Annotated in this window: 52 protein-coding genes (2 of these 52 running past the window's edge); 44 read left to right on the plus strand and 8 right to left on the minus strand. The window is 71.6% G+C overall.

Translation table 11 applies throughout. The annotated features are described in order from the left end of the window. From ACIQZN_RS03640 to ACIQZN_RS03685, 10 genes are all read left to right on the plus strand, one after another. On the plus strand, positions 1–326 hold the end of the coding sequence (locus ACIQZN_RS03640; RefSeq protein ID WP_403987921.1) for an AAA family ATPase. The gene continues 358 nt to the left of window position 1, outside the view; only the last 326 of its 684 coding nucleotides appear in the window; its start codon lies off the left edge, out of view; the stop codon is at positions 324–326. A 123-nt stretch (positions 327–449) separates the two neighbouring features. Continuing rightward, positions 450–1,220: an enhanced serine sensitivity protein SseB gene (locus ACIQZN_RS03645; RefSeq protein ID WP_403987924.1), complete on the plus strand. Its 771-nt coding sequence runs from the start codon at positions 450–452 to the stop codon at positions 1,218–1,220. A 114-nt stretch (positions 1,221–1,334) separates the two neighbouring features. Continuing rightward, positions 1,335–2,102, plus strand: coding sequence for an enhanced serine sensitivity protein SseB C-terminal domain-containing protein (locus tag ACIQZN_RS03650; protein ID WP_403987927.1), 768 nt, complete (start codon positions 1,335–1,337; stop codon positions 2,100–2,102). Positions 2,103–2,386: 284 nt separating this feature from the next. Further along, positions 2,387–3,379 carry an ABC transporter permease gene (locus ACIQZN_RS03655; RefSeq protein WP_403987930.1) on the plus strand — a complete coding sequence of 331 codons (993 nt, stop codon included), beginning with the start codon at positions 2,387–2,389 and terminating at the stop codon, positions 3,377–3,379. A 44-nt stretch (positions 3,380–3,423) separates the two neighbouring features. Then, a complete protein-coding gene (locus tag ACIQZN_RS03660; protein ID WP_403987933.1) occupies positions 3,424–5,187 on the plus strand; it encodes an ABC transporter substrate-binding protein in 1,764 nt (587 codons plus the stop codon). Between the two features lie 92 nt (positions 5,188–5,279). Beyond that, positions 5,280–6,269, plus strand: coding sequence for an ABC transporter permease (locus tag ACIQZN_RS03665; protein WP_403987936.1), 990 nt, complete (start codon positions 5,280–5,282; stop codon positions 6,267–6,269). Further along, on the plus strand, positions 6,266–7,369 hold the full coding sequence (locus ACIQZN_RS03670; protein ID WP_403987939.1) for an ABC transporter ATP-binding protein: 1,104 nt from the start codon (positions 6,266–6,268) through the stop codon (positions 7,367–7,369). Before ACIQZN_RS03665 ends, ACIQZN_RS03670 begins: the two co-directional genes overlap by 4 nt. Beyond that, positions 7,366–8,577, plus strand: a complete 1,212-nt coding sequence (locus ACIQZN_RS03675) for an ABC transporter ATP-binding protein (protein ID WP_403987942.1) — start codon at positions 7,366–7,368, stop codon at positions 8,575–8,577. The genes ACIQZN_RS03670 and ACIQZN_RS03675 overlap by 4 nt, the downstream gene beginning before the upstream one ends. A gap of 18 nt (positions 8,578–8,595) precedes the next feature. After that, positions 8,596–9,255, plus strand: coding sequence for a trimeric intracellular cation channel family protein (locus ACIQZN_RS03680; RefSeq protein ID WP_018102534.1), 660 nt, complete (start codon positions 8,596–8,598; stop codon positions 9,253–9,255). Positions 9,256–9,313: 58 nt separating this feature from the next. Further along, positions 9,314–10,150: a thioesterase family protein gene (locus ACIQZN_RS03685; RefSeq protein WP_403987947.1), complete on the plus strand. Its 837-nt coding sequence runs from the start codon at positions 9,314–9,316 to the stop codon at positions 10,148–10,150. Positions 10,151–10,168: 18 nt separating this feature from the next. Here ACIQZN_RS03685 and ACIQZN_RS03690 read toward each other — a convergent pair whose 3' ends face one another. Further along, complete coding sequence (locus ACIQZN_RS03690) at positions 10,169–10,804, minus strand: TetR family transcriptional regulator (RefSeq protein WP_403987950.1); 636 nt, start codon at positions 10,802–10,804, stop codon at positions 10,169–10,171. A 126-nt stretch (positions 10,805–10,930) separates the two neighbouring features. Here ACIQZN_RS03690 and ACIQZN_RS03695 point away from each other — a divergent pair, with 126 nt between their 5' ends. The 3 genes from ACIQZN_RS03695 to ACIQZN_RS03705 all read left to right on the plus strand — a co-directional run bounded on the left by ACIQZN_RS03695 (position 10,931) and on the right by ACIQZN_RS03705 (position 12,605). After that, a complete protein-coding gene (locus tag ACIQZN_RS03695) occupies positions 10,931–11,083 on the plus strand; it encodes a hypothetical protein (RefSeq protein WP_403987953.1) in 153 nt (50 codons plus the stop codon). Then, a complete protein-coding gene (locus tag ACIQZN_RS03700; RefSeq protein WP_403987956.1) occupies positions 11,080–11,349 on the plus strand; it encodes a DUF4190 domain-containing protein in 270 nt (89 codons plus the stop codon). Before ACIQZN_RS03695 ends, ACIQZN_RS03700 begins: the two co-directional genes overlap by 4 nt. An 86-nt stretch (positions 11,350–11,435) precedes the next feature. Next, positions 11,436–12,605: a cysteine desulfurase family protein gene (locus ACIQZN_RS03705; RefSeq protein ID WP_403987959.1), complete on the plus strand. Its 1,170-nt coding sequence runs from the start codon at positions 11,436–11,438 to the stop codon at positions 12,603–12,605. Here the strand turns inward: ACIQZN_RS03705 and ACIQZN_RS03710 are convergent. Beyond that, on the minus strand, positions 12,598–13,275 hold the full coding sequence (locus tag ACIQZN_RS03710) for an N-acetylmuramoyl-L-alanine amidase (RefSeq protein ID WP_403987962.1): 678 nt from the start codon (positions 13,273–13,275) through the stop codon (positions 12,598–12,600). The two genes, ACIQZN_RS03705 and ACIQZN_RS03710, sit on opposite strands and share 8 nt — an antisense overlap. A 61-nt stretch (positions 13,276–13,336) precedes the next feature. On the opposite strand from ACIQZN_RS03710, the gene mnmA reads away from it, so the two are divergent. Then, positions 13,337–14,467: a tRNA 2-thiouridine(34) synthase MnmA gene (gene mnmA / locus ACIQZN_RS03715; protein ID WP_403987965.1), complete on the plus strand. Its 1,131-nt coding sequence runs from the start codon at positions 13,337–13,339 to the stop codon at positions 14,465–14,467. A 24-nt stretch (positions 14,468–14,491) separates the two neighbouring features. On the opposite strand, the gene ACIQZN_RS03720 is transcribed toward mnmA, so the two are convergent. The 3 genes from ACIQZN_RS03720 to ACIQZN_RS03730 form a co-directional block, all read right to left on the minus strand. After that, positions 14,492–15,658, minus strand: a complete 1,167-nt coding sequence (locus ACIQZN_RS03720; RefSeq protein WP_403987968.1) for an MAB_1171c family putative transporter — start codon at positions 15,656–15,658, stop codon at positions 14,492–14,494. A gap of 2 nt (positions 15,659–15,660) precedes the next feature. Beyond that, on the minus strand, positions 15,661–16,044 hold the full coding sequence (locus tag ACIQZN_RS03725) for a hypothetical protein (protein ID WP_403988445.1): 384 nt from the start codon (positions 16,042–16,044) through the stop codon (positions 15,661–15,663). A gap of 207 nt (positions 16,045–16,251) precedes the next feature. Continuing rightward, complete coding sequence (locus ACIQZN_RS03730) at positions 16,252–16,701, minus strand: XRE family transcriptional regulator (RefSeq protein WP_403987971.1); 450 nt, start codon at positions 16,699–16,701, stop codon at positions 16,252–16,254. Between the two features lie 287 nt (positions 16,702–16,988). Between ACIQZN_RS03730 and ACIQZN_RS03735 the strand changes: the two genes are divergently transcribed. The 20 genes from ACIQZN_RS03735 (at position 16,989) to gatB (ending at position 37,562) form a co-directional block, all read left to right on the plus strand. Beyond that, positions 16,989–17,609, plus strand: a complete 621-nt coding sequence (locus ACIQZN_RS03735) for a hypothetical protein (RefSeq protein ID WP_403987974.1) — start codon at positions 16,989–16,991, stop codon at positions 17,607–17,609. A 20-nt stretch (positions 17,610–17,629) separates the two neighbouring features. Further along, the gene (locus ACIQZN_RS03740; RefSeq protein ID WP_403987977.1) at positions 17,630–17,986 is read left to right on the plus strand and encodes a nuclear transport factor 2 family protein; all 357 of its coding nucleotides are present in this window, start codon (positions 17,630–17,632) and stop codon (positions 17,984–17,986) included. Next, positions 17,986–18,981 (plus strand): LLM class flavin-dependent oxidoreductase, encoded by a 996-nt coding sequence (locus ACIQZN_RS03745; RefSeq protein ID WP_403987980.1) that lies wholly within the window; start codon positions 17,986–17,988, stop codon positions 18,979–18,981. Before ACIQZN_RS03740 ends, ACIQZN_RS03745 begins: the two co-directional genes overlap by 1 nt. After that, positions 18,974–19,579, plus strand: a complete 606-nt coding sequence (locus ACIQZN_RS03750; RefSeq protein WP_403987983.1) for a flavoprotein — start codon at positions 18,974–18,976, stop codon at positions 19,577–19,579. Before ACIQZN_RS03745 ends, ACIQZN_RS03750 begins: the two co-directional genes overlap by 8 nt. After that, positions 19,566–20,531 carry a hypothetical protein gene (locus ACIQZN_RS03755; RefSeq protein WP_403987986.1) on the plus strand — a complete coding sequence of 322 codons (966 nt, stop codon included), beginning with the start codon at positions 19,566–19,568 and terminating at the stop codon, positions 20,529–20,531. Before ACIQZN_RS03750 ends, ACIQZN_RS03755 begins: the two co-directional genes overlap by 14 nt. A gap of 210 nt (positions 20,532–20,741) precedes the next feature. Beyond that, a complete protein-coding gene (locus ACIQZN_RS03760) occupies positions 20,742–20,885 on the plus strand; it encodes an LxmA leader domain family RiPP (RefSeq protein WP_403987989.1) in 144 nt (47 codons plus the stop codon). 177 nt (positions 20,886–21,062) lie between these two features. Continuing rightward, positions 21,063–22,376: a M16 family metallopeptidase gene (locus ACIQZN_RS03765; RefSeq protein ID WP_403987992.1), complete on the plus strand. Its 1,314-nt coding sequence runs from the start codon at positions 21,063–21,065 to the stop codon at positions 22,374–22,376. Continuing rightward, complete coding sequence (locus ACIQZN_RS03770) at positions 22,373–23,710, plus strand: M16 family metallopeptidase (protein WP_403987995.1); 1,338 nt, start codon at positions 22,373–22,375, stop codon at positions 23,708–23,710. Before ACIQZN_RS03765 ends, ACIQZN_RS03770 begins: the two co-directional genes overlap by 4 nt. Next, positions 23,707–24,810, plus strand: coding sequence for a class V lanthionine synthetase subunit LxmK (gene lxmK / locus ACIQZN_RS03775; RefSeq protein ID WP_403987998.1), 1,104 nt, complete (start codon positions 23,707–23,709; stop codon positions 24,808–24,810). Before ACIQZN_RS03770 ends, lxmK begins: the two co-directional genes overlap by 4 nt. Before the next feature lie 4 nt (positions 24,811–24,814). Next, on the plus strand, positions 24,815–25,777 hold the full coding sequence (locus ACIQZN_RS03780) for a T3SS effector HopA1 family protein (protein WP_403988001.1): 963 nt from the start codon (positions 24,815–24,817) through the stop codon (positions 25,775–25,777). A gap of 43 nt (positions 25,778–25,820) precedes the next feature. Beyond that, positions 25,821–26,621 carry an SDR family NAD(P)-dependent oxidoreductase gene (locus ACIQZN_RS03785; RefSeq protein WP_403988004.1) on the plus strand — a complete coding sequence of 267 codons (801 nt, stop codon included), beginning with the start codon at positions 25,821–25,823 and terminating at the stop codon, positions 26,619–26,621. Between the two features lie 162 nt (positions 26,622–26,783). Continuing rightward, entirely contained in the window at positions 26,784–27,323 is a 540-nt protein-coding gene (locus ACIQZN_RS03790; protein WP_073963830.1) for a TIGR00730 family Rossman fold protein, read from the plus strand. A 43-nt stretch (positions 27,324–27,366) separates the two neighbouring features. Beyond that, positions 27,367–28,056, plus strand: a complete 690-nt coding sequence (locus ACIQZN_RS03795) for an SDR family oxidoreductase (RefSeq protein WP_073964848.1) — start codon at positions 27,367–27,369, stop codon at positions 28,054–28,056. Between the two features lie 23 nt (positions 28,057–28,079). Beyond that, positions 28,080–29,105 carry a methionine synthase gene (locus ACIQZN_RS03800; RefSeq protein WP_403988008.1) on the plus strand — a complete coding sequence of 342 codons (1,026 nt, stop codon included), beginning with the start codon at positions 28,080–28,082 and terminating at the stop codon, positions 29,103–29,105. Between the two features lie 30 nt (positions 29,106–29,135). After that, positions 29,136–31,340: an NAD-dependent DNA ligase LigA gene (ligA, locus tag ACIQZN_RS03805; RefSeq protein ID WP_403988011.1), complete on the plus strand. Its 2,205-nt coding sequence runs from the start codon at positions 29,136–29,138 to the stop codon at positions 31,338–31,340. 230 nt (positions 31,341–31,570) lie between these two features. Beyond that, the gene (locus tag ACIQZN_RS03810; protein ID WP_403988014.1) at positions 31,571–33,745 is read left to right on the plus strand and encodes a putative bifunctional diguanylate cyclase/phosphodiesterase; all 2,175 of its coding nucleotides are present in this window, start codon (positions 31,571–31,573) and stop codon (positions 33,743–33,745) included. A 249-nt stretch (positions 33,746–33,994) separates the two neighbouring features. Next, positions 33,995–34,291, plus strand: a complete 297-nt coding sequence (gene gatC / locus ACIQZN_RS03815) for an Asp-tRNA(Asn)/Glu-tRNA(Gln) amidotransferase subunit GatC (protein ID WP_018102521.1) — start codon at positions 33,995–33,997, stop codon at positions 34,289–34,291. Between the two features lie 5 nt (positions 34,292–34,296). After that, the gene (gene gatA / locus ACIQZN_RS03820) at positions 34,297–35,799 is read left to right on the plus strand and encodes an Asp-tRNA(Asn)/Glu-tRNA(Gln) amidotransferase subunit GatA (protein WP_403988017.1); all 1,503 of its coding nucleotides are present in this window, start codon (positions 34,297–34,299) and stop codon (positions 35,797–35,799) included. Beyond that, positions 35,796–36,038, plus strand: a complete 243-nt coding sequence (locus ACIQZN_RS03825; RefSeq protein ID WP_073963825.1) for a hypothetical protein — start codon at positions 35,796–35,798, stop codon at positions 36,036–36,038. The genes gatA and ACIQZN_RS03825 overlap by 4 nt, the downstream gene beginning before the upstream one ends. Before the next feature lie 15 nt (positions 36,039–36,053). After that, positions 36,054–37,562 carry an Asp-tRNA(Asn)/Glu-tRNA(Gln) amidotransferase subunit GatB gene (gene gatB / locus ACIQZN_RS03830; RefSeq protein WP_403988020.1) on the plus strand — a complete coding sequence of 503 codons (1,509 nt, stop codon included), beginning with the start codon at positions 36,054–36,056 and terminating at the stop codon, positions 37,560–37,562. A 58-nt stretch (positions 37,563–37,620) separates the two neighbouring features. Here gatB and ACIQZN_RS03835 read toward each other — a convergent pair whose 3' ends face one another. Beyond that, positions 37,621–39,399, minus strand: coding sequence for a protein kinase (locus tag ACIQZN_RS03835; protein WP_403988023.1), 1,779 nt, complete (start codon positions 39,397–39,399; stop codon positions 37,621–37,623). Between the two features lie 281 nt (positions 39,400–39,680). Between ACIQZN_RS03835 and ACIQZN_RS03840 the strand changes: the two genes are divergently transcribed. The 4 genes from ACIQZN_RS03840 to ACIQZN_RS03855 all read left to right on the plus strand — a co-directional run bounded on the left by ACIQZN_RS03840 (position 39,681) and on the right by ACIQZN_RS03855 (position 46,176). Beyond that, a complete protein-coding gene (locus ACIQZN_RS03840; protein WP_403988026.1) occupies positions 39,681–41,894 on the plus strand; it encodes an MMPL family transporter in 2,214 nt (737 codons plus the stop codon). Between the two features lie 64 nt (positions 41,895–41,958). Next, complete coding sequence (locus ACIQZN_RS03845) at positions 41,959–42,555, plus strand: hypothetical protein (protein ID WP_403988029.1); 597 nt, start codon at positions 41,959–41,961, stop codon at positions 42,553–42,555. Positions 42,556–42,779: 224 nt separating this feature from the next. Next, positions 42,780–42,971 carry a hypothetical protein gene (locus ACIQZN_RS03850; RefSeq protein WP_403988032.1) on the plus strand — a complete coding sequence of 64 codons (192 nt, stop codon included), beginning with the start codon at positions 42,780–42,782 and terminating at the stop codon, positions 42,969–42,971. A 76-nt stretch (positions 42,972–43,047) separates the two neighbouring features. Beyond that, the gene (locus tag ACIQZN_RS03855) at positions 43,048–46,176 is read left to right on the plus strand and encodes an AAA family ATPase (RefSeq protein WP_403988035.1); all 3,129 of its coding nucleotides are present in this window, start codon (positions 43,048–43,050) and stop codon (positions 46,174–46,176) included. Positions 46,177–46,188: 12 nt separating this feature from the next. Here the strand turns inward: ACIQZN_RS03855 and ACIQZN_RS03860 are convergent, their stop codons facing one another. Together ACIQZN_RS03860 and ACIQZN_RS03865 are read right to left on the minus strand one after the other, a co-directional pair. Then, positions 46,189–47,370: a PQQ-dependent sugar dehydrogenase gene (locus ACIQZN_RS03860; RefSeq protein ID WP_403988447.1), complete on the minus strand. Its 1,182-nt coding sequence runs from the start codon at positions 47,368–47,370 to the stop codon at positions 46,189–46,191. 156 nt (positions 47,371–47,526) lie between these two features. Beyond that, positions 47,527–48,519: an aldo/keto reductase gene (locus ACIQZN_RS03865; RefSeq protein WP_161211985.1), complete on the minus strand. Its 993-nt coding sequence runs from the start codon at positions 48,517–48,519 to the stop codon at positions 47,527–47,529. Between the two features lie 74 nt (positions 48,520–48,593). Between ACIQZN_RS03865 and ACIQZN_RS03870 the strand changes: the two genes are divergently transcribed. The 6 genes from ACIQZN_RS03870 to serA all read left to right on the plus strand — a co-directional run. Continuing rightward, positions 48,594–49,556, plus strand: coding sequence for a 2-hydroxyacid dehydrogenase (locus ACIQZN_RS03870; protein WP_403988039.1), 963 nt, complete (start codon positions 48,594–48,596; stop codon positions 49,554–49,556). A 293-nt stretch (positions 49,557–49,849) separates the two neighbouring features. After that, positions 49,850–52,693, plus strand: a complete 2,844-nt coding sequence (locus ACIQZN_RS03875; RefSeq protein WP_403988042.1) for a putative bifunctional diguanylate cyclase/phosphodiesterase — start codon at positions 49,850–49,852, stop codon at positions 52,691–52,693. A gap of 216 nt (positions 52,694–52,909) precedes the next feature. Next, on the plus strand, positions 52,910–54,766 hold the full coding sequence (locus ACIQZN_RS03880; RefSeq protein WP_403988045.1) for an acetolactate synthase large subunit: 1,857 nt from the start codon (positions 52,910–52,912) through the stop codon (positions 54,764–54,766). Between the two features lie 22 nt (positions 54,767–54,788). Beyond that, a complete protein-coding gene (ilvN, locus tag ACIQZN_RS03885; protein ID WP_403988048.1) occupies positions 54,789–55,316 on the plus strand; it encodes an acetolactate synthase small subunit in 528 nt (175 codons plus the stop codon). A 109-nt stretch (positions 55,317–55,425) separates the two neighbouring features. Next, positions 55,426–56,427, plus strand: a complete 1,002-nt coding sequence (ilvC, locus tag ACIQZN_RS03890) for a ketol-acid reductoisomerase (RefSeq protein WP_093705943.1) — start codon at positions 55,426–55,428, stop codon at positions 56,425–56,427. Between the two features lie 217 nt (positions 56,428–56,644). After that, positions 56,645–57,671, plus strand: partial view of a phosphoglycerate dehydrogenase gene (serA, locus tag ACIQZN_RS03895; RefSeq protein WP_403988051.1) — the 5' portion only. The gene runs 566 nt beyond the window's last position; only the first 1,027 of its 1,593 coding nucleotides appear in the window; its start codon is at positions 56,645–56,647; the stop codon falls past the right edge of the window.

Here is a 57,671-nt window from a genome sequence, read left to right on the forward strand (position 1 = left end):
CCGGCGCCTCCGTCGTCGTCCACGACTGCGGTACGCAGAGCTGGGTCCGCGCCCGGCTCGCCCGCCATGCCCGCCGCCGGGGCACCGGCCTGCATCTGGTCCTGCTCGACGTCTCCGCCCGGACCGCGCGCGAGGGCCAGCGCGAGCGCGGCCGGGGCGTCTCGGCGTACGCCTTCGCCCGGCACCGCAGAGCCGTGGGGCGGCTGCTGCGGGACACCGAGGCGGGGCTGCTGCCGCACGGCTGCGCCTCGGCGGTGCTGCTCGACCGCGAGGCGGCCGGGGCGCTCACTCGCATCGCGTTCGCAGACGCACAGACCGACGGCTGAAAACGGACCGTCCAACGGCTGGACGGTAGCCGGGACGGGGGATTTCCGGACAGCCCTGGGAGCGACGGAGACCGGGCGAGGCCGTACCCTCTTGCTGCACGGCAACGGGGCGAGAGGGAAGCAGTGGACATTCCGGCACAGGCCGGGAGCCTGCCGCAGGGCGGCTGGCCGGCCAATGAACTCGAAGAGGTGCTGGGCGCCTCGCTCGGCATCCCGGAGGCGGGCGGCCGCCTGCTGGAGGTGCTCGGCCGCAGCCATGTCTGGGTGCCGCTGCCGGGCGGCGGCGGACCCGACGCCGGGGAGCTCGACCTGCCCGCGATGGAGATCGACGGCGCCGCGTACGTCCCCGTCTACAGCTCCGAGCACCAGTTCCTCACCTGCGTCGGCGCGCAGATGTCCTTCACCGTCGCCCCCGCCGTCGAGTTCGCCCGCGGACTGCCCCCGCAGCTCGGCATCGCCGTCAACCCGGGCGGCGCCGTCGGCCTGCCGCTGCCCCCGCCCGCCGTCGCCGAGCTCTGCCGGTCCGGGCGCACCCCGCTCGACGGCCCGGCGACCGGGGGCCGGGTCCGGCTGTACGAGCCGGACTGGAAGGAGGAGCCCGTCGACTTCCTGGCCGCCGCCGCCGGCGAGTTCCAGGAGAGCGGCGTCGTCCGCACCGCCCGCCGGGTCCTGGCCAGCATCGAGGGCGACGACCCGGTGCTCTTCGTCGGCGTCGAGTTCTCCACCTGGGACGGCGCCGGACAGAGCGCCCCGATGGACGCCCTGGGCCGGGCGCTGGGCCGCGTCGCGGTGCCGTGGCCGGTCAACCTCGTCCTCCTCGACGTGGCGCAGGACCCGGTCGCCGACTGGATGCGCGAGCGGGTGCGGCCCTTCTACACGCGCGCCCCGGAGTGACGGGGGGCGGCCGCGGCGTCAAGCCGGTGACAGTGCGGCCGCATAAGCTGGTTTGATGGCTGAAGGCCGATGCCCGGTGGCCGAAGCAGAGGATCTACGAGGGGCGGGACCAGGGTGAGTGCGTCAGGCACCGCGGCGGCCGGTCAGGTCGAGCACATGCTGCGACAGGTCGCGCCCGGGCGCTACGACGCGTACGAGGCGCTCCTCCAGTCCCTGGCCGCCGGCCGGGTCTGGATGCTCCTCTGGCACGGCCGCCCCGGAGCCCCCGACGCCCAGTACGGGAACATGGAGGTCGAAGGGCTCGGCTACGCCCCGTGCGTCACCTCCCCCCAGGAGCTCACCGCCAGCGGCTGGAGCCGGGACCACGAGGTCGTCGCCGGACTGGACATCGCGCGCGCCCTCTACCCCGACCGCTGGGGCGTCTGGCTCAATCCGCACGCCCCCGGCGGCGGCGTCGGCATCCCCTGGCTGGACCTGCGCCGCATCGCGACCGGCCTCGACCGGATGCCCGCCGGGCCGCTGCGGATCAGCGAACCCGCCATCGACATCCCGCGGTTCTACGCCCAGCTCACGCAGAACGCCCACCACACCCCCGCGATCCGCTCGCTGCGCCGCGCCTGGGTGCAGCCCGCGCTCGGCGTCCCGTACCTCGCCGTCGGGCTCGACCTGTACGACACGAGCAGGCCGTCCGTCGACGCGGTGCGCGCGATGATGCGCCAGTCGATCGGCGCCGTCCCCGAGGGGCTGCCGGTCTCCACGGTCGCGATGTCCGACGAGTACGACCCGGTCGCGATGTGGCTGCGTGTCAACTCCCGGCCCTTCTACGACCGCGAGGCGCACGCCGCGCCCGGTTACGGCTACCCGCAGGCACCCGCGTACTGATCCCGCGTCAGACCCCCGGCATATCGGGGTCATTGCGGGCACTTCGGCGTTCGTGCACGAAGTGTTCGTTATCGCTGTTTTGTGACCGAGAGGCCCGATTGCCGAGTCCGGCTGTTCGGATATCGGTTGCATTCTGACGTCATCACGTTTGAGCAAACATTCCCCGTCAGGTCTGGCGGGTGTGCGCGAAGTGGCTGAAGACTCCCACGCAACTAGCTATGTACGAGCCGCTACCGCGGCGGTCACGGGCCGGCCACCGCCGGCCGAGAGGGGTCTCCAGCGCAATGACGGCACCTATCGAGACCACCAGGGCGGATACGCGGCCCGAAGCGGTGCTGGAAGGCGCGGGCCGCAAGGAGATCGAGGGCCGTTCGCTCGGCCGCATCGCCTGGACCCGGTTCAAGCGGGACAAGGCCGCGATGGCCGGTGGCATCGTTGTCGTCCTGCTGATCCTGACCGCGGTGCTGTCCAAGCCGCTCCAGTCGCTGCTGGGGCTCGACCCCAACGCGTTCAACCAGAGCCTGGTCGACCCCGTCATGCTGGCACCCAAGGGCAGCCTGGGCGGGATGAGCTGGGACCACCCGTTCGGCGTCGAGCCGCAGACCGGCCGCGACATCTTCGCGCGCATCCTCGAAGGCTCCTGGGTCTCGCTCGTCGTCGCCGTCGGCTCCACCCTGCTCTCCGTCGCCATCGGCGTGGTCATGGGTGTCGTGGCCGGCTTCTACGGCGGCTGGGTGGACAGCGTGATCAGCCGGCTGATGGACACCTTCCTCGCCTTCCCGCTGCTGCTCTTCGCGATCTCCATCTCCGCGTCCCTCCAGGGCAACGCCTTCGGGATGGAAGGGCTCACGCTGCGGATCGCGGTCCTGATCTTCGTGATCGGCTTCTTCAGCTGGCCGTACATCGGCCGCATCGTGCGCGCGCAGACGCTGTCGCTCCGCGAGCGCGAGTTCGTCGAGGCCGCCCGTTCGCTGGGCGCACGCGGTCCGTTCATCCTCTTCCGCGAGCTGCTGCCCAACCTGGTCGCGCCGATCCTCGTGTACGCGACCCTGCTCATCCCCACGAACATTCTCTTCGAGGCGGCCCTGTCCTTCCTGGGCGTCGGCATCGCCCCGCCGCAGGCTTCCTGGGGCGGCATGCTCACGCAGGCGGTCGACCTCTACGAGGTGGACCCGATGTTCATGGTCATTCCCGGCATGGCGATCTTCATCACCGTGCTGGCCTTCAACCTGCTGGGGGACGGGCTGCGTGACGCACTCGACCCTCGTGGCAAGTAATCGCGGCAGTGCCGCACAGGACTAGCGAGGGGGCTTTCCTCAGCATGCAGAACAAGAAGACAGCGGCGCTCATAGCCGTCGCGATCGCGGTGTCGCTCGCCGCCACCGGGTGCAGCAAGGACTCGGACGGAGGCGGCGGCAAGGGCGGCGGCGGTGGCAACGCCAAGGCCGACGCCGGTCTGACGAGCATCGTCAACCCCAGCGACAAGAAGGGCGGGACGGTCACCTACGAGCACACCAGTGGCCCGGACTCCCTCGACCCCGGCAACACGTACTACGGCTGGGTGCAGAACTTCTCCCGCCTGTACGCCCGTTCGCTGGTGACCTTCCAGCCGGCCGCCGGCAAGGAAGGCCTGAAGGTCGTCCCCGACCTCGCCACCGGTCTCGGCAAGGCGAGCGCGGACGCGAAGACCTGGACGTACACGCTGCGCAAGGGCGTGAAGTTCGAGGACGGCTCCGAGATCACCTCGCAGGACGTCAAGTACGCCGTCGAGCGCTCCAACTTCGCGCCCGAGGCCCTGTCCAACGGCCCGACGTACTTCAAGGCCTACCTTGAGGGCGGCGACAAGTACAAGGGTCCCTACAAGGACAAGTCCACCGAGGGTCTGAAGTCCATCGAGACCCCGGACAAGTACACGATCGTCTTCCACCTCAACAAGCCGTTCGCGGACATGGACTACCTGGCCGCGTTCTCGCAGACCGCGCCGGTCCAGCAGAAGGCCGACACGGGCGCCAGCTACGTCCAGAAGATGGTCTCCTCGGGTCCGTACAAGTTCTCGGCGTACGACGAGAGCAAGGGCGCGACCCTGGTCCGCAACCCGGAGTGGGACTCGAAGACGGACCCGATCCGCAAGGCGCTGCCGGACAAGATCCAGCTGAAGTTCAACGTCAACCCCACCACGGTCGACGATCACCTCCTCAACGACGAGACCACCGCGGACATCGCGGGCACCGGTCTCCAGGCCAAGACCCAGCCCAAGGTCCTGGTCAAGGCGTCGGAGAAGGCGAAGACGGACAACCCGTACGCCGGCGCCCTGCAGTACCTCGCGCTGAACGTCAACGTGAAGCCGTTCGACAACATCGAGTGCCGCAAGGCCGTCCAGTACGCGGTCGACAAGCAGAGCATGGTCGACTCGATCGGCGGCTCGGTCAAGGGCGACCCGGCGAGCACGGTCATCCCCCCGACCGTCGCCGGCTACAAGAAGTTCGACCTGTACCCGACCGAGGGCAGCAAGGGCGACGCGGCCAAGGCCAAGGAGCACCTGGCCAAGTGCGGTCACCCGGACGGCTTCAAGACCACGCTGACGGCCCGTTCGGACCGTCCTGACGAGGTCACCGCCGCCACGCAGCTCCAGAACAGCCTGAAGGCCATCGGCGTCACCGCCGAGATCAAGCAGTTCCCGGCGGACAAGTACTTCACCGACTTCGCGGGTGTCCCGGCCTGGGTCCACAAGAACAACGCGGGCATGATGATGATGGCCTGGGGTGCCGACTGGCCGACCGGCTTCGGCTTCCTCGACCAGATCGTCAACGGCACGGCCATCAAGCCCTCCGGCGGCACCAACCTGATGGAGCTGAACGACAAGGGGATCAACGAACTCCTTGTCAAGGGCATCGGGACCGTCGACACCACGCAGCGCAACGCCACGTGGGGCGAGGTCGACCAGAAGGTCATGGAGAACGCCTCGGTCGTTCCCCTCTTCTACCGCAAGAACCTGCTGTACCGCCCGGCCTCCGCGGCGAACGTCACCGTCACCGACGCGTACCTCGGCATGTACGACTACGTGCTCATGACGTCCACCAAGTAGTAGCGCCTGTTCATCAAAAGCATCCCCTGAAAGGCAGGTGAAGGCGCCGGGCGGCGGGGTTTCCCGCCCCACCCGCCCGGCGCCGCACGGCTGTGGCTGCGTATATCATCCGACGCGTATTCGCCGCGGTGTTGCTGCTGCTGGTGGTCAGCGCAGTCACGTTCGCGATCTTCTTCCTGGTGCCCCGCCTCGGCGGGCAGACCCTCGACTCCATGGCCGCCCAGTACGTGGGGAAGAGCCCCGACCCCGACGTCATCGCCGCGGTCAAGAAGAACCTGGGGCTCGACCAGCCCCTGTACCTCCAGTACTGGCACTTCATCAAGGGCATCGTGGCCGGCGCCCAGTACCAGTTCGGCCCCGACCCCGTCACGTGCAACGCCCCGTGCTTCGGCTACTCGTTCAAGACGCACACCGAGATCTGGCCGCAGCTCGTGGACCGCGTCCCGGTCACGCTCTCGCTGGCCGTCGGTGCCGCCGTCATCTGGGTGATCTCCGGTGTCGCGATCGGCGTCGTCTCCGCGCTGAAGCGGGGCTCGCTCTTCGACCGCCTCTCCATGGGCGTCGCCCTCGCGGGCGTCTCCCTCCCGATGTTCTTCACCGGCCTGGTGGTCCTGGCGCTCTTCGGCAACGGGGAGTACGTCCCCATCACCGAGGACCCGGTCGGCTGGGCGGGCAGCCTGGTCCTGCCCTGGTGCACGCTCGCCCTGCTGTACTCCGCGCTCTACGCCCGGCTCACCCGGGCCGGGATGCTGGAGACCATGAGCGAGGACTACATCCGGACCGCGCGCGCCAAGGGCCTCCAGGAACGCAAGGTGGTCGTCAAGCACGGGCTGCGGTCCGCGCTCACCCCGCTGGTCACGATCTTCGGCATGGACTTCGCGCTGCTCCTCGGTGGCGCGGTCATCACCGAACGCGTCTTCTCCTTCCAGGGGCTCGGCGCCTTCGCGATCCAGGGCGTGACCACCGCCGACCTGCCCAAGGTGATGGGCGTGACCCTGGTCGCGGCCTTCTTCATCGTCATCTGCAACCTGCTGGTGGACCTCGTGTACGCCGCGATCGACCCCCGGGTGAGGCTCTCATGAGCGGCGCGACCAAGAAGGACTCGACCGAGAAGGACTCCCGGACGGCCGAGAGCGTCCCGGCCCCGCGCCCGGGCGACGGCCACCCCTTCCTCTCCGTACGCGACCTCAGCGTCCACTTCGACACCGACGACGGCCTGGTCAAGTCCGTGGACGGCGTCAGCTTCGACCTGGAGGCCGGCCAGACCCTCGGCATCGTCGGCGAGTCCGGCTCCGGCAAGTCCGTGACCTCGCTGGGGATCATGGGCCTGCACACCTCGGAGCGGGCCCGCATCGGCGGCGAGATCTGGCTGGAGGGCGAGGAGCTGATCGGCTCCGGCGCCGAGCGCGTACGGAGGCTGCGCGGCCAGAAGATGGCCATGATCTTCCAGGACCCGCTGTCCGCCCTGCACCCGTACTACACGATCGGCGCGCAGATCGTGGAGGCCCACCGGGTCCACCACAAGGTCGACAAGAAGACCGCCAAGAAGCGCGCCGTCGAGATGCTCGACCGGGTCGGCATCCCCGAGCCGCACCGCCGGTTCGACGACTATCCGCACCAGTTCTCCGGCGGCATGCGCCAGCGCGCGATGATCGCGATGGCCCTGGTCAACAACCCGCAGCTGCTCATCGCCGACGAGCCGACGACCGCCCTCGACGTCACCGTCCAGGCGCAGATCCTCGACCTGATCCGCGATCTCCAGAAGGAGTTCGGCTCCGCGGTCATCATGATCACCCACGACCTCGGCGTCGTCGCCGAGATCGCGGACGAGATCCTCGTGATGTACGCGGGACGCTGCGTCGAGCGCGGCTCCGCCGAGAAGGTGTTCTACGAGCCCCAGCACCCGTACACCTGGGGCCTGCTCGGCTCGATGCCGCGGATCGACCGGGAGCAGACCGAGCGGCTGATCCCCGTCAAGGGCTCGCCGCCCAGTCTCATCAACGTCCCGTCGGGCTGCGCCTTCCACCCGCGCTGCCCGTACGCCGACGTCCCGCCCGACAACATCACCCGCACCGAGCGTCCGGAGCTGCGACAGGTCGGCGACGGGCACTTCTCCGCGTGCCACATGTCGCCCGAGCAGCGCGACCGGATCTGGACCGAAGAGATTGCGCCGAAGCTGTGACTGAGCTGAACAAGAAGACTCCCGCGCCCGCCGCGGCCGGGTCGGACGGGTCCGGCACCGAACCGCTCCTCAAGGTGGACGGCCTGGTCAAGCACTTCCCGATCACCAAGGGCGTGCTGAAGCGCAAGGTCGGCGCGGTCCAGGCCGTGGACGGGCTCACCTTCGACGTGCGCCCCGGGGAGACCCTGGGCGTCGTCGGCGAGTCGGGCTGCGGCAAGTCGACCATGGGCCGGCTGGTGACCCGGCTGCTCGAACCGACCGGCGGCAAGGTCGAGTTCCAGGGCCGCGACATCACCCATCTGTCCGCCGGACGGCTGCGGCCGATGCGGCGCGACATCCAGATGATCTTCCAGGACCCGTACGGCTCGCTGAACCCGCGCCACACGGTCGGCGGGATCGTCTCCACCCCCTTCCGGCTCCAGGGCGTCAAGCCCGAGGGCGGCGTGAAGGCGGAGGTCCAGCGGCTGCTGGAGCTGGTCGGGCTCAACCCCGAGCACTACAACCGCTATCCGCACGAGTTCTCCGGCGGCCAGCGCCAGCGCATCGGCATCGCCCGCGCGCTCGCCCTCAAGCCGAAGCTGGTCGTCGCGGACGAGCCGGTCTCCGCGCTGGACGTGTCGATCCAGGCGCAGGTGGTGAACCTGCTGGACGACCTCCAGGACGAGCTCGGGCTCACGTACATGATCATCGCGCACGACCTGTCGGTGATCCGCCATGTCTCGGACCGGATCGCGGTCATGTACCTCGGCAAGATCGTCGAGCTGGCGGACCGCAAGTCGCTGTACGAGGCGCCGATGCACCCGTACACCAAGGCGCTGATGTCCGCGGTGCCCGTGCCGGACCCGCGCCGGCGCGGTGCCAAGAGCGACCGCATCCTGCTCAAGGGCGATGTGCCGTCGCCGATCTCGCCGCCCGCCGGCTGCCGGTTCCACACCCGGTGCTGGAAGGCGACGAAGGTCTGCGGGACGACCGAGCCGCCGCTGATCCAGCTGAAGACCGGCCACCAGGTGGCCTGCCACCATCCGGAGAACGGCGAGGACCAGGTACCGGGCGACGCCCCGCTGGTCGCGGACGTCATCACGGTCCGGACGGCGCCTGCGAAGGAACCGGCGGAGGAGCCCGCGAAGGCGCCCGCGGCCGAGGCGCCGGAGGAGCCCGCGAAGGACGCCGAACCCGCCGAGCCCGCTCCGGACAGCCCGAAGGAGTAGTACGGGCACAATTGCCCGGTGCTCAACGAACTGTTCACGCCCTCCGTCCAGCACGCGCTCGACATCGTGGGGATCTTCGTCTTCGCGATCTCGGGCGCCCTGCTCGCCGTACGCAAGAACTTCGATGTCTTCGGCATCGCGGTGCTCGCCGAGGTGACCGCGCTGGGCGGAGGGCTCTTCCGTGACCTGATCATCGGCGCGGTGCCACCCGCCGCCTTCACGGATCTGGGGTACTTCACCACCCCGCTGCTCGCCGCGGGGCTGGTCTTCTTCCTGCACCCGCACGTGGAGCGCATCCAGGTCGGGGTGAACGTCTTCGACGCGGCCGGTCTCGGCCTCTTCTGCGTCACCGGCACGGTGAAGGCGTACGACTACGGGCTCGGCCTCACGTCGTCGGCGGCGCTCGGCCTGGCGACGGCGGTCGGCGGCGGTGTGCTGCGGGACGTCCTGGCCAACGAGGTGCCCTCGCTGCTGCGTTGGGACCGGGACCTGTACGCGGTGCCCGCCATGGTCGGCGCCACCATGATCGTGCTCTGCATCCGCTTCGACGCGCTCAACGCCCTGACCAGCGGCGCGGCCGTGATCACCGCGTTCGTCCTGCGGCTGCTCGCGCTCCGCTTCCACTGGCGGGCGCCGCGCGCCTACAACCGGCGCTCGGCGCGGGCGGACGAGGGGTGAGCTACTCGGGAGCGTAAAAAGCTACCGCTCAGTAATACAATCGGTGTACGGTGCGACCATGGCACAGGCAACCATCGGGGACAGCGAGTTCGACCGGGACACCGCGGTCACCCTGCGCGAAGAGGGCGTCTACGACGCGGAGCTCTCGGCGGGCTGGACGATCATCCAGGCCGTCAACGGCGGATACCTGCTGGCGATGCTGGGCCGTGCGCTCGGCGAGGCCCTGCCGCACGCGGACCCGTTCTCCGTCTCCGCGCACTACCTCACCGCCTCCGTGCCCGGCCCGGCGGTGATCCGGACCCAGACCGTCCGGACCGGCCGGACCCTCTCCACCGGTCAGGCGTCGCTCTTCCAGTACGCCGAGGACGGCACCGAGGTCGAGCGCATCCGCGTTCTCGCCACCTACGGCGACCTGGGCGCGCTCAGCGACGACGTCCGCACCGCCGCGAAGCCGCCGGCCATCCCGCCGCGCGAGCACTGCCTCGGCCCCAGCGACGGACCGGCGCCGATCCCGGGCAGCTCCGCGATCACCGACCGGCTCGACATCAAGCTGGACCCGGCGACCATCGGCTGGGCGATCGGACAGCCCTCCGGCAAGGGCGAGATGCGCGGCTGGTTCGGTCTGGCCGACGGCCGCGACCCCGACGCGCTCTCCCTGCTGCTCACCGTGGACGCCCTGCCGCCGACCTCGTTCGAGCTGGGGCTCAAGGGCTGGACGCCCACCATCGAGCTCACCACCCACATCCGCTGCCGTCCGGCCCCGGGCCCGCTCCGCGTCTCCATCACCACCCGCAATCTGGCGGGCGGCTTCCTGGAGGAGGACGCGGACGTCTGGGACAGCGCCGACCGCCTGGTCGCCCAGTCCCGCCAGCTCGCCCGCGCCCCGCGCGGCTGACCCTCCCGGGCCCCCTTCTCAGGCGCCCTGTGCCGGTTCGTCGAGCCAGTGCAGGGCGCCGAGTGCGATGAGCCGCATCCGGCGCCCCGCCGTGCGGGCCACCCGCTCGTCGTCCGCCGGGCCCGCGTCCAGCAGGGCCGACGCGGTGATCACCATGTGGTCCACATAGAGGCCGCCCAGCATCAACAGGTCCTCCTCGGCCCAGCCCTCGGACCCCGGCTCCGCCGCGAGGGCCGCCGCCACCTCCTCGGCGAACCGCCGCAGCTGCGCCGCGATGGCCTCGCGGACCGGGCCGACCCCGCCGTGCTGCTCCCGCGCGATGAAGCGGAAGTGCGCCGACTGCTCCCGTACGTGACGCCGTATCAGCTCCACGCTGCGGTCGAGCCGGACCTCGCTGTCGCCGGTCTCGGCGAGTATCGCGCCGATCATGCCGTGCAGGCTGCCCAGGGTCTGCTCGACCAGGGCCACCCCGAGCGCGGGCACGCTCTCGAAGTGCCGGTAGAAGGCCGTGGGCGTGATGCCGGCGGCCCGGGTCACCTCGCGCAGCCCGAGGCTGCTCAGGCTCTGCTCCGCCAGCAGTCCGAGGGCGGCGTCCAGGAGCGCCTGGCGCGTCTTCAGCTTCTGGTTCTGGCGGACCCCTGCGATGTGACTCATGCCATTCAGTAAACAACTGTTCTCCGGAACGGGGAAGGGGCGTGCGGGTTTAGACTCAAGAGTCAGTGAACACTCGTACTCTGAATGTTCCTGGCTCCATGCCCTCCGCACACGGAAAGGCCGAACATGATCGTCCTTGTCGCCGCCCTGCTCCTGCTGGGGATCGCACTAGGAGCGGTGGCCCAGATTCCGCTTCCCCTGTCGCTGGTCCTCGGCGCCCTCATCGGCTGCTGGCTGCTGGTCTTCGCGGTACGCGAGCGCGCGCGGGGTTCCCGATGAGCGCCCCGGTGCAAGCCGCCCCGCGCTCCCGCCGGGACGCCGACGGGCTCGCCGTCGCCTCGTTCGTGCTGGGGCTCGTCGGGCTGCTGGTGATGAACATCCTGCTGGGCCCCGCCGCCATCGTGATGGCGCTCGTGGCGCTGGCCCGCTCCACGAACCGGCGCGGCCGCGCCTTCCTCGGCCTCGCGCTCGGCGTCGCCGACCTGGTGGTCCTCGCCTTCCTGGTCACCGGAAACGGCGTCGTCGCCTGGGACTTCGGCGGCTGACCGGCCCGCCGCACACGGTGCGCGGGCCGTGGGACCCCATGCGCCCGCCGTACGCCCCGCCGGGGGCTCGTAGAATCGAGCCCACCATGGCTTACCTCGACCACGCCGCGACCACGCCGATGCTTCCCGAGGCGATCGCGGCGATGACCGCGCAGCTCGCCGTCACGGGCAACGCGTCCTCACTCCACGCCGCCGGGCGCCGGGCCCGCCGTACCGTCGAGGAGTCCCGGGAATCCCTCGCCGACGCCCTCGGCGCACGCCCCAGCGAGGTGGTCTTCACCTCGGGCGGCACCGAATCGGACAACCTCGCGGTGAAGGGCCTGTACTGGGCCCGCCGCGACGCCGACCCCCGCCGCACCCGGGTCCTCGCCAGCCCCGTCGAGCACCACGCCGTGCTCGACGCCGTGGACTGGCTGGCCACCCACGAGGGCGCGACCGTCGAATACCTCCCCGTCGACCGCTACGGGCGCGTCCACCCCGAGGTGCTGCGCGAGGCCGTCCTGCGCGATCCCGACGACGTCGCGCTGATCACCGTGATGTGGGCCAACAACGAGATCGGCACGATCCTGCCGGTACGCGAACTGGCCGAGGTGGCCCGCGAGTTCGAGATCCCGATGCACGCCGACGCGGTCCAGGCGTTCGGCCAGCTCGACGTGGACTTCGGCGCGTCCGGGCTCGCCGCGATGACCGTCAGCGCGCACAAGATCGGCGGGCCCACCGGCGTCGGCGCGCTGCTGCTCGGCCGCGAGTACACCCCGGTGCCCGTGCTGCACGGCGGGGGGCAGGAGCGCCATGTGCGCTCGGGCACCCTGGACGTGCCGGGCATCGCCTCGTTCGCCGTCGCCGGACGGATCGCCGCCGACCGGCGCGAGGACTTCGCCCGGGAGACCGGCGCGCTCCGCGACGAGCTGGCCGCCGCCGTCCTGGCGGAGGTCCCCGACGCCCTCCTGGGCGGCGACCCGGCACCGGGCGGCCGGCTTCCGGCCAACGCGCACTTCACCTTCCCCGGCTGCGAGGGCGACTCGCTCCTGCTGCTGCTGGACGCCCAGGGCATCGAATGCTCCACCGGCTCCGCCTGTACCGCCGGGATCGCCCAGCCCAGCCATGTGCTGCTCGCCACGGGCACCGATCCGGACCTGGCCCGGGGCACCCTGCGCTTCTCGCTCGGCCACACCTCGACCAAGCAGGATGTCGAGGACGTGGCCCGGGCGATCGGCCCGGCGGTGGAGCGGGCGCGCTCGGCGGGGCTCAGCTAGCCCGCTTCCCGGACGTGACCGCGCGCCGGACCAGCTCCAGGTAGCGGTCCCAGTCCCAGCCGCGGCCCGGGTCCGTGTGGTCGGCGCCCGGCACCTCGACGTGGCCGATGATGTGCTCGCGGTCCACCGGGATCCCGTACCGCCCGCATATCGCCGCGGTGAGCTTCGCCGACGCCCCGTACATCGCGGCGGTGAAGTCCTGCGGGCGCTCCACGAAGCCCTCGTGCTCGATGCCCACACTGCGTTCGTTGTACGAGCGGTTGCCCGCGTGGAACGCCACGTCCAGCTCACGGATCATCTGCGTCACCTGCCCGTCCTTGCGCACCACGTAATGCGCCGCCGCCTGGTGCCCGGGGTCCTGGAAGGCGCGGACCGCGCTGCCGAAGCTGCCCTGGGTGACATGGATGACCACGCGGTCGATGCCGTAGTCGTCGGGGCGGTCGGCCCGCCGCCAGTTCGCCTCCGACGCCGCCACCCACCGCGCCCCCGCGTAATCCACCGCCCCCGGGGTGCGCGGCTTCTCCACGCCCGGCAGCCGCCACCAGGCGCGCTTCAGCCGGTCCCGCGCCAGCGCCGCCGTGCCCACGGCCGTGACGGCACCGCCGATCAGCACCGAGCGCCGGCTGATCCCGGTCCCGGTGCCGCCGCCGTCCGTCCCCTTGGTCCCCATGTGACGGACAACGCTTATCCGCGCGCTTCCGGTTCCCGCCCCCACGTACCCTGGTGGAGCTATGACTGAGACTCCCCAGCGCCCCCTCCGCGTGCTCGCCGCCATGTCGGGCGGTGTCGACTCCGCCGTCGCCGCGGCCCGCGCCGCCGAGGCGGGCCACGACGTGACCGGTGTGCACCTCGCCCTCTCCGCGAACCCGCAGTCCTTCCGGACCGGCGCCCGGGGCTGTTGCACCATCGAGGACTCCCGGGACGCCCGCCGCGCCGCGGACGTCATCGGCATCCCCTTCTACGTCTGGGACCTGGCGGAACGCTTCCGCGAGGACGTCGTGGAGGACTTCGTCGCCGAGTACGAGGCGGGGCGCACCCCCAACCCGTGCCTGCGCTGCAACGAGAAGATCAAGTTCGCCGCGCTCCTCGACAAGGCCCTCGCGCTCGGCTTCGACGCGGTGTGCACCGGCCACTACGCCACCGTGGTCACCGGCGCCGACGGCAACCGGGAGCTGCACCGCGCCTCGGACATGGCCAAGGACCAGAGCTATGTGCTCGGCGTCCTGGACGAGCGCCAGCTCGCCCACGCGATGTTCCCGCTCGGCGACACCCTCACCACCAAGGACGAGATCCGCGCCGAGGCCGAGCGCCGGGGTCTCGCGGTCGCCAAGAAGCCCGACAGCCACGACATCTGCTTCATCGCCGACGGCGACACCCAGGGCTTCCTGGCGAACCGCCTCGGCGGCACGGCGGAGGGCGACATCCTGGACGAGTCCGGTGCGAAGCTCGGCACCCACGAGGGCGCCTTCGGCTTCACCATCGGCCAGCGCAAGGGCCTGCGCATCGGCCACCCGGCCCCCGACGGCAAGCCGCGCTACGTCCTGGACATCTCCCCGGTGAACAACACGGTGACCGTCGGCCCCGCCGAGGCCCTGGACGTCAGCGCGCTCACCGCGATCAAGCCCCGCTGGTGCGGAACACCCCCGGCCGGCCCGGGGACGTACACCGCCCAGCTCCGCGCCCACGGCGGCGAGACCGAGGTGACCGCCGAGCTGACGGACTCCACCCTGCACGTCACGTTCACCGAGCCGGTCCGGGGCGTCGCCCCCGGCCAGGCGGTCGTCCTGTATGACGGCACCCGCGTGGTCGGCTCCGCGACGATCGCGACGACGGTACGGAGCCGGACCGCATCGGTGGGCTGACGCCGATCCGCCGTTGGCGGCCCGCTACGGCAGGCCGGGCCCGGCCTGAGCCGGGCCCTCCGCCGGCGGCGGGAGGCGGCGCGGCTTTTCGAAGGCGACGGACACCGCGATCAGCTGCCGGGCGTCGGCGTCGAGACTGTCCCCGACCGACTGCATGAGGTCCACCGCCCGGTCGGCGGCGGCGTCTCCGGACGCCTGCGCACGCAGGGCCCGGGGCAGGTGTTTCGCCACCGTCTCGGGCGATGCGTCGGTCCCCACTCCGCAGGCCGCCAGGTGAGGGCTGAGACGGACCAGCCCGTCCCGGCACTCGATCACGCGCCGGTAGTAGCGCCGGTGGATGCCCCAGGCGTGCAGCGTCTCGCGCCATGGGGCGGCCGGGGAGTCCCGCAGGGTGTTCTCGGGGAAGGCCGCGTGGAGTCCACGCCACAGGGGTGCGAGCTGCCGGTAGTTCCGCCGGTGGAGGAGCCAGATCCGCCCGGAGGCGCAACGGGACACGATGCCGGCGTAGCTCAGACCTGTGGCGAACACCAGGATCGCCGGGGTGAGCAGTTCCCGGCACAGGTGGTAGAGGTCGGCCGGAAAGGGCAGTCCGCGCCAGCGGGCCAACGTGCTGAGCTCGAAGACCACGTTGGCCGCCAGCATGCACGCCAGCGACGCCGCGGTCAGGCGCAGCCCGGTGGCCACGGCGCCGTCCGAGATCCTCACGTAGCCCCAGGTCCACCGCAGCGCCATGGCGAGTGTGTACATCAGATACAGGGGCGGGACGGCGTGGAACGCGACGACCGCGGGCGCGCTCATGTCTCCGTAGCCGAAGAGGCTGCTCCGGGCCGCCGGCGGCGTCGCCAGGAAGGCCGTGGTGACGCAGGCGACCGCCAGGGAGAGCAGAAGGGTCTCGCGGCGGACCCGAAGGGTGGACCGCCGGGAGGCCGGCAGCAGGTGGAGGTAGAAGCGCACCAGCCAGTAGGCCGTGTCCATGGCGAAGATCTTCGCCAGCAGCCGGCCGGTGCCGGTGCCCAGTAAGGAGCTGAGTGCGGCCGACACGGAGGGCAGGAGGAGGCACAGTTCGGCAGCCCGGCAGGCCAGGCACAGCGAGACCGCACGCAGGGCACGGTCGCCCGGCGCCCTGGACAGCTGGTAGAGCTTCCACACCACGGCGAGCCCGAGCAGCACGGTGACCGGGGCCTCACCCACGATCACAGCCATCCCCGCCGGTCGCCCAGCGCGGCCTGGATGCGTCGCAGTGAGGGCTCGCTCGCCGCATGCGGTGCGACATGGTCGAGGACCGAGGCCCAGCCCAGGACGATGGTGGCGATCAGCTCCGCCTCGCGTTCCTCCACGGCCTCGTACGAAGTGCGGCGCAGGGCTCGCCTGATGGTCCTGGGTGAGATGTCGGGCATCTCCTGCTGCCAGAGCGCCTCGTCGGGGTGGTCCTCGTCGTTCCGGTGCCCGGCGAGAATATGGCCCACTTCGTGCAGGATGATGTGGTCCTGGTGCGGCTTCGTCGTGTTCTGCTGGTACAGCACGTAGTCGGCCGTTCCGGTGGCGATCCAGGCGCCGTAAGGCCCCGGCACCGGCATCGGGTAAGGGACGAGGCGGAGCGGGCGCCCCCTGCGCTCGCCGAGCAACTGGCACACTTCCGCCACCTGCAAGGGGGGTTGGATGCCCAGCTCCCGGAGTACACGCTTGCAGTGGCGTCGCAGCCGCCATTCCGTAAGCCGGTCACGGACGGACCAGTTCGACAGACCCACTCCAGCAACCCCCTGTCGCGCCCCCCGGCGCACGAGTCAGTCACCCGAGGCGGACCGACGTTCTGCCTGTTCCAACTTGTAGACGACATCGATTAGTTCCATCACCTGCTTGCGACGCGCCGGCGACAGTTCTCCGGCGCGCATGGCCATCAGCCGCACATCCCGTCCCCCGTTCTGCGCGAGCCGGTCCTGTTCGGCCCGCAGCGACGTGAGCTGGTCCTCCACGCGGCGGGCGACACCGGTGTCGAAGAAGTAGGCGGCCGGGACACCGAAGAAGTCCGCCAGCGCCTGGAGGTGGCGGAGGGTGGGGTTCTCCTTCCGCCGCTTGCGCAGCTGCCAGATGTAGCTCTGCGAGATGGGGACGCCGGTCTTCCTGATGGCGGCGGCCACGTACTCGTTGCTGTACTCCTGGCCGCTGTCCGGGCCCACTGTGGCGAACAGATGATTGAGCCGATCCGCCAGGGTCGTGCTGTTCTCATCGGACATGGGTCTGCCACCTTCTCTGCGCTCGCACCCGGTGCATCAGCTTCGGCCCGCTGCCGGGTCAGCGTCCGAACTCGTCCGTGATCTTCCGGGTGTGCCTGCGTGCATTGTACGGAGGTGAAGGGTTTACCCAGTCAGGATTCGATATCAGTTGCACGGCGATCGAAGGGTGACCTAGTGTTCTCGTCGCCGAGCCTCCACTGATGTGAAGAAGCGCCCCCGAAGGCCTCTTGTGTGAGTGGAAGATCCTCGGCTCATGGTGTCCGTCGCAAGGAAACGGGAGTCGCTACGTGACCGATCCGACAGAGGTGCACGTAGCGGTGAAGCCGGCAGTCGGCCGGCGCCTGCGCGTGCTGACGCGGGCGCTCGCGGGGCAGCTCCGGCGACAGCCGCCGGACTGCGCCGGACCCGGCGTGGCGGTGATCCGCCACTCGGCGGAAGTGCGCCAGGCGGTATGGGCCCTGACGCTGTGCGAGATCCCCGTCGCCTTTCTGGTCTCGTCGATCCTGCCGGTGCCCGCCCGGGCGCCGCACGCGTTGCTGGAGGCGGCACTGATCCTGCTGGGCTTCAGCGTGCTCGCGGCGATGGCGAGGCATCCGCACACCGTTTCGTCGTCCCGGGTGGTGCTGAGCACCGGATTTCTCGGGGAGATCTCACTCCCGCGCGACCGGGTGCAGTCGGCATCCCGGTCGATGAGGACCCTTCCGGGCCGCGGGCTGCGCGCGATTCCGGGCGAACCCGGTGCCCTGGCGTGCTCACTCGGCGGTTCGGTGAGTATCTGCGTCCGTCTCGACCCGCCCGTACACGTCAACCTCGGCAAGGGCGGGGCGGTCGAGGCCACCGCGGTCTATGTGTCGGCGGACACCCCGGAGGCGTTCCCCCGGGCCCTGAGCAACTCCAGAGCATGCTGATCCCCAAGAAGGAGCCCTCTGTGACCCGCGAGTCCCGTTCCGCGGAGGCGATGGTCGTGGACCGTCAGATGGACGCGTACAACCGGCAGGCGCTGGACGAGTTCCTGGACTGCTACGACGATGCGGTGGAACTCTTCGCGGACGGAGCGGCCTTCGCGTCGGGCAGGGCGGCGCTCCGCGAGGTCTACGGTCCGCAGTTCGCGTCGGCCCGGGTGCGCGCAACCTCCCTGGCCAGGATTGAGCAGGCCCAGTGGGTCGCCGACCATGAACGGGTCGAGGCCGAGGGCGCGGCCGCCCTCACCGTTCTGGCGCTCTACCGGGTCCGGGAGGGCCGCATCGACCAGGTCCACTTCCTCGGGCAGGGGGCGAGCGCGTGATGCGGGAGGCCAGTGACACCGGGCGGGTCTCGGTCTTCTTCCCGATCATGCCGGTGAAGCCCGAGACCATCGTGGGTTTCGCCGAGCTCGTACGTGACGCGGGGCTGGCCAGGCTGTGGATGGGGCAGAGCCTCACGTACGACGCCTACCATCTCTTCGCCTATCTGGCCGGTCGGGGGCTACGCATCCCCACGGGCACCGCCGTCACGGTGATGGGCCTGCGCCACCCGTACGAGGCGGCGGTGCAGGCCCGTTCGGTCGCGTTGTTCACGGGACGGTCGATGACCGTCGGGTTCGGTCCGGGCAGCCCCGAAATGGTCGCCTCGTTGCGGGGCAGGCGCTTCGCCAGCCCGCTCACCGCGAGCCGTGAGTACCTGTCCATGGTGCGTTCCCTGGTGAACGGCGAACCGGTCAGGCGCTCCGGGGAATACCACTTCCTGGAAGGCGCTCTGCCCGCGATGCCCGCCGGTGAGCCGGAGATCCGCGTGGGTGCCGGAGTGCTGCGGTCCGGCATGGCACGAGTGGCCGGCGAGGTCGCCGACGCGGCCATCACCTGGCTCACGCCGCTGCCCTACATCCAGGAGGTGCTGGCTCCCGCGTTGCGGGAGGGGGCGCAGAGCCGGGGCCGTCCGACACCGGCCGTCGTCTCGATGGTGCACTTCGCCGTGGACCGCCCGGGTGTCGACCCGCTGGCCATGGTGCTGGCCGCCAACCGGGACCACCTCAGCACCGAGCACTACACGGTGATGCTGCGCAGCGCGGGTCTGACGGCGGATCCCTCGGACCCCGAGGCCGGAGCGAAGGGGCTGGTGGACTCCGGGGTCTTCCTGACCGGATCGGCCGAGGAGATCGCCAAGAGGGTGGCCGAGCACCTCCGGGGAGGCGTGGACGAGGTCGTGCTGTCTCCGGGCGGTGTCCTGCTGACCCGCGGGGTGGAGGCGGCGCTGGCCGACCTCCGCGACGTGGTGGCGGAACTGGAGCGTCTCGGTGGCTGACGGCGACATACCCGGCGCCTCGGGGGGCGTGGTGTTCACGCCTCGCCGGCTCCTGCTGGTGGGCACCGGGTCGATCGGGGCGGCGTTCCTGCCGTACTGGATGAACTGGCTGGCCATGGCGCTGCCCGAGGTGGAGTGCAGGGTCGTGGTGACCCGGAGCGCGGAGCGTTTCGTCACCCGCGCCGCGCTGTCGGCGGTCAACTCGACTCCGGCTCTCCTGGACGTCTGGCCGGATGAGCCCCGTACGGGGGCGCTGCACGTCGAGTGGACCGAGTGGGCCGAGGCGGTCGCTGTCTATCCGGCGACCGTGGACTTCATCAGCAGAATGGCCGCGGGCCGGGGTGACAGCCCTGCGATGCTGGCGCTCCAGTGCACGGAGGTGCCCGTGGGAATCGCTCCGTCACTCCCCCCGGGAGCCGTGCGCAACCCCCTCCTGGCGCAGCACCTGAAGAAGCTCCGGGAGCGGCCCAATATCTGTGTGGCGACGCCTGAACCCGGTTCGAGCAGTACGACCGGCCGCCAGGACGCCTATGTGCCACCCGCGTTGCCGAATCTTCTGGCGCTGATGGAACGGGCTGGGGTCCGTGCCGAACGATGACCGCCTCTTCCCGGGTGCGAGTCCGGTCGACTCCTACGGAACGGGGTTCACCAGTACGGCTGTCTACCGCCTGCCGGCCGGGGGCGGGTTCCGGTGGGTGCGCTCCGCCGGGCCGCAGCGGTCCGATCCGGTGCGCCCGCCGGCCGCAGCCGTACTCGGCCGCATACGCGCACTGCCGGCCGAAGGGATGGATTTCGCGCTTCCGGAAGCCCGGGGGCATCGGCTCGTCCACGCGGCCAACGGTCCGGAATCGCTCGCGAATATTTTGATGACGCAGAGCCGGGAATATTCCTATCCGAGAGCTCGTGATCTGCTCGGAAGGCTCGGGAAGAATCTGGGAGAGCTGCATTCCATTTCCGGCCGTGACATGCGGGTTGAAGGGCATTCGGGGATTTCCAGACTCTCCGGATGGCTGGGCGACGGGAGCGGGGCGGGGGAATCCGGACGGCTGTTCGCAGCTGCGAGGAAGCGGCTGGGGAGCGCGCGGTGGGATCTGCTCCGCGACTGGTGCGACGCATGCGCGGAGCCGTCACCCGACGACGTTCTGCTGCACGGCAAACCCGGTACCGGGCTCGTCGTACCCGGACTGAACGGCAGCCGGGCCGCGCTGCTCACCGGCGAGGACATGGCGGTCGGCCGACCGTCGCTCGACGTCGGATGGGTGCTGGGCGAGCTCGCGGAGCTGCGTGGAGTCATCCGTGACCAGGCCGGTGACGCCGCCGCCGCGGAGTGGTCCACGCTGGGCAGCGCCTTCGCCGGCGGTTACGGACGAGCGCCGACCGCCGAGACGGGCCGGGTCGCCACGTTGTGCGTGCTCAACCACGTCAGGGACTACTGCGCCTATGTGGAGTGGAGCGAGTGGTGGGTGCCGACGGTGCTGAACTTTGTCGCCGATGAATGCGACCGGGGCGGGTCGGGGACGCTTGCGTGGGGAGAAGCCGGCGGCGGATAGGCGCGGGTAGTTCCATCGTCGGGTGCGGTGAATGGAGCCTGATCGACGAAGTCGATCGGGTTCCTTTCCGCGACCTTTTCTTCCGCGGGGAGATCTCGAAATTCTGCCGGAAAACCCTTTCCTGGAATGTCGAAAGGGTGCTAGAAAGGAGAACGCAAGGGCGCTCCGGTAATTCCTGGAGCGTGTATCGACTATATGAGGGGAATCCCTATGGACGCCGAGAAGCTCATCGAGGGTTACACCGTCTACACCGACGCCGAGGAGCTGGCGGCGGCGCCGCAGGCCGACGAGGCGCCGGCGACCGTCGCGCTTTCGGTCGCCACGGGTCTGCTGACCTGGAAGAAGGGCTGCTGACCCGACGTCAGGGCCTGGCTGAGAACCGAGGCGCCGGAGCCGACTGATCCCGCTAAGTATCGAGTCGGCTCCAGCACTTCGGATCCATGATAGGGCCGGGGGCGCCGCCCGTAAGGGGGCGTCCCCGGCGGACCTGTGTGCACCCTGCGCGGTGCACGCCGAGGGGACCGACACTTCATGACCCGGTTGCGCCGGCTGACGCTCACCAACGGCCTTCGCGTACTTCTGGCCCCCGCGTCCTCCGCGTCGGTTGTCGCGGTCGCCGTGCACTACGACGTGGGCTTCCGGTCGGAACCGGAGGGGCGCAGCGGCTTCGCCCACCTCTTCGAACACCTCATGTTCCAGGGCAGTGCGCGCTATCCGAAGCTGGAGCACTGGAGCTACGTACAGGGGCTCGGCGGCACCGCCAACGGATCGACCCACCAGGACTACACGGACTACTACCAACTGGTACCGGAACGGGGCCTGGCGGAGGTGCTCGCCATGGAGGCCGACCGGATGGGTTTTCCGCTCATCACGGACGAGAACCTCCGCAACCAGCGAGCGGTCGTCAAGGAGGAGGTCGGTCTCAACATCCTGAACCGGGCCTACGGCGGCTTCCCGTGGATACCGCTGCCGGCTCTCCTCTACCGTTCGTACGCGAACACCCACAACGGCTACGGAGAGTTCACGGATCTGGACCGGGCGACGGTCGATGAGGCCCGGGACTTCCACGCCACGTACTACGCGCCGTCGAACGCCGTGCTGAGCATTGCGGGAGCCTTCGACGAGGACGCCGTCGCAGCACTGGTCGAGAACCTCTTCGGCGGGCTGCCGGCCCGGCCGAAGCCGGAGCCCGCCCTCCTGAGCGAACCCCCGCCCCTGAACCCGCGGCACGGTGACTGGGCGGACGCCCATGCCTCCGGGCCGGCCCTGGCCCTCGGCCACCAGTTGCCGGACCCGGCTCGGCAACTGACCGCGTACGTGGCCTGGATGACCGTGTGCGAGCTGCTGACCGGCGGCCCGACGGCCCCCCTGGAACAGAGGCTCGTGCGGGACACCGGGCTGGCGCTCCGGGTCACGGCCGGCTGCGGACTGTTCGATTCGCTGGATGCCCGCGCGCCCGACACGCTCGCCCTCGTCGTCACCCATCACGACCACGCCGAACAGGACGCCCTCCTCACCGTGATCGACGAGGAGATCGAGCGCCTGACCGACCCGTCCACAGCTGCCTCGCGCCTCCCCGTGGCCACGGGGAGGCTGTCGACACGCGTCTCCCGACGCAACGCCGATCCGATGGCCCGCACCAGAGCCCTGGGAGCCTGCGAGCTCCTCCACGGCCGTGCGGCGGTCGTCGACGAACTTCCCTCCCTCACGGCCGAGGTGACCGCGCAGGCTGTCGCCGACGCGGCCGGTCAACTCCTCACGGGGGCGCGCGCCGTACTGCGCCTGGTCCCCGGCCGGTCGGCCGCAGGCGCCGACGGCACCACGCAGAAGGCGGCACTCACATGACAGACGTACGAGCAGACACCCGTGTCGTTCTCGACCGGACCCTGTCCAACGGGCTCCGAGTGGTCGCCGTCCCGGACGCCACCGCACCACTGGTGGAGCTCCGGCTGAGCATCCCCTGCGCCGGACCCGGGGACGCGCACGCGGCCCGTGCCCAGGTCCTCGGCGACGTGCTGCTGCCGTCGGCCGCCGAGCTGCCGCCGGAGCGCGCGCTGCACTGGGAGATCGCCGGTCTGGCCGCCGGCCGTGACGTCAACCGGCTGGGGGTCTTCGGCTGCATACCCACCGCATCGCTCGTGCCCGTACTGAGGGAGACCGCCGCCGCGTTGGCGGCTCCGCGCTACCCCGACGAACGGGTCCTCGAATCCCGGCAGCGCGTGGCCGCGGAGGTCGCCATCGGGCGCGGCGAGGCCCGCTGGATGGCGCTGGCCGCGCTGTTGCGCCGATGGAGTCCGCACCAGGTGGCGCCCTGCGACATCCCGCCTCCGGAGGCGCTGCCCCAGGTGGAACCCGAGAGCGTGAGGGAGCTGCACCGCGGCCGGCTCGTGCCGCGCGGAGCGGTCCTCGTACTGGTGGGGGACTTCGCGCCGGACGGGATCATGGCCACCGTTGAGCGGGCGTTCGCGGAGTGGCAGGGGGACGAGAGAACGGCGTCCGCCCCGGAGCCGCCCCTGCCCGGAGCCGTTCCGGGTGACGTCGTCCTGGTGCACCGCCCGCGTTCCACGCAGGCCGAGCTGCTGCTCGCTGGGCCGGCGCCGCACCGGACCGACCCGGACCGGCCCGCCTTCGACATGGCCAACGTCCTCTTCGGCGGCGGGGTCTCTTCCCGGCTGAGCCGGAACATCCGCGAGGAGAAGGGTTACGCGTACGTGGCGGCATCCGCGGTGGAGGTGGTCGCGGGTCTGCCCACCGCCTTGGTGAGAGTGGCCGTCGGCGTGCCGGCCGTGGCCGATGCCCTGGCCGAGACGCGCCGGGAGCTCGGCGCGCTCGTGGGCTCCCCGCCGACCGAGCGCGAGATCGGTCACGCGAAGCAGCTGCTGGCAGGCCGGATCGGGACCGCGGCCGTCTCGCCCTCCTCGTACGCGACGTTCCTGGCCAATCTGCTGGCCGAGGGGGCCGATCCCCAGTGGGGCGCCGGATACCGGGACCGGGTCGACGCGGTTTCCGCCGAGGACGTCGTCTCGGCGGCGGGCCGCTATCTGGACCCCGACCGTCTCACCGTCGTGCTGGTCGGTGACGCGGACGTGCTGGCGGACCGCCTGGCGGATCTGCCCGATACCCGGGTACAGCGCTTCGAGCGGCTGGAACTCGTGACGCCGCAGCAGAGGGCACGATGACGACGACCCGCCGCCGCTATCTCACCCGGGCCACCGATCTTTCGCAGGTCCCCGCCGTCGCGGCGTTTCTACGCCGTCTCGATCTCGGCGACTTCGTTCCGGAGGGCCTGGTGTCGCACACCGGGCGCAACGAGAACTGGTCCGGAACGACCACTTCGGGCCACGCGGTCTTCGTCAAGAGACTGGGCGGCGACTCCCAGGACGTGCGGCGACGTCTGCGCGGCATCATCGCTTTCGAGGAGCTCCGGGAGGACGCACCCGGCACGACGCCGCGTGCCCCGAGGTGCCTGGGGTGGAGCGAGGAGGACGCCCTGGTGGCCTTCGAGATGCTGCCTCTGTCCCGTACCGGGGCAGAGCTCGCCGACGCGAAGGAGTTCGACGAGGGCCACGCGCGGCAGATCGGCGAGCTGATCGGTGAACTGCACGGCCTCAAGCCCTCCGGACGTGTCCGTCTCGATGCGTCGGTGCCGAGCCAGCCCTCGCCGGCCGCCTTCGAGGCGCTGCCCCTGGAGATCCACCGGGCGTCGAGCGCGGCAGAGCTCCGGGCCTGGAGCATCCTTCAGCAGGACACGGAACTCGTCGGAGCCGTCGAGGAATTGCGACGGGTCGAGGCCGCGGCCGCGACCTGTCCTACGCACGGCGATCTCCGCCTGGACCAGTTGCTGCGCTCCGGGCCCGGCTTCCATCTTCTCGACTGCGAGGAACTGCGCCTCGGGGATCCGGCACGCGACACCGGCGCGTTCATCGGGGAGTGGCTCCACCGCGCCGTCGCCACCCTGCCGGGCCCGGCACGCAACGAGCCGGCCGGCGCCGTGCCGGCCGACCGCGAAGTGATCGCCAGGGGTGCGCGGGAGCTCCATCGCGTACGCCCCCTCGTCCGGCGATTCCACGAAGGCTATGCCTCCACCGGACGGCCTGTGACGCACGGCCTGCAACTCCAGAGCGTGCGGTTCGCCGGCTGGCACCTCATGGACCGGGTGCTGGCGCAGGCGTCCCAGAGTTCGGTGCTGCATCCGGTGCAGCGTGCCGCGATGGGCATCGCCCGGACGGTGCTGCTCACTCCCGAAGCGCTCCTCACCACTCTCGGCCTCAAGGACTGAACCGATGCCGCACACGATGCTTCACCCGAGGCTGCGCGCCGCGGTCGGCCTGGTCGACATGGATGCGGACGGGCGCACCGCACGCGTACAGGGGGCGCCGGTCGCGGCGGATACCAGGGCCGCACTGCGCCACGCACTGGCCAACAGGCTGTACGAGGTCTTCCACGCCGGCCTGGAGCGGGACGACGGGCCGCGTCCCCGGACCCTGCGGGACCCTGGGTTCGAGGCCCTTCTCGCGGATGCCGTCCCGCACAGCGAGACGCGGCTGCGCGTTCCCGCCGACTCGATCGTCCGGAACGAAGACCCCGGATACCTCGTGGTGCCCGTGGACGGCGTACGGACCCTGATGCCGGTGGCGTCGGTGGACGAGGAGACCTTGCCGGACGGGACGAGGACGGTGCGCTACCCGGCGGGGAGGCCCGGGCTGTCGGCCGGGTTCTACTTGGTGGACGGCTCGGCGGGGCGGCCGGACGACCACGAAGCGACCACCCGCTTCTACCTCCATGTCGTGAACGCGGACGCGGCACCCGCACTGTGGGGCGGCCTCCTGGAGCACCTCGAGGAGCGCGGGTTGCGGTATCGCACCAAGGTCAGCTCGTCGCGGCTCTTCTACCCGCGGCGCGACGCGATCGTCGTCTACCTCCGTTCCGCCGACGCCGCGGGGGCGGGGCTCGTCGAAGCGACCGCCGGACGCCCCGGAGTCGGGCGGCGGACTTCGGTGTTCGCCCAAGAGCTCGCACCGGGACTGGCCACTGCTTGCGAACCGTCCGACAACCGCAAGGGAATGGCGTCCATGAGCTTCGGACAGCACAGGGCCCATGCCGTGGCGGACGGCCTGCTGGAGCATTCCGGGGCCGGGCACGAGGGCACCGTCGAGGAGGCTGTCTGCCATGCCCTGAACAGAGCCGGAGTGAGGCCCGACGCCCCCTGGCTCAATCTCCCGCCCACGAGCGATCATGACGACTGAGGAGCGACAGATGCCGAGCGGTCCGCCGCGGGAAGACGGGCGTGTGGTGCTGATCACGGGGGCGACGGCCGGGCTGGGCCGCCACCTCGCGGGTCGGCTGGCGGCTCCGGGCACGACCCTCCTGCTGCACGGACGTGATCCGGCCGCCCTGCACGACCTGGGTCCGAGCCTGAAGGACAAGGGAGCGACGGTCCACACGTACCGCGCGGACCTCGCCTCGCTCGACGAAGTCCGTGACCTGGGCCGGTCCGTGCGGGACAGACACCACCGGATCGACGTGCTCATCAACAACGCGGGCGTCGGCCCGGGCGCTGAGGGTGCCGGGCGGGAATCGAGCAAGGACGGACATGAACTGCGTTTCGCCGTCGGATACCTCGCGCCCTATGTGCTCACCCGGCTCCTGCTCCCTGCGCTGCGGCGCTCCGCCGAGGCCCGGGTGATCAACATCGGATCCGCCGCCCAGTCCGAGGTCGACCACGACGATCCGGAGATGACGGCGTCCTACCACGGGTGGGTCGCCTACAGCCGCACGAAGCTTGCTCTCGCCTCGTTCAGCAGGGACCTGGCGGACGAGCTCAGGCCGTACCGGATCGCGGTCAACTGTGTGCACCCCGCCGATCTCATGGACACCGCACTGGTACGCGACACCGGGCTCGCGCCGCAGTCGACGGTCGCGCAGGGCGGCGACGCGGTCCTCGCCCTGATGAGCCCGCCGTTCACGGAGGCCGGCACCGGCGGCTACTACAACGGCCTGGAGCGGGCCGAGCCGCACGAGGACGTACAGGATGCCGTGAAGCGCCGCAGACTCCGGGAGACGACCGAGCGGCTCCTGTCCGGCCGGTAGCCGCCTTCGGTGAGCCCCGCACGGCCACGCCCGACCCCAGTACGGGCGTGGCCGCGCGGGGCGTTCAAGGGTGTGCGCACCACGCATTTCAGGGTCCGTCACGCGGGCGCCCGCCGCATCCCGGGCGCCCGCCCCCGAAAGGCGGGCCTTACCGTGGCACCCATGAACATCTGCGTCTTCCTCTCCGCCGCCGACCTCCCCGACCGCTACACCGTGCCCGCCCGCGAATTCGCCGAGCTGCTGGGGCGCGGCGGACACACCCTCGTCTGGGGCGGGTCCGAGAGCGGGCTGATGAAGGTCGTCGCCGACGGCGTCCAGGAGGCCGGCGGGAAGCTGGTCGGGGTCTCCGTGGACTTCCTGGCCGCGAAGGCGCGTACCAACGCCGACGAGATGGTCATCGCCCGCGACCTCGCCGAGCGCAAGGCGCTCCTGCTCGCGAAGTCCGACGCGATCGTGATCATGGTCGGCGGCACCGGGACGCTCGACGAGGCGACCGAGATCCTGGAGCTGAAGAAGCACGGCAAGCACACCAAGCCGGTCGTCCTGCTCAACACCGCCGGTTTCTACGACGGGCTGCGCGAGCAGTTCCAGCGCATGGAGGACGAGGGCTTCCTGCCGCTCCCGCTGACCGAGCTGGTCTTCTTCGCGGAGGACGGCGTCGGCGCCCTGGCCTACCTGGAGGAGTCGGCCGGCCTGCAGTGATGTGGCGTACGGGGCCCGGGCGGCGGATGCGACGATGGGGGCCATGTCCACTCATCTCATCACCGGTGCCGGCTCCGGCATCGGCGCAGCGGTCGCCCGGCGTCTCACCGAGCGCGGCGACGACCTCGTCCTGCTGGCCCGCGACGCGGGCCGCGCCAAGGAACTCGCCGCGCTCCACCCCGGCGCCCGCACCCTCGTCGGCGACCTGTCCAACCCGGACCGGCTCTCCTGGGCCCTCGCCCAGCAGAGCGTCCCGGAACGGCTCGACTCGCTGCTGCACATCGCGGGCGTGGTCGAGCTCGGCCCGGTCGGTGAGCTGACCCCCAAGGCCTGGCACTACCAGCTCAACGCCAACCTCGTCGCCCCCGCCGAGCTGACCCGGCTCACCCTGCCCCAGCTGCGCGTCGCCCAGGGCCATGTGCTCTTCGTCAACTCCGGCGCCGGGCTCTCCGCCAGCCCCGAGTGGAGCGCGTACGCCGCCAGCAAGCACGGCCTGAAGGCGCTCGCGGACTCGCTGCGCCACGAGGAGCACGGCAACGGCGTCCGCGTCACCACCGTCTATCCGGGCCGCACCGCCAGCCCCATGCAGGAGAAGGTCCACCGGCAGGAGGGCAAGGAGTACGACCCCGCCCGCTGGATCGACCCCGAGTCCGTCGCGACCACCATCCTGATGGCGCTCGACCTGCCCCGCGACGCCGAGGTCAACGACCTCACCGTGCGCCCCGGCCGCTGATCGCGGGGTCGTACGCTTCTCGCGTGAGCGAGATCAGCGTGTTCAGGGACTGCCCGGCCACCGGGATCGGTTCGATGCCCGGGGGAGACGCCCGGGAGGCGGCCAAGACCGTCACCGGCTCCTTCGGCGACGGCGAGGGCATGCCGTACCTGGCGGAACTCCCGGCGCGCGGACCCGGCGCCGACATGATCGGCCGCACCATCGGACTCCTCTCCGAGCTGTACGGGCACCTTGAGCCCAGCGGCTGGCGGATCAGCGACCGGCCCGGCCGCGACACCCGCCGGGCCCGGTCCTGGCTCGGCGAGGACCTGGACGCCCTGGAGGAGTTCACCCAGGGCTACGAGGGCCCGCTCAAGGTCCAGGCCGTGGGCCCCTGGACGCTCGCCGCCGCCCTGGAACGCCGGGGCGGCGAGGCGTTCCTCGGCGACCCGGGCGCCTGCCGCGACCTCGCGGACTCGCTCGCCGAGGGCCTGCGCGGCCACCTCGCGGAGGTGCGCCGCCGGATGCCCGGCGCGCGGATCGCCCTCCAGCTGGACGAGCCCTCCCTCACCGCCGTGCTGCGCGGCCGGGTCAGGACCGCCAGCGGCTACCGCACCTACCGGGCGGTGGACCGCCAGATCGTGGAGGCCACCCTGCGCGAGGTGCTGGCGGCGGCCGGGGAGACCGCGACCCTCGTGCACACCTGCGCCCCCGAGGTGCCGTTCGCGCTGCTGCGCCGGGCCGGGGCGGACGGCATCTCCTTCGACCTCTCCCTGCTCACCGAGCGTGAGGAGGAGGCCGTCGGGGAAGCCGTCGAGGGCGGCACCCGGATGTTCTTCGGGGTCGTACCGGGCACCGACCCGGCCTCGGACGGATTGTCAGACCCGGGCGGTAGCGTCATGGGTGTCAGGACGCTGTGGCGCAGGCTGGGGCTGGATCCGGGGACTCTCACCGAGTCCGTGACGGTCACCCCCTCGTGCGGACTCGCGGGTGCGTCGCCCGGGTACGCACGGGCCGCGCTCGCCCACTGCGCCCGGGCCGCGAGATCGCTCGCAGACAACCCTGAGTAGCGGGACGCTGGGTAACGGGAGGACGGGACGATGGCCGGCGAAGAGCAGACGGCGGTGCCAGTCGAGGCGCAGGAGAGGCACAAGCTCCTCGCGGAGCAGATCGAGGAGCACCGCTTCCGGTATTACGTGAACGACCAGCCGGTCGTCAGCGACGCCGAGTTCGACCGGCAGCTGCGCGCGCTGGAGGCCCTGGAGGAGTCCCACCCCCCGCTGCGCACCCCGGACTCGCCGACCCAGAAGGTCGCCGGGCCGTACCGCACGGAGTTCACGTCGGTCGAGCACCGCGAGCCGATGCTGTCCCTGGACAACGCCTTCGACGACGAGGAGCTGGCCGCCTGGGGCGAGCGCATCGCCCGGGACGTCGGCTCGCCCGGCTACCACTTCCTGTGCGAGCTGAAGATCGACGGCCTCGCCGTCAACCTCACGTACGAGCACGGCGTGCTGACCCGCGCCGCGACCCGGGGCGACGGCCGCACCGGCGAGGACATCACGCCCAACGTCCGCACCATCGCGGACATCCCGCACCGGCTCAAGGGCGACCGGGTGCCGCCGCTGGTCGAGGTGCGCGGCGAGGTCTTCTTCCCGATGGAGGGGTTCGAGGAGCTGAACGCCCGGCTGGTGGAGGCCGAGGACAAGCCCTTCGCCAACCCCCGTAACGCGGCGGCCGGTTCGCTGCGCCAGAAGGACCCCAAGGTCACCGCCACCCGCCCGCTGCACATGGTGGTGCACGGCATCGGCGCCCGCGAGGGCTTCGACATCGACTGCCTCTCGCACGCCTACGAGCTGCTGCACGAGTGGGGCCTGCCCACCGCCAAGTACAACAAGGTGGTCGACTCCCTCGAAGGCGTACGGGAGTTCATCGCGTACTTCGGTGAGCACCGGCACTCCGTGGAGCACGAGATCGACGGCGTCGTCGTCAAGCTGGACGAGATCCCGCTCCAGGGCCGGCTGGGCTCCACCTCCCGCGCCCCGCGCTGGGCCATCGCCTGGAAGTACGCGCCGGAGGAGGTCAACAGCAAGCTGGTCAACATCCGCGTCGGCGTCGGCCGCACCGGCCGCGTCACCCCGTACGCCCAGGTCGAGCCGGTCGTCGTGGCCGGCTCCGAGGTCGAGTTCGCCACCCTGCACAACCAGAACGTGGTCAAGGCGAAGGGCGTCCTGATCGGCGACACGGTGGTGCTCCGCAAGGCGGGGGACGTGATCCCGGAGATCCTCGGCCCGGTCGCGGACCTGCGCGACGGCACCGAGCGGGCGTTCGTCATGCCGACCCACTGCCCCGAGTGCGGCACGGAGCTGAAGCCCATGAAGGAGGCGGACGTCGACGTCCGCTGCCCCAACGCGCGCTCCTGCCCCGCCCAGTTGCGCGAGCGCGTCTCCTATCTGGCCGGCCGCAAGTGCCTCGACATCGACCACTTCGGTTACGTGGTCGCCGCCGCGCTGACCGCACCGCTGGAGCCCGCCGAACCGCCGCTGCGTGACGAGGGCGACCTCTTCGGGCTGACCGTGGAGGAGCTGCTGCCGATCCGGGCCTACGTCCTCGACCCGGACAGCGGGCTGCCCAAGCGCGACCCGAAGACCGGCGAGGAGAAGATCGCCCGGGTCTTCGCCAACCAGCAGGGCGAGCCCAAGAAGAACGCCCTCGCGATGCTCGACGCCATCGCCGCGGCCAAGGAGGCCCCGCTCGCCCGCATCCTCACCGGGCTCTCCATCCGCCACGTCGGCCCCGTCGCGGCCCGCGAGCTGGCCCGCCAGTTCCGGTCCATCGACCGCATCGAGGAGGCCACCGAGCAGGAGCTGGCCGACGCCGACGGGGTCGGGCCGATCATCGCGGCCTCGGTCAAGCAGTGGTTCGCCGAGGACTGGCACCGCGAGATCCTGCGCAAGTGGCGCGAGGCCGGCGTCCGGATGGAGGACGAGGGGGCCGGCGAGGACGAGGGCCCCCGGCCCCTCGAAGGGCTCACCGTCGTCGTCACCGGCACCCTGGCCGGGCACACCAGGGATGGCGCGAAAGAGGCCCTGCAGAGCCGGGGAGCGAAGGTCACCGGTTCCGTTTCCAAGAAGACCGCCTTCGTCGTCGTCGGCGACAACCCCGGATCCAAGTACGACAAAGCGGTCCAGCTGAAGGTCCCCGTGCTCGATGAGACCGGCTTCGCCGTCCTCCTCACCGAAGGCCCGGACGCGGCCCGCGAGGCGGCCGTCCCGGCAGAGGGCGGGGGAGCGGCACCCGGAGAGTGAGCGCCCGTCAACCCTCGGTCGGCGTCACCCGATCGGCGCATACCAGATGCTGACGGATAGTCGGTTCGCATTTGGGCAAGACCCGTAGACCGCTGCCCGTAGCAGCCCTCCGCGGCCTACTGTGGTCGGACACGCCCTCGAACCTGGCCACCGGGCGGGGCCGGGGTGCGTCGTGGCACGGCACGCATTCATCGGGTGACATCGGCATCGCCGGCTGTGAGAGGGACGGAATGAAACCGACCGAGAGCGCCGCACCGGTGGCGCGGCTGCAAGGTTTCGTGGGACCCGCGCCCAAAGTGGGCGCCGTCGTGGTGGCCCTTGCCACGATCCAGCTCGCGACCGGCTTCTCCCGCGCCCTCAGTCAGGGCCGCGCCCTCTTCCCGGACGGCCGGGCCGGCTGGTCGCTCGCCGTCCTCACCGGCATCGTCGTCGGCCACCTCGTCGCGCTCGGCCGCGACCGCTGGTGGGGCGGCACCGGCTCCGGCGCCGCCCTCACCCTGGCGGTCCTGCTGCTGTACGGCTGGGTGCCGGCCGGACTGGTCAGCCTCGTCGTGGTCGTCCTCGTCGGCGTCGCCCGCAGACACCGCTGGTGGCAGGGGCTGCTGCACGGGGCCGTGGACATCCTCGGGGTCGGCGCGGCGGCGCTGATGCTCGCCGTGTTCGGCGAGGTGCAGTCCGTCGAGACGCCCTGGCGGCCGCTCGACTGGGGCATCGACGCCGTCCCGGAAGTCCTGCTCGCCGCCGCCACCTATCTCCTCGTCACCCGGGTCCTGCTGTGGTACTCGCGGGCCCAGCCCGGCGGCGGCCTGCCCACCGTCGCCCGCACCGCGATGCTGCGCCAGGGCCTCGTCGCGGTCGCCCTGCTCGGCATCGCCCCGCTGATCTGCGTCGTCGCGATGGCCCGGCCGGTCCTGCTGCCGCTCTTCGCGGTGCCGCTGATCGCGCTCGACTCCACGCTGTGGATCGCCCGCGCCCGGGCCGAGGAGCAGTTGAAGGACCCGCTCACCGGGCTGCCGAACCGCCAGTGGCTGCTGGAGCGGACCTGGACCGCGCTGGAGGAGGCGGAGAGCGTCGGCAGCCGGGTCGCCCTGGTCCTCATCGACCTCGACCGCTTCCGGGCCGTCAACGACACCCTCGGCCACCTGGCCGGCGACCGGCTGCTGCTCCAGATCGCGGAGCGGCTCCGGCTCGCCCTGCCGCGCGGCGCGGAGGCGGCCCGGCTCGGCGGCGACGAGTTCGCGGTGCTGCTGCCCACCGCCGACTCCACCACCAGCGCCCAGCGCGTCGCCCGCCACCTGGTCGCCGAGCTGTCCTCCCCGCTGGACCTCGACGGGCTGACCCTGGTCCTGGAGGCCAGCGCGGGCGTCGCCGTCTTCCCGGACCACGCGCTGGACGCGGAGGGCCTGCTGCGCCGGGCCGACGTGGCGATGTACCAGGCCAAGCGGGACCGCACCGGCGTGGAGGTGTACGAGTCCAAGCGCGACAGCAACACCCCGGACCGGCTCGGCCTCCTCGGCGACCTGCGCCGCGCGCTGGACGCGGGCGAGGTGGAGCTGCACTACCAGCCCAAGGTCCGCTTCGACGGCCAGGTCGCCGGGCTTGAGGCGCTGGTGCGCTGGGTGCACCCGGAGCGCGGCAGAGTGCCCCCGGACGAGTTCATCGCCATCGCGGAGTCGTCCGGGCTGATGCCGCACCTCACGGAGTACGTCCTGGAGACGGCGCTCGCCCAGGTCGCCCGGTGGCGGGCCCAGGGCCTCTTCGTGCCCGTCGCGGTCAACGTGTCGCCGCGCGATGTGCACACCCCCGGGTTCGCCGGCGGCGTCGCGGCCCGGCTCGCCCGGCACGGCGTCCCGGCGGGAGCGCTCCAGCTGGAGATAACGGAGCACGTGCTCCTGGAGGACCCGCAGCGGGCGGCGGACACGCTCGCCGGGCTGACCGGGCACGGCGTGAAGATGTCCCTGGACGACTTCGGCACCGGGTATTCCTCGCTGGTCCATCTGCGCCGGCTGCCGGTCAGCGAGCTGAAGATCGACCGCTCCTTCGTGGCCCGGCTCGCCATCGACCACGAGGACGCGGAGATCGTCCGCTGCACCATCGACCTGGCCCACTCGCTCGGGCTCCTGGTCGTCGCCGAGGGCGTCGAGGACGACGAGACGTGGGAGCGGCTGCGGGACCTGCGGTGCGACGCGGTCCAGGGCTGGCTGGTGGCGGCCGCGATGCCGCCCCAGGAGACCACCGCCTGGCTGCGGGCCCGGGGCGAGCACGGCTGGCGCCGCCCGGCCGAACTGGCGGCGGCAGCGGGGGCCGGCGCCCCCGCCCCCGCCGCGGCGCCCGCGGCCCCGGCGGCCGAGCTGGAACAGCGCCCCTCCGGCCGCACGACGGGCCCGCGCCCGGCGACCACGTAGAAACCCTGTCCTCAGCCGTGCGGCCGACCCCATAGGATTGGGGGCCGGCGGCACATTTCCACCTGCCGCGCGACGCCTGGCACGCACGCTCGCCGCGTTGCCGAAACGCCCGAGTGGCTCCGCCACAAGGGCGCTCCGGCGCCTTGCGAGCGCACGCGCCAGACGCCGCGCGGCCCGTCCTTCGGACGGACGGTGGAAATGTGCCGCCGACCCCCGGCAAACCACACACCAACCCCTGAGGATCGCTGCATGCCTGGCATCACGCGCGAGGAGGTCGCCCACCTCGCCCGGCTGGCGCGTCTGGAGCTGAAGGGCGAAGAGCTCGATCACTTCGCCGGTCAGCTCGACGACATCATCGGCGCGGTCGCCCGCGTCTCCGAGGTCGCCGACCAAGACGTACCGCCGACCTCCCACCCGCTGCCGCTGACGAACGTCATGCGGGCGGACGTCGTCCGTCCGTCTCTCACCCCCGAGCAGGCGCTCTCCGGCGCCCCGGCCCAGGAGCAGCAGCGTTTCAAGGTGCCGCAGATCCTGGGGGAGGACTGACTGCCATGACGGACATCAGCAGCATCATCAAGCTCACCGCGGCCGAGATCGCCGCGAAGATCGCCTCCGGCGAGCTCACCGCCGTCCAGGTCACCGAGGCCCACCTCGCCCGGATCGACGCCGTCGACGAGAAGGTGCACGCCTTCCTGCACGTCGACCGCGAGGGCGCGCTCGCCCAGGCCCGTGCCGTGGACGCCAAGAAGGCGGCCGGCGAGAAGCTGGGCCCGCTGGCCGGCGTCCCGCTCGCGCTCAAGGACATCTTCACCACGAAGGACATGCCGACCACCGTCGGCTCGAAGATCCTGGAGGGCTGGGTCCCGCCGTACGACGCGACCCTCACGCAGAGGCTGAAGGCCGCCGACGTGGTCATCCTCGGCAAGACCAACATGGACGAGTTCGCCATGGGGTCCTCCACCGAGAACAGCGCCTACGGCCCCACCGGCAACCCCTGGGACCTCACCCGCATCCCGGGCGGCTCCGGCGGCGGCTCCTCCGCCGCCCTCGCCTCCTTCGAGGCCCCGCTCGCCATCGGCACGGACACCGGCGGCTCCATCCGCCAGCCCGCCGCCGTCACCGGCACGGTCGGCGTGAAGCCCACCTACGGCGGGGTCTCCCGCTACGGCATGGTCGCCTTCTCGTCCTCCCTCGACCAGGGCGGCCCCTGCGCCCGCACGGTCCTGGACGCGGCCCTGCTGCACGAGGCGATCGCCGGGCACGACCCGATGGACTCGACGTCGATCGACGCGCCGGTGCCGCCGGTCGTGGAGGCCGCGCGCAACGGCTCCGTCCAGGGCATGCGCGTCGGCGTCGTCAAGCAGTTCTCCGGCGAGGGCTACCAGGCCGGTGTCGTCCAGCGCTTCAACGAGTCGGTCGAGCTGCTGAAGTCGCTCGGCGCCACGGTCGTCGAGCTGGACTGCCCGACGTTCGACCTCGCCCTTTCGGCGTACTACCTGATCGCGCCGTCCGAGTGCTCCTCGAACCTCGCCCGGTTCGACGCCATGCGCTACGGCCTGCGCGTCGGGGACGACGGCACGAAGTCCGCCGAGGACGTCACCGCGCTCACCCGCGAGGCCGGCTTCGGCGACGAGGTCAAGCGCCGCATCATCCTCGGTACGTACGCGCTCAGCTCCGGCTACTACGACGCGTACTACGGCTCCGCGCAGAAGGTCCGTACGCTGATCACGCGCGAGTTCGAGCAGGCGTTCGAGCAGGTCGATGTGATCGTCTCGCCGACCACGCCGACCACCGCCTTCCCGATCGGCGAGCGCGCCGACGACCCGATGGCGATGTACCTGGCCGACCTGTGCACCATCCCGACCAACCTCGCCGGCAACGCCGCCATGTCGCTGCCCTGCGGCCTGGCCCCCGAGGACGGCCTGCCCGTCGGGCTCCAGATCATCGCCCCGGCGATGAAGGACGACCGGCTGTACAAGGTCGGAGCCGCCGTCGAGGCCGCTTTCGTGGAAAAGTGGGGACACCCGCTGATCGAGGAGGCTCCGTCGCTATGAGCGCCATGACCAAGAAGGCCAAGAACTTCAAGAAGTCGAAGACCGGGCTGTACGTGTCGATGGCGACCACCGCCTTCGGAGCGCTCAGCGTCGCCAAGCAGGCGAAGCTGGCCCGCTCGGACAACGACACGCTCCGCCTCATCGACGCCGCCGTGTCCGCCGCCGCCATCGCCACCGGCCTCGCGATCCTCTATCGCGAACTGAAGCGTCTCGGCGACGACGACGTACTGCTGGGCTGAGAGGGAAAGTTTTCCGTGACTGTCATCGACCTGGAGTCGTACGAGGACGCCCTCGCGACGTACGACCCCGTCATGGGCCTTGAGGTCCATGTGGAGCTCGGCACCAAGACGAAGATGTTCTGCGGCTGCTCCACCGAGCTGGGGCAGGACGCCAACACGCAGACCTGCCCGGTCTGCCTCGGGCTGCCCGGCGCGCTGCCGGTCGTCAACGAGATCGGCGTGGAGTCGGCGATCAAGATCGGCCTCGCGCTGAACTGCGAGATCGCCGAGTGGTGCCGCTTCGCCCGGAAGAACTACTTCTATCCGGACATGCCGAAGAACTTCCAGACCTCCCAGTACGACGAGCCGATCGCCTTCAACGGCTATCTGGACGTCCAGCTGGAGGACGGCGAGATCTTCCGGGTGCAGATCGAGCGCGCCCACATGGAGGAGGACACCGGCAAGTCGACGCACGTCGGCGGCGCCACCGGCCGTATCCACGGCGCGTCCCACTCCCTGCTCGACTACAACCGCGCGGGCATCCCGCTCATCGAGATCGTCACCAAGCCGATCGAGGGAGCGGGCGCACGCGCCCCCGAGGTCGCCAAGGCGTACGTCGCCGAGCTGCGCGAGCTCATCAAGGCGCTCGGCGTCTCCGAGGCCCGCATGGAGATGGGCCAGATGCGCTGCGACGTCAACCTGTCGCTGCGCCCGAACGGCACCGAGACGTTCGGTACGCGCTCCGAGACGAAGAACGTGAACTCGCTGCGTTCCGTCGAGCGCGCCGCCCGCTTCGAGATCCAGCGCCACGCCGCGGTGCTGAACTCCGGCGGGACGATCGTGCAGGAGACCCGGCACTTCCACGAGGAGGACGGCTCCACCACGGCCGGCCGCATCAAGGACAACGCCGAGGACTACCGCTACTTCCCCGAGCCCGACCTCGTGCCGGTCGCCCCGGCCCGTGACTGGGTCGAGGAGCTGCGCAAGGGCCTCCCGGAGCTGCCGCGGCTGCGCCGTGCCCGGCTCAAGGAGGAGTGGGGCGTCTCCGAGCACGACATGCAGTCCATCCTCAACGCGGGCGCGGTCGACCTGATCGTCGCCACGACCGAGGCGGGCGCCCCCTCGGACCAGGCCCGGAAGTGGTGGATGGGCGAGCTGGCCCGTAACGCCAACGAGACCGGCCGCGGCCTGGACGAGCTGCCCGTCACCCCGGCGCAGGTCGCCCGGGTCGCCGAGCTCGTCGCCACGGGCGACCTCAACGACAAGCTCGCCCGCCAGGTCCTGGAGGGCGTGCTCGCCGGCGAGGGCGACCCGGACACCGTGGTCGAGAAGCGCGGCCTGAAGGTCGTCTCCGACGAGGGCGCGCTGTCCACCGCCGTGGACGAGGCCATCGCGGGCAACGCCGCCATCGCGGACAAGATCCGCGGCGGCAAGGTCGCGGCGGCCGGCGCGCTGGTCGGCGCGGTCATGAAGGCGACCCGCGGCCAGGCGGACGCGGCCCGCGTCCGCGAGCTGATCCTGGAGAAGCTGGGCGTCGAGGGCTGACGCGTTTCCGCAGCACACAGCGGTGCACCCGTCCTTCGGGTGCACCGCTGTCGTGTGCTCAGCGCTTCAGCACGGGGGAGCCCAGGGCCACGATGGCGCCGGAGCAGTCCTCGTCCACGCTGATGCGCAGCCGCAGGGCGTTCTCCACCTTCAGCGACAGCTTCTGCGGCTCGCCGAGCTCGATCTTCTCCGCCCAGAGGGGGTTCGGATCGTGGTCCAACTTGATGGTGAGCCGCCCCGACTCCCAGTTGGAGCCGTCATCGATCCCGACGGTGACCTCGAAGGTCTTCCACTCCCGGTTGAGGTCGAACTCCACGTACGGCGACGTGTCGCACTCCGGGGTGGCCATGTAGGCGTCGTCGTACACATGCGTGTCGACCTTCGCCGAGCCCACCGTGAAGAGCTCCGGATCGGCCACGGTGCGCATCGTCGTCAGCGAGACCTCCGAAGCTTCGTCCACTGCGCCGGGGTCCGTCTGCTCCGGGGACCCGGTGTCGGTGGCGCCGTCCTCCGCTCCCGGCTCCCCGGCCCCGGGCGTCTCCTCCTCCGTCGCGGGCGGGGTCTTCGGGGCGGACGACTTCGGGGAGGCGGTGCCCCCGGCCTTCGTCCTGTCGCCGTCGTCCTTCAGGGCCTGGAGGCCCCACGTGCCCAGCGCGGCGAGCACCACCACGGCGACCATGGGAAGCGCGATCCGCAGCAGCCGGCGGCGCTTCTTCGGCGGCGCGACCGGAGCAGGAACCGGGGCCGGGAACGGCCCGGCGGTGTACCCGGCCGTCGACGGGCCCGGGTTGACCGTGGTGGGCAGCGGCACCCCGGGGGCGTGGGACGCGGTGATCGGCGGCGGGAAGCCGGGCGGGTCCACCGGCGGCGGCATCAGCGGGAGCGGCGGTACGGACGCCGGCGGGGCGTCCCGTACGGACTCCGCCGACGAGGTGCCGGTGACCGTGGTCGACCCCACCGCCGAGCGCAGGTCCTTCATCCAGCCGGACAGGCTCTCCGGCCGCTGCCCCGCCTCGGCCGCGCAGACGGCGAGGATGCGCTCCCGGCGCTCCGGGGCGGCCGCGGCCACCTGCGGCAGGGCGCTCAGCGCGGCGCGCAGCTGCTCGGGTGTGCCGGGCGGGGCCTGGCCGCTGATCAGGAAGTAGGCGATCGCGCCGAACGCGTACCGGTCGGTGCCCGGGGTCCGCTTGCCCTCGAAGACCTCGGGGGCGGCGTAGCCGGGGGTGAACCAGACCTCGGCCGTCTGGTGGTCCGCGGTGAGCTTGCTCAGCCCGAAGTCCACCAGCGTGGCCTGGCCGTGTCCGTCGACCATGATGTTGCCGGGGGAGAGGTCGCCGTGGACGACCGTGCGTCCGGACGGGGTGGCCCGGCCGCTGTGCAGCCAGTCCAGCACGTCCGCGATCTGCTCCAGGGCCCGCAGGACCTCGCGCCGCTCGGCGTGGGTGGTGAGGGTCCGCTCGGCGCGCCAGTCCCGCAGGTCGAGCCCGTCGACGTGGTTCATGACCAGGACCAGGGCGCGCCCGGCGGCCGTCGAGGCGTTCCCGGCGCCGTGGATCGGGGGCCCCTCGAAGTGCTCGCGGACGCCGACGACCCCCGGCCGACTCACGAAGCGCAGTAACTCGGCCTGCTCCCGCCACTTCGTGCTGAGGCGCTGGAACTGCTCGATGGTGATCGTGGTCCTGGAGTCGAGTACCTTCACGACCACGGTCTCGGGCGCGCCTTCGAGCTCGATCTCCGCTCGGTAGAGGACGGCCTCGCCGCCCCTGCCGATGGAATTGAGCAGGCGGTACCGGTCGGGTGCCGAATCCGGCCCGATGTGATGTGCGGCGCTGGTCAAGGATCCCCCCGGGGATGGTAGTTGACGGTTCATAAGGTAACCGCGCCGATGCGGGGAGCGGTGTCCTGGGCGCGTAACGGTGTAGGTGCGGTCCCGGCGGGGGCGCGGCATACGGCGGCACCGATGTCGCCCATAAGGGGATGTGCCCGCTGTGAGCCTCCCCACGAAACGGGCAAATGATCTCGAATGGCTGCGAGAGTGGCCGTTCTCAGGTCATGCGTTCTCCCGCGGGCGGCTTCCGCCGGTTGCGGAGACCACGAACCCGCAGGGAGCACGTCCCCTTGGCTGCCATCGCCCGCTGGTGCGTCACGCACCGCCTCATCGCCGTCCTGATCTGGCTGCTCGCCCTCGGGGGCACGGCCGCCGCCGCGGCGTTCGCGGGGTCCGCGTACACCAACGACTACGAGGCACCCGGCACCGAGTCCGGGCGGGCCGCGGAGCTGCTGAAGAGCGGGTTCACCGATCTCGGCGGGGACACCGACACCATCGTCTGGCGCACCGCGGACTCCACGGTCCGGGCCACCGACGTCGAGCAGAAGATGACCCGCACCCTGCACGCCGTGGAGCAGCTGCCCGGGGTCGGGGCGGTCGACAGCCCGTACACGGAGACCGGCGCCGCGCAGATCAGCACCGACGGGCACACCGCGTACGCCACCGTCACCTTCGACCAGCGCGCCGACGACGTGCCCGTGGCGCAGGCGCGAGCGGTCGTGGACACCGCGAAGGCGGCCGAGAGCCCGCATCTGCGCGTCGAGCTGGGCGGCCAGGCCGTCGGGCTCACCGAGGCGCACGCCGCGCATCTCAGCGAGGTCATCGGGGTCGGCGTCGCGGCCGTCGTGCTCTTCCTCGCCTTCGGCTCCCTCGCCGCGAGCATGCTGCCCATCGCCACCGCGCTCGTCTCGGTCGGCACGGCGTACGCGGGCATCGTGCTCCTCGGACACCTGATGACCGTCGCCGACTTCGCGCCCATGCTCGGCATGCTGATAGGGCTCGGGGTGGGCATCGACTACGCCCTGTTCATCGTCACCCGGCACCGCAGAGGGCTGCGGCGCGGCATGACCGTGCCGGAGGCCGCGCAGCACGCGGTGGCGACGACCGGGCGGGCCGTGGTCTTCGCCGGGGCCACCGTCTGCATCGCGCTCCTCGGCATGCTGATCCTGCGCCTGAGCTTCCTCAACGGCGTGGCCATCGCCGCCTCGCTCACCGTCGTCCTCACCGTGGCCGCCTCGGTGACCCTGCTGCCGGCCCTCCTCTCGCTCATCGGACTGCGGGCGCTCAGCCGGCGCGAACGGGCCCGGCTCGCCGCACACGGGCCGCAGCCCGAGCCGCCCACCGGGTTCGCCGCCCGCTGGTCCGCCTTCGTGGAGCGGCACCCCAAGCTGCTGGGCGCGGTGGCCGCCGTGGTGATGCTGGTCCTCGCGCTGCCCACCTTCTCGCTCCACCTCGGCAGCTCCGACCAGGGCAACAACGCGAAGTCCTCGACCACCCGGCAGGCGTACGACCTGCTCGCCGACGGCTTCGGCCCCGGCGTCAACGGACCGCTCACCGTCGCCGCACACCTGGACGGCGCCGACGACCGGCTCGCGATGGACGCCCTGCCGGCCACCCTGCGCACGGTCGACGGGGTGGCCTGGGCCCACCCGGTGACGTACAACGCCGGAGGCGACACCGCGTACATCACCGTCGTCCCCGACTCGGCCCCGCAGTCCCGCGCGACCAGCGACCTCGTGGAGCGGCTGCGTACGGACGTCCTGCCGAAGGCCGCCGACAACACCTCGCTGGAGACCCATGTGGGCGGGGTCACGGCCAGCTACGACGACTTCGCGCAGATCATCATCGGCAAGCTGCCGCTGTTCATCGGCGTCGTCATAGGGCTCGGCTGCCTGCTCCTGCTGCTGGCCTTCCGGTCCGTCGGCATCCCGCTGAAGGCGGCGGCGATGAACGTCGCGGCGGTCGCCTCGTCGTTCGGCGTCGTCGTCGCGATCTTCCAGTGGGGCTGGGGCAGCGAGCTGCTGGGCCTCGGCAGCCCGGGCCCCATCGAACCCTTCCTGCCGGTGATCATGGTCTCCGTGCTCTTCGGCCTCTCCATGGACTACCAGGTCTTCCTGGTCGGCCGGATGTACGAGGAGTGGCTGGAGACCCGCGACAACCGGCGCGCGGTCCGGGTGGGCCTCGCCGAGACGAGCCGGGTGATCAACTCGGCCGCCGTGATCATGATCTCGGTGTTCCTCGCCTTCGTCCTCAGCGGCGACCGCGTCATCGCGATGTTCGGCATCGCCCTCGCGGCGGCCGTCGCGCTGGACGCCTTCGTGCTGCGCACCCTGCTCGTCCCGGCCCTCATGCACCTGCTGGGCGGCGCCAACTGGTGGCTCCCCGGCTGGCTGGAGCGCCGGCTGCCCCGCCTCAGCATCGAGCCGCCGGACCGCCCGGTGGTGCGGGTGCCGGTGCCGGGTGTGCGGACGTACGAGGACGAGCCGGCCGAGCGCGTCCACTGACCGCACGCCGGGCCGACGGAGCACGTTAAGGGGCCTCTCATCTGAGGCACCTAGCGTGCGCCGCATGAACCGCACCACGCCCGCGACCGTCACCGACGGCGAGAAGACGACCGACGAGCCGACCGAGACCACGGAGACGACCGAGAAGACCGACCGCGCCGTCGCGGAGAACCCGGAACCGCGGGACCAGGACGAGACGACCCCGGCGGACGAGCCGGAAGTCGTCGAGGAGACCGACGACGACGCCGACGAGGAGACCTCCGGGGGGCTCGCCGCCGCCTCCGCCGCCGTCGTCTCCGCCGGACTCGGCGTCGTCGGGCTCACCGGCGCCTGGAGCGGCCGGGTCGCCGCCGAGCGCGAGACCCTGATCGGCCAGATCAAGACCTCGTCCGGCGGCTCGGCCGCCCAGCAGATCAACGAGATCTACGGCGACGCCTGGCACTCCACCGCCCTGGTGAACGGCCTCTTCGGCCTCGTCGCCCTGCTGGTCGGCACCTACGTCCTGGTCCGGCCCGCGTTCGGCGCCCCGGCCCGGCAGCCGCAGGCCGGCTGGGTCCGCGCCGTCGCCCGGGGCGGCATCGCCCTCGGCACCCTCGGCGTACTGATCTCCATAGCCATGTACTTCGACCTCATCGTCGCCCTGCCCACTGCGGGCGGCTAGAGCGGCTAGGACGGTTCCGGGGCTCCGGCACCACGGACTAAGGCATGTCCGGGCGGTTTCACCGGTCCTAGGGGTGCTACGGCCCCGGACCTAAGGCGCCCGTACGCCACAGATGCGGAACACGCCCGATGTGGCGCACCCCCCTGGGGGACGAGAGTGGTGGCACGGCGGAGGAACTGCCGCCACCGAGGCCCGCAAGGACCCTCAACCCAGGGGGACATCCCATGTTCGAGTACGAACTCCACAAGGTCATGCACGCCGAACTCCTGCGCCGCGCCGACCTCCAGCGCCTCGCCGGCGAAGCGACCCGCGCCCGCCGCGTCACGCGCCGCGCCGCCCGCCGGACCGCACGCCAGGAGGCGGAGAGGCCGGTGAGTACCAGCGGCGTACGGGACCGGTTCACGCACGCCGCGTAAGGCGGCGGAAGTGGACCGGGGCCGGGGGCCGTTCGGCCCACGGCAAATTCCGTCCGCACGGTCGGACCCGTGTGCGATGCTCGCCCACGTGGAGACCAGGTCAGTCAGCCCCGTGTTCGTCGGCCGCACCGGCGAACTCAACTCGCTCACCGGCGCGCTCACCCGCGCCACCAAGGAACCCTCCGGCCCCGCCGGAGGGTTCTCCGGCGCGCCCCAGGCCCTGCTCATCGGCGGCGAGGCCGGCGTCGGCAAGACCCGCCTCGTCGAGGAGTTCCTCGCCCTCGCCGCCCGCCGTGACGCCGTCGTCGCCGTCGGCGGCTGCGTGGAGATCGGCGCCGACGGCCTGCCGTACGCCCCCTTCTCCACCGCCCTGCGCGCCCTGCGCCGCGCCCTGCCCGACGAGATGGCCGCCGCCTGCGCCGGCCAGGAGGGCGAACTGGCCCGGCTCCTCCCCGAGCTCGGCGAGACCGGCCGCGACGGCAACGACGAGCTCGGCACCGCCCGCCTCTTCGAACTGACCGTCCGGCTCCTGGAACGGATCTCCGCCGACCGGGCCGTCGTCCTCGTCCTGGAGGACCTGCACTGGGCGGACTCCTCCACCCGCCACCTCCTCGCCTACCTCTTCCGCACCCTGCGCAGCGGCCGCCTCGTCGTCGTCGGCACCTACCGCGCCGACGACATCCACCGCCGCCACCCCCTGCGCCCCCTCCTCGCGGAGATCGACCGGCTCCGCACGGTCCGCCGCATCGAACTCTCCCGGTTCACCCGCTCCGAGGTCCGCCGCCAGCTCGCCGGCATCCTCGCGGACACCCCCGACCCCGCCCTGGTGGACGAGATATTCGAGCGCTCCGACGGCAACGCCTTCTTCGTGGAGGAGCTGGCCTGCATCCTGGAGTGCGGCGACGGGGACGGCGACGGCCTGCCCGACTCGCTGCGCGACCTCCTCCTCGTCCGGGTCGAGACCCTGTCCCCGGACGCCCAGAAGGTCGCCCGGATCGTCGCCGAGGGCGGCTCCGCCGTCGAGTACGAACTGCTCGCCGCCGTCGCCGGACTCAGCGAGGACGACCTCATCGCCGCGCTGCGCACCGCCGTCGGCGCCAACCTGCTCCTGACCACCCCCGAGGGCGACGGCTACCGCTTCCGCCACTCCCTGGTCCGCGAGGCCGTCAGCGACGACCTGCTCCCCGGCGAGCGCTCCCGCCTCAACCGGCGGTACGCACAGGCGCTGGAGGCCGACCCCGCCCTCGTCCCCGCCGACGAGCGCGCGACCCGCCTCGCCAGCTACTGGTACGGCGCGCACGACGCCGCCAAGGCGCTGCCCGCCGTCCTCAAGGCATCGGTCCGGGCCCGCCGCCGCAACGCCTACGCCGAGCAGCTGCGCCTCCTCGAACGGGCCTTGGAGCTGTGGGACGACGTCCCCGAGGACGTCCGCCGCACCCTGCGCCCCATCGACTACGCCGAGGTCTACCCGACCTGCGGGCGGGACGCCTCGACCCCGCTGACCTATCTCGACCTGATGGCCGAGGCCACCGTCGCCGCCCGCCTCGGCGGAGAGCGCGAACGGGCCTTCGCCGTCTGCAAGAAGGCCCTGCGCCTCCTGGAGGGCGAGGACGACGCGCTGCGCGCCGCCTGGTTCTGGGTCCAGCGCTCCCGCCTCGTCCAGGACCTGACGCGCGGCGACGGCTGGGAGGAGCTGGCCACCGCCGAGCGGCTGGTCCGGGGCCTGCCCCCGTCGAAGGTGCACGCCTTCGTCCTGATGCTGGTGGCCGGCTGGGGCGCCCTGCACCGCCCCGGCGCCGAGACCCTGGCCGCCGCCGAACGGGCCGTGGAGTACGCCCAGCTCGTCGGCGACGAGTACATCGGGCTGCACGCCCGGCTCACCCGGGGCTGGCTCAACGCGGACGCGGGCGCCGTGGACGAGGGCATCGCCGAGATGTACACCGTGCGCGACCGGGCCGACGAGCTCGGCCTCATCGACATCATGGGCCGGGCCAGCATCAACCTGCCCTCCACGCTGGAGGCCATGGGCCGCTCCCTGGAAGCGGTGGCCGCCGCCGACCACGGCATCCGCATCTGCCACGAGCACGGAGTCGCGGACATGGAGGCGTGGGTCCGTACCAACCAGGCGATGTCGCTGTTCTCGCTGGGCCGCTGGGACGAGGCCGCGGCCACCACGGAGGCCGCCGCCCGCAAGTCGCTGTCCCGCAAGTCCCAGGGGCTGGTCGCCTCCCGCCGTACCGAACTCGCCGTCGCTCGGGGCGACCTCGCCGAGGCCGAACGGCAACTCGCGCTGACCCGGCGCTGCTTCGGCTCCAGCGACCCCCAGCCCCAGCACTTCATCAACCCCGTACGCCACGCCATCCAGATCGCCGTGCGGCAGGGCCGGCTGCCCGAGGCACGCGCCGCCTTCGAAGCACAGGCCGCCGAGGGCTTCCCCACCGGCACCCAGCGCTACGCCTTCCCCATGCTGCACGCCGTCGCGGCGGCCGAGGCCGACGCACGGGGCCTGCCCGCCACCGAGCCGGGCCGCCCCGCCGTCCTCGGCCTGGTCCGCAGCCACCTCAAGCGGCTGCCGGTCCTCGTCCCGGTCTGGTCCGCCTACGCCCTTTTGGTCGAGGCGGAGCTGGCCAGGGCCGAGGGCACCGACACCCCGGACCACTGGGAGGGCGCCGCCCGGGCGTTCACCCCGCTGCACCGTCCGTACGAGCTTGCGCAGATCCACCACCGCTGGGCGGAGGCGCTGCTCGTCGCCTCCGGTGACCGGGCCGCCGCCACCGGGCTGCTGCGCGACGCGCACACCACCGCCGTCCGGCTCGGGGCCCGCCCGCTCACCGAGACCATCGAGCTGCTGGCCGGCCGCGCCCGCATCGCCCTGGCCGGGACGGGCGGCGAGGCCGAGGAGATCCCGGCCGCGGTCGTCGTCCCGGACGAGCCCGGGCCCGCCCGGGACCCCTCCGACGAGCAACTGCGGGCCGCCGCGGCCGCGGTGGAGTCCTTCGGGCTGACCCCGCGCGAGCAGGACGTCCACCGGCTGGTCGCGGCGGGCCTCACCAACCGCCGGATCGCCGAGGAGCTGTACATCTCGCCGAAGACCGCGAGCGTCCACGTCTCCAACATCCTGGCCAAGCTGGGTGTGACCGGCCGGGGCGAGGCAGCGGCCCTGGCCCACCGGCTGCGGCTCTACCCGGTGCCCGAGCACCGGTGAGGCGTCCGGCGGCTACCTGACCTGCACCAGCAGGATCTTGTCGTCGCCGGGCTTCGGCGTGCCCCGGCTGTCCGTCTCGCTCGTGACCAGCCACAGCTTGTCGCCGCCCGCCGCGAGCACCGTGCGCAGCCGGCCGTACTCGCCCTCCAGGAACGCCTGCGGGTCCGCCAGGGGCTCGTCGGCGGCCCCGTCCTCGCGGGAGAGCGGGATGCGCCACAGCCGTTCGCCCCGCAGCCCGGCCATCCAGATCGAGCCCTTGACGTACGCGATGCCGCTCGGCGACGCCTCGGAGGTCTTCCACTGCGCGACCGGGTCGTGGAAGCCCTTCTGGTGCGCGGTGCCCTCGACGTCCGGCCAGCCGTAGTTGCCGCCCGGCTCGATCAGATTCAGCTCGTCCCAGGTGTCCTGGCCGAACTCGGAGGCCCACAGCCGCTTCTCCGCGTCCCAGGCGAGGCCCTGGACATTGCGGTGCCCGTACGAATACACCACGGAGTCGGCCTCCGGGTTGCCGTGCAGCGGCTCGCCGTCGGGCGTCATCCGCAGGATCTTGCCCGCCAGGGACTTCTGGTCCTGGGCCCGGCCGTCGTCGCCGGTCTCGCCCGTGCCCGCGTACAGCGCGCGGTCCGGGCCGAAGGCGATCCGGCCGCCGTTGTGGATCTGCCCCTTGGGGATGCCGCGCAGGATGGTGTCCGGGGCGCCGAGCAGCTGCCCGGGCGAGCCGTTCTCGTCGTAGATCATGCGGGCGATGCGGTTGTCCGACGCGGTGGTGAAGTACGCGTACACCTGGTGGTCCGTGCCGAAGTCGGGCGATACGGCGAGGCCGAGCAACCCGCCCTCACCGGCCGGGGCGACCCCGGGGACTGTGCCGAGGAGCTTCTTCTTGCCGGTCTTCGCGTCGATCCGGGTGATCGTGCCCTTGTCCCGGGAGCCCACCAGGAGGTCGCCGCCGGGGAGCGCGGCGAGCCCCCAAGGGGACTTCAGCCCCTCGGTGAGCGTCGAGACCACCTTCGCCGAGCCCTTGGCGGGGGGCTGGTCGGCCGGGGGGCGCGAGACGGACGGCGACGGGGAGGGGGACCCGGTGGCCGAGGCGGAGGGGGAGTGGGCCGGTGAACTCGCGCCCGCCGGACTCCCCGCGCCCCCCTCGGAGCTGCACCCGGCGGCCATCAGAAGGGCGCCGGCCGCCAGCACGGCCACCGCGCCCCGCCGCGCCCCCGGGCCGCCCCGGCCGTGCCCCGTAAGCCTCTCGGGCCCCTGCACTGATCCCACCACCACACCTGTCCCTTCAACGGCCGCCTGTCCCCCGTTCTTACACCGATGCCGCCCGGGCCGGGGCGCTTTCCGGACCGGTGTCTAGTCCCAGGACTCGCGCGGCGCCGGCAGGCGGTCGATCTCCGCCAGGTCGCGTTCGGTCAGGGTCAGCCCGGCCGCGCCCGCGTTCTCCACCGCCCAGTCCGCCCGCTTCGTGCCGGGCACCGGCACCACCTGGGGCCCCTGGTGCAGCACCCAGGCCAGGGCCACCTGCGCGGGCGTCGCCCCGTGCCGCTCGGCGACCCGGCGCAGGCCCACCACCAACGGCTGGTTCGCCGCCATCATCTCGGCCGTGAACCGGGGATGCCGGGCCCGCAGATCCTCCGGCTCGAAGCCCTGGCCCGGCGTCAGCGTCCCCGTGAGGAAGCCGTTTCCCAGCGGCATCGCGGCCAGGAAGCCCACGCCCCGGTCCGCGCACCACGGCAGCAGCGACTCCAGCGCCTGCGGCGACCACACCGAGAGCTCCGCCTGCACCGCGCTGACCGGGAAGACCTGCTGCACCCGCTCCAGCTGCCGGATCGTTCCGTCGTGCATCCGGGAACCCGGCCGCCGCGACGCCCGCGCACCGACCGCGCACAGCCCCAGCGCCCGCACCTTCCCCGCGCCCACCAGCTCCGCCATCGCGCCCCAGGTCTCCTCGACGGGCACCTCGGGGTCGGCGCGGTGGAGCTGGTAGAGGTCGATCACATCGGTCTGGAGCCGCCGCAGCGAGGCGTCGCAGGCCCTGCGCACGTACCCCGGCCTGCCATTGGCCACGATGTGCTGATCACCCACCAGGAGCCCGCACTTGGTGGACACGAACGCCTCCGAGCGCCGCCCCTTGAGCGCCCGCCCCACCAGCAGCTCATTGGTGAAGGGGCCGTACATGTCGGCGGTGTCGAGCAGATCGACGCCCGCGTCCAGCGCCGCGTGCACCGCCCGCAGCGCACGGTCGCCCCGCTGCTGCGAGGCGCTGTACGCCCAGCTCATCGGCATGCAGCCGAGACCGACCGCACCCACGGCGAGCGCCGCCGCACCGAGACTCCTGCGCTCCAACTCCCGAACCCCTCCTCGCACCGCCCAACAACCTAACCTCTGCGTCCCGGAGGGCTTCGCATAGCCTCCTGGCCATGACTTCCACCACGCACTCCGCCCCCGCCCCCGAGGTCTGGCTGCCCCTCCCGGCCGACGGGATCGACGGGCTTCCCGAGGGCCTGACGTACCACTTCTGGGACGGCGGGAAGGACTACCCGGCCGACCCCGCCGACTGCGCCTACTACGTCGTCCCCTACATGAAGGGCATGGAGGTCGCGGTCCGCCCGCTCGGTGCGATGAGCCGCGTCCAGGTCGTGCAGACGCTGTCGGCGGGCACCGACCACGTCGAGCCGGGCCTCGCCGGACTCCACGCGGGCGTGCGGGTGTGCAACGCCCAGGGCGTCCACGAGGCGTCCACCGCCGAACTGACCCTCGCGCTGATCCTGGCCTCGCTGCGCGGGTTCCCCGGCTTCGTGCACGGCCAGGACGACGAGGAGTGGCGGTCCGGCTTCTACCCGGCGCTCGCCGACAAGTCCGTGCTGATCGTCGGCTACGGATCGATCGGCTCGGCCATCGAGGACCGGCTCGCGCCGTTCGAGTGCGCGCGGGTCGCACGCGTCGCGCGCTCCGCACGGACAACCGCACGCGGCCCCGTACACACACTCGACGACCTGCCGGCCCTGCTGCCCGAGGCCGATGTGGTCATCCTCTCCACCCCGTTGAACCCCTCCACGCAGGGGCTGGTGGGCGCGGAGTTCCTCGCCGCGATGCGTGACGGGGCGCTCCTGGTCAACGTCGCACGGGGCGGAGTGGTCGACACCAAGGCCCTGTTGTCCGAACTCGAGTCCGGCAGGCTGCACGCCGCCCTCGACGTCACGGACCCGGAACCGCTGCCTTCCGGCCATCCCCTCTGGCATGCTCCGAACGTCCTCATCACGCCGCACGTCGGCGGCAGCACCTCCGCGTTCCTGCCGCGCGCCAAGCGGCTGATCGCCGGACAGCTCACCCGCTTCGCCGCGGGACAGCCGCTGGACAACGTCGTACGCACCACCGGGTGACCACACAACGAGCACATTCGGCTCCCCTCCGTGGCCACAACACCGCAGGTAGTCACGGAGAGTAGAGGGACTATGTCCCTGAGTGACGAGTCTGGTGTATCGTCCCGAAAGGGGTGTCGCGCCGTGGCAGGGACGGCGCCGGGGAGCCAGCCACACGCGAGGGGGCGACGGGCGATGGACGGCCGATGGGCGAACGATCCGACACGACGGAGCCGGCGACGGCGCGCGGAGGGCCCGGTGAGCCGGCGCCGCAGCCGGCCGGGCACCTCGGGAGGGCCGCGGTGAGCGCCCCGGTGAGCACCCGCGGAGCGTTCCTCGCCCGGCAGTCCGGGACCGGCCGCACCTCCGCGCTGCTCCCGCAGCTCGCCCTCGGCCTCGTCTGCGGCGGTTACGCGGTGGGCGCGGCCACCGGCTGGGGCTCGGCCCAGCTCGCCCTGTTCATGGGGGACTTCGGCCTCAGCGCCGCCGCCCTCGCCGCCGCAGTCTCCTGCTTCCTCTTCGCCCGCGTCGCCGACCCGCGATTCCGCCCGGCCTGGCTGCTGTTCGCGCTCTCCTCGCTGATGGCGGCCGGCGGCAACGCCGTCTGGGGCTGGTACGAGTGCGTGCGCGAGGTCCGGGTCCCGAGCCCGTCCCCCGCCGACGTCTTCTTCCTCTGCTTCGCGCCGCCCGCCATCGTCGGACTCCTCGTCCTCGCCAAGCGGCCCGTCACCCGCGCCGGCTGGGTCTGCCTGGCCCTCGACTCCTGGCTGATCGGCGGTTCGCTGCTCACCCTGTCCTGGAGCCTCGCCCTCGCCCACACCGCGCACGTCGCGGACATCGAGGGCGACAGCGTGGCCCGCGCCGCGCTCTCGCTCGCCTACCCGCTGCTCGACATCGTGCTCGTCTCGATGGTCCTCGCCCTGCACTTCCGGCGCTCCAGCGTCAACCGCGCCGCGGTGAACACCGCCATCGCCGCGCTCGCCCTGACCGTGCTGTGCGACGCCCTGTTCACCTCGCCGCTGCTCCGCCAGACCTACCACTCCGGCCAGTTGCTCGACGCCGGCTGGTTCGCCGGCTCGCTGCTCCTCGCGTACGCCCCCTGGGGCGCCGCGCGCGACGCGGACAACGCTGTCCAGGCCGAGGACGAGCGCGCGGACCCGGCCGCCCCGGGCGCCGCCGGCCGCCCCATCGCCGGCTCCCTGGCCGCGCTGACCCCGTATCTCGCCGCGGCCGTCTGCACCCTGGGCATCCTGTACAACGTGATCGAGGGCCGCCGGGTGGACCGCGTCGTCGTGCTCACCGGGTGCACGGTGGTCCTCGCCCTCGTCGTCCGCCAGGGCATCATGCTCCTCGACAACATCGCCCTCACCCAGGAACTGGCGCAGAAGGAGAACCACTTCCGCTCCCTGGTGCAGGGCTCCAGCGACGTCATCATGATCGCCGCCCCCAGTGGCGTCCTGCGCTACGTCAGCCCCGCCGCCGCCGGTGTCTACGGGCGCGAAGCGGACGAGCTGGTCGGCGCCGAGCTGTCCTCGATCATCCACCCCGACGACCTCGGCCGCGTCGTCCACGAGGTCCGCCGCTTCCTCGCCGCCCCGCCCGGCGAGGAGCCCACCACCCGCATCGAGTGCCGCTTCCGGTCCGGCTCCGGCGACTGGCTCAACGTCGAGTCCACCGTCAACCGGCACCAGGGCGGCCTGATCCTCAACAGCCGGGACGTCACCGAACGCGTCCGCCTCCAGGCCCAGTTGCAGCACAACGCCGAGCACGACCCGCTCACCGACCTGCCCAACCGGGCCCTGTTCACCTCCCGGGTCCGCCAAGCGCTCTCCGGCCGCCGCGCCGGGGACGCGGGCACCGCCGTCCTCTTCATCGACCTGGACGGCTTCAAGGCGGCCAACGACCGGCTCGGCCACCAGGCGGGCGACGAACTGCTCGTCCAGGCCGCCCGCCGCCTCCACGAGTCCGTCCGCTCCGGGGACACCGCCGCCCGCCTCGGGGGCGACGAGTTCGCCGCCCTCATCGTCGGCGACGCCGGCCGCGAGCAGGACGCCCGCGAGTGCCAGGTCCACGAGATCGCCGACCGGCTGCGCCTCACGCTCTCCGAGCCGTACCGCGTCGGCGACGGCGAGGTCCGGGTCACCGCCTCCATCGGCGTCGCCTTCGCCGAGCCCGGCATCACCCCCAACGACCTCATGCGCAACGCGGACCTCGCCATGTACCGCGCCAAGGCCGGCGGCAAGAACCGCGTCGAGCTGTACGCCCCGCAGATGCAGGCCGACGTGGTCCGCCGCTCCGAGCTGGCGACCCGGCTGCGCGGCGCCCTGCGCGACGGCGAGTTCGCGCTCCTCCACCAGCCCGTGGTGCACCTCGCCACCGGCCGGGTCGCCGCCGTCGCCGCCCAGGCCCGCTGGCGCTCCGCCCAGGGCATCCTGTTCACGCCCGCCGAGTTCCTGAGGATCTCCGAGGACGGCGACCGCACCGCCGAGCTCGGCCGCTGGCTCCTCGAAGAGGCCGTCGAGCAGGCCGCCGACCGGGCCAGGGCCGGCCACCGGACCGCGGTCTCCGTCCGCCTCCCGGCCCGCCGGCTGCTCGACCGGAGCTTCCCGGCCGGCTCCGTCGAGGCGCTGCTCACGCGCTACGGGCTGCCCTCCGGGGCGCTGATGATCGAGGTGGCGGACAGCGACCCCCGGGTCCCCTTCGAGGACCTGGAACAGCGCCTGGCCGCGCTGCGCCGGCTGGGCGTCCGGATCGCGCTCGACGGCTTCGGCAGCGGTTACGCCGCGATCAACGCCCTGCGCCGCCTCCCCATCGACGTGCTCAAGCTGGACCGGGGCCTGGTGGAGGGCGTCGTGGAGTCGGCCCGGCTGCACAAGATCACCAGCGGGCTGCTCAGGATCGCCTGCGACCTCGGCATGCAGTCCGTGGCCGACGGCGTGGACGTCCCGGAGCAGGTCCTCGCCCTGCGCGCCATGGGCTGTACGCACGGCCAGGGCGCGGCCTTCTCGGGGCCGCTGGACGAGTACCGGCTGCGCCGCGCCCTGGTCCGGGGCACCTTCCCGGTGCCCGCCGGGGTGCCCGCGCAGAAGGTCCTCACGGGCGGCGCGATCCCGTCGCTCAGCCGCTCACATGGTGAGACACCCGTCCCACCCACTTGACACTCCGCGTGCGTCGGAGAGAGGGTCAATGCCATGCGCACCCGAATTCTCGTACTTGGAAAGCGCGTCGGCTGAAGCAGAGTCCCTCCATGACACTCTGCGGACCGCACCGGCGCGCTCCCCTCGCTTGCCTCACGGCACGAGGGGTTTTTTGTTGCACCGGACCAGGCAAAACGTCGTAAAACACTCGCAAAAAACCTCAGCTTCGAGAAGAGAATGCCGATGACCGAGCAGGCCACCGGGGCCCACCATCCCCAGCCGCGGGCCCGTACCGGCGGATCCCCCTCCGCCACCGTTGAGCACGTCACGGGTGCGCAGTCCCTCATCCGCTCCCTCGAAGAGGTGGGCGCCGACACGGTATTCGGTCTTCCCGGCGGCTGCATTCTCCCGGCGTACGACCCGCTGATGGACTCCACCCGGGTCCGCCACATCCTGGTCCGGCACGAGCAGGGCGCGGGTCACGCGGCCACCGGGTACGCGCAGGCCACCGGCAAGGTCGGCGTCTGCATGGTCACCTCGGGTCCCGGCGCCACCAACCTCGTCACCCCGATCGCCGACGCGGCCATGGACTCGGTGCCGATGGTCGCGATCACCGGTCAGGTGGCCTCCGGCGCCATCGGTACCGACGCCTTCCAGGAAGCGGACATCTGCGGCATCACCATGCCGATCACGAAGCACAACTTCCTGGTCACCCGCGCCGAGGACATCGCGCACACGATCGCCGAGGCGTTCCACATCGCCTCCACCGGCCGCCCGGGCCCGGTCCTGGTCGACATCGCCAAGGACGCGCTCCAGTCGAAGACCACCTTCAGCTGGCCGCCGGTCATGGACCTGCCCGGCTACCGCCCGGTGACCAAGCCGCACGCCAAGCAGATCCGCGAGGCCGCCAAGCTCATCACCCAGGCCAAGCGCCCGGTGCTCTACGTGGGCGGCGGCGTGATCAAGGCCGGGGCCACCGCCGAACTCAAGGTGCTGGCCGAGCTGACCGGAGCGCCCGTCACCACCACCCTGATGGCGCTCGGCTCCTTCCCCGACAGCCACCCGCTGCACGTGGGAATGCCCGGGATGCACGGTGCGGTCACCGCCGTCACCGCGCTCCAGAAGGCCGACCTGATCGTCGCCCTCGGCGCCCGCTTCGACGACCGCGTCACCGGCAAGCTCGACAGCTTCGCCCCGTACGCCAAGATCGTCCACGCGGACATCGACCCGGCGGAGATCGGCAAGAACCGCGCCGCCGACGTCCCGATCGTGGGCGACGCCCGCGAGGTCATCGCCGACCTCGTCCAGGCCGTCCAGGCCGAGCACACCGAGGGCAACACCGGCGACTACAGCGCGTGGTGGAAGGACCTCAACCGCTGGCGCGAGACCTACCCGCTCGGCTACGACCTCCCCGAGGACGGCAGCCTCTCGCCGCAGCAGGTCATCCAGCGCATCGGCGAGCTCGCCCCGCCGGACACGATCTTCGCCGCGGGCGTCGGCCAGCACCAGATGTGGGCCTCGCACTTCATCCAGTACGAGCAGCCCGCCACCTGGCTCAACTCCGGCGGCGCCGGGACCATGGGCTACGCGGTCCCGGCCGCGATGGGCGCCAAGGCCGGCATGCCCGACCGCACGGTCTGGGCGATCGACGGCGACGGCTGCTTCCAGATGACCAATCAGGAGCTCACCACCTGCGCCCTGAACAACATCCCGGTCAAGATCGCCATCATCAACAACGGCGCGCTCGGGATGGTCCGCCAGTGGCAGACCCTGTTCTACAACCAGCGGTACTCCAACACCGTGCTGCACGCGGGCCCGGACGGCGAGACCCCGCCGAACAAGGGCACCCGCATCCCGGACTTCGTGAAGCTGAGCGAGGCCATGGGCTGCCACGCGATCCGCTGCGAGGACCCGGCCGACCTGGACAAGGTCATCGCCGAGGCCAACGCGATCAACGACCGCCCGGTCGTCATCGACTTCATCGTCCACGAGGACGCCATGGTGTGGCCGATGGTCGCCGCCGGCACCTCCAACGACGAGGTCATGGCCGCCCGTGGCGTCCGCCCCGACTTCGGCGACAACGAAGACGACTGAGAGACAGAGAGAGACCGACTTCATGTCCACCAAGCACACGCTCTCCGTCCTGGTCGAGAACAAGCCGGGTGTCCTGGCCCGGATCACCGCCCTGTTCTCCCGCCGCGGCTTCAACATCGACTCGCTCGCGGTCGGCACCACCGAACACCCCGACATCTCGCGCATCACCATCGTCGTGAATGTCGACGACCTGCCCCTGGAGCAGGTCACCAAGCAGCTCAACAAGCTGGTCAACGTCCTCAAGATCGTCGAACTCGAGCCGTCCGCTGCGATCCAGCGCGAGCTCGTCCTGGTGAAGGTCCGCGCCGACAGCGAGACCCGCTCCCAGATCGTCGAGATCGTCCAGCTGTTCCGCGCCAAGACCGTCGACGTCTCGCCCGAGGCCGTCACGATCGAGGCGACCGGCGGCGCCGACAAGCTGGAGGCGATGCTCAAGATGCTGGAGCAGTACGGCATCAAGGAGCTCGTCCAGTCCGGCACCATCGCCATAGGGCGCGGCGCGCGCTCGATCACCGACCGTTCCCTGCGCGCCCTCGACCGCTCGGCGTAAACCATCCCGAGGTCCCGCCGCGCCGCTCGTATGGCGAGACCCGAAAACTTCATCGACGCACCCCGCCGTACGGTGGGACGCAACACCTGCACACCAAGGAGAAGACCCAGTGGCCGAGCTGTTCTACGACGACGATGCCGACCTGTCCATCATCCAGGGCCGCAAGGTCGCGGTCATCGGCTACGGCAGCCAGGGCCACGCCCACGCGCTGTCGCTGCGTGACTCGGGTGTCGACGTCCGTGTCGGTCTGCACGAGGGTTCCAAGTCCAAGGCCAAGGCCGAGGAGCAGGGCCTGCGCGTGGTGACCCCGTCCGAGGCCGCCGCCGAGGCCGACGTCATCATGATCCTCGTCCCGGACCCGATCCAGGCCCAGGTCTACGAGGAGTCCATCAAGGACAACCTCAAGAAGGGCGACGCGCTGTTCTTCGGCCACGGCCTGAACATCCGCTTCGACTTCATCAAGCCGCCGGCCGACGTCGACGTCTGCATGGTCGCCCCCAAGGGCCCGGGCCACCTGGTCCGCCGCCAGTACGAGGAGGGCCGCGGCGTTCCGTGCATCGTGGCCGTCGAGCAGGACGCCACGGGCAACGGCCTGGCGCTCGCCCTCTCGTACGCCAAGGGCATCGGCGGCACCCGGGCCGGCGTCATCAAGACGACCTTCACCGAGGAGACCGAGACCGACCTCTTCGGCGAGCAGGCCGTCCTCTGCGGTGGCACCGCCGCCCTGGTGAAGGCCGGTTTCGAGACCCTGACCGAGGCCGGTTACCAGCCGGAGATCGCGTACTTCGAGTGCCTGCACGAGCTGAAGCTCATCGTGGACCTCATGTACGAGGGCGGCCTGGAGAAGATGCGCTGGTCCATCTCGGAGACCGCCGAGTGGGGCGACTACGTCACCGGCCCGCGCATCATCACGGACGCCACCAAGGCCGAGATGAAGAAGGTTCTCGCCGAGATCCAGGACGGCACCTTCGCCAAGAACTGGATGGCCGAGTACCACAACGGCCTGCCCAAGTACAACGAGTACAAGAAGGCCGACGAGAACCACCTCCTGGAGACCACCGGCCGTGAGCTGCGCAAGCTCATGAGCTGGGTCAACGACGAGGACGCGTAACGCCCCGGCGCCGGGGGCGGGGTCAGTCCCGCCCCCGGCGCCCACGCACTCGTGCGGGTGATCCTTCCGAAGGGGCGCTGATCGGGGTCTCGCGCATGACTACACTGCTCCACATATACGCGTCAGGCCCACAGTGTCGTGCGTCTTCCACGCGGCAAGCCCCTCCACGCCTGCGGCCGTCGGGACGGCCGTCCGCACTGGATCTGTGAGGACTCACGTGAGCTCGAAACCTGTCGTACTCATCGCTGAAGAGCTGTCGCCCGCCACGGTGGACGCCCTGGGCCCGGACTTCGAGATCCGGCACTGCAACGGCGCGGACCGCGCCGAGCTCCTCCCCGCCATCGCCGATGTCGACGCCATCCTGGTGCGCTCCGCCACCAAGGTCGACGCCGAGGCCATCGCCGCCGCGAAGAAGCTGAAGGTCGTCGCCCGCGCGGGCGTCGGTCTGGACAACGTCGACGTCTCCGCCGCCACCAAGGCCGGCGTCATGGTCGTGAACGCCCCGACCTCCAACATCGTCACCGCCGCCGAGCTGGCCTGCGGTCTGCTCGTGGCCACCGCCCGCCACATCCCGCAGGCCAACACCGCCCTGAAGAACGGCGAGTGGAAGCGCTCGAAGTACACCGGCGTCGAGCTGAGCGAGAAGACCCTCGGCGTCGTCGGCCTCGGCCGCATCGGCGTCCTGGTCGCCCAGCGCATGTCCGCCTTCGGCATGAAGATCGTCGCCTACGACCCCTACGTGCAGCCGGCGCGCGCCGCGCAGATGGGCGTCAAGCTCCTCTCCCTGGACGAGCTCCTTGAGGTGGCCGACTTCATCACCGTGCACCTCCCGAAGACCCCGGAGACGCTGGGCCTGATCGGCGACGAGGCGCTGCACAAGGTGAAGCCCACGGTGCGCATCGTCAACGCCGCGCGCGGCGGCATCGTGGACGAGGAGGCGCTCGCCTCCGCGCTCAAGGAGGGCCGCGTCGCCGGCGCCGGCCTCGACGTGTACGCGAAGGAGCCCTGCACGGACTCCCCGCTCTTCCAGTTCGACCAGGTCGTCTGCACCCCGCACCTCGGCGCCTCCACCGACGAGGCCCAGGAGAAGGCGGGCATCGCGGTCGCCAAGTCGGTGCGCCTCGCGCTCGCCGGTGAGCTCGTCCCGGACGCGGTCAACGTCCAGGGCGGCGTCATCGCCGAGGACGTGCGCCCGGGCCTCCCGCTCGCCGAGAAGCTGGGCCGGATCTTCACCGCACTGGCCG

Source organism: Streptomyces sp. NPDC097595 (assembly GCF_044761525.1).
GTDB lineage: Bacteria > Actinomycetota > Actinomycetes > Streptomycetales > Streptomycetaceae > Streptomyces > Streptomyces drozdowiczii_A.

Coding starts and splice junctions, on each gene's coding strand:
- gatC (WP_018102521.1), top strand. CDS start 33,995: ATGCCTGGCATCACGCGCGAGGAGGTCGCCCACCTCGCCCGGCTGGCG.
- ACIQZN_RS03710 (WP_403987962.1), bottom strand. CDS start 13,275: ATGGGGACCAAGGGGACGGACGGCGGCGGCACCGGGACCGGGATCAGC.
- ACIQZN_RS03770 (WP_403987995.1), top strand. CDS start 22,373: ATGACAGACGTACGAGCAGACACCCGTGTCGTTCTCGACCGGACCCTG.
- ligA (WP_403988011.1), top strand. CDS start 29,136: ATGGCCGGCGAAGAGCAGACGGCGGTGCCAGTCGAGGCGCAGGAGAGG.
- ACIQZN_RS03880 (WP_403988045.1), top strand. CDS start 52,910: ATGCCGATGACCGAGCAGGCCACCGGGGCCCACCATCCCCAGCCGCGG.
- ACIQZN_RS03850 (WP_403988032.1), top strand. CDS start 42,780: ATGTTCGAGTACGAACTCCACAAGGTCATGCACGCCGAACTCCTGCGC.
- ACIQZN_RS03855 (WP_403988035.1), top strand. CDS start 43,048: ATGCTCGCCCACGTGGAGACCAGGTCAGTCAGCCCCGTGTTCGTCGGC.
- ACIQZN_RS03825 (WP_073963825.1), top strand. CDS start 35,796: ATGAGCGCCATGACCAAGAAGGCCAAGAACTTCAAGAAGTCGAAGACC.
- ACIQZN_RS03745 (WP_403987980.1), top strand. CDS start 17,986: ATGCGGGAGGCCAGTGACACCGGGCGGGTCTCGGTCTTCTTCCCGATC.
- ACIQZN_RS03870 (WP_403988039.1), top strand. CDS start 48,594: ATGACTTCCACCACGCACTCCGCCCCCGCCCCCGAGGTCTGGCTGCCC.
- gatA (WP_403988017.1), top strand. CDS start 34,297: ATGACGGACATCAGCAGCATCATCAAGCTCACCGCGGCCGAGATCGCC.
- ACIQZN_RS03700 (WP_403987956.1), top strand. CDS start 11,080: ATGAGCGCCCCGGTGCAAGCCGCCCCGCGCTCCCGCCGGGACGCCGAC.
- mnmA (WP_403987965.1), top strand. CDS start 13,337: ATGACTGAGACTCCCCAGCGCCCCCTCCGCGTGCTCGCCGCCATGTCG.
- ACIQZN_RS03705 (WP_403987959.1), top strand. CDS start 11,436: ATGGCTTACCTCGACCACGCCGCGACCACGCCGATGCTTCCCGAGGCG.
- lxmK (WP_403987998.1), top strand. CDS start 23,707: ATGACGACGACCCGCCGCCGCTATCTCACCCGGGCCACCGATCTTTCG.
- ilvN (WP_403988048.1), top strand. CDS start 54,789: ATGTCCACCAAGCACACGCTCTCCGTCCTGGTCGAGAACAAGCCGGGT.
- ACIQZN_RS03660 (WP_403987933.1), top strand. CDS start 3,424: ATGCAGAACAAGAAGACAGCGGCGCTCATAGCCGTCGCGATCGCGGTG.
- ACIQZN_RS03760 (WP_403987989.1), top strand. CDS start 20,742: ATGGACGCCGAGAAGCTCATCGAGGGTTACACCGTCTACACCGACGCC.
- ACIQZN_RS03780 (WP_403988001.1), top strand. CDS start 24,815: ATGCCGCACACGATGCTTCACCCGAGGCTGCGCGCCGCGGTCGGCCTG.
- ACIQZN_RS03765 (WP_403987992.1), top strand. CDS start 21,063: ATGACCCGGTTGCGCCGGCTGACGCTCACCAACGGCCTTCGCGTACTT.
- ACIQZN_RS03655 (WP_403987930.1), top strand. CDS start 2,387: ATGACGGCACCTATCGAGACCACCAGGGCGGATACGCGGCCCGAAGCG.
- ACIQZN_RS03725 (WP_403988445.1), bottom strand. CDS start 16,044: ATGCCGGTGCCGGGGCCTTACGGCGCCTGGATCGCCACCGGAACGGCC.
- ACIQZN_RS03690 (WP_403987950.1), bottom strand. CDS start 10,804: ATGAGTCACATCGCAGGGGTCCGCCAGAACCAGAAGCTGAAGACGCGC.
- ACIQZN_RS03810 (WP_403988014.1), top strand. CDS start 31,571: ATGAAACCGACCGAGAGCGCCGCACCGGTGGCGCGGCTGCAAGGTTTC.
- ACIQZN_RS03790 (WP_073963830.1), top strand. CDS start 26,784: ATGAACATCTGCGTCTTCCTCTCCGCCGCCGACCTCCCCGACCGCTAC.
- ACIQZN_RS03685 (WP_403987947.1), top strand. CDS start 9,314: ATGGCACAGGCAACCATCGGGGACAGCGAGTTCGACCGGGACACCGCG.
- ACIQZN_RS03730 (WP_403987971.1), bottom strand. CDS start 16,701: ATGTCCGATGAGAACAGCACGACCCTGGCGGATCGGCTCAATCATCTG.
- ACIQZN_RS03695 (WP_403987953.1), top strand. CDS start 10,931: ATGATCGTCCTTGTCGCCGCCCTGCTCCTGCTGGGGATCGCACTAGGA.
- ACIQZN_RS03795 (WP_073964848.1), top strand. CDS start 27,367: ATGTCCACTCATCTCATCACCGGTGCCGGCTCCGGCATCGGCGCAGCG.
- ACIQZN_RS03670 (WP_403987939.1), top strand. CDS start 6,266: ATGAGCGGCGCGACCAAGAAGGACTCGACCGAGAAGGACTCCCGGACG.
- ACIQZN_RS03845 (WP_403988029.1), top strand. CDS start 41,959: ATGAACCGCACCACGCCCGCGACCGTCACCGACGGCGAGAAGACGACC.